The organism is Streptomyces sp. TOM-9, from assembly GCF_056858595.1.
The window spans coordinates 2,077,501-2,135,171 of record NZ_JBXEQB010000001.1 but is presented as its reverse complement, the minus strand read 5'-3'; the positions used below and the strand labels follow the sequence as shown (position 1 = coordinate 2,135,171).

The following is a 57,671-nucleotide window of genomic DNA, read 5'->3' as shown; positions in this document are numbered from 1 at the left end:
CGGGGAAGTCGCGGGCGGGCGATCCGGAGGCCTCGGCGTCGGCGAAGCCGACCGCTGCGACGGCGGGTCCGGGCGCGTCCGGTGGTGCGTCGCCGACCCGTACCAGGTGGCGCAGCCGTTCGGTACGGGGCAGGGCCGCCGCGACGCGCCCGGTGAACCCGGCGTCGAAGACGAGCGCCGTGAGGTCGGCGTCGCGGTAGAGGTAGACGAGCTCGTCCGCCACGTAGCGGTAGTTGACGTTGACCGGGACGGCGCGGATCTTCATGCAGGCCAGCGCCGTCTGCAGGTACTCGACGCCGTTGAGGAGGTGCAGGCCCACGTGTTCGCCGGGGGCGACGCCGTGGTCCGCCAGGTGGTGCGCCAGGCGGTTGGCCGCCGCGTCGAGTTGCGCGTACGTGAGCCGGCGCTCGGCCCCCGTGCCGGGGTGGTCGAGATGCACCAGCGCCTCGCGGCCGGGCACGGTGTCGGCGACCGACTCGAAGAGGTCGGCAAGGTTGTACTCCACGGCTCCTCCTCACCGGGGCCGGGGGACCGGGCGCGTCCGGCTCCCAGCCGGTCATCAGAGCACCCCGCAGGGGGGCTGTGAAGGGGTCCCGCGGCAAGAATCTGACTGACAGTCAGAAAAGTATTGAACTCGACCTGCGCCTACTGCAACCTGTTCTAGGTCCGGTACGCGACGCGGGAGGACGGCGATGGGCGGCACCGAACACCTCACGGTGGAGCGCGTCGGCGCGACACTCGTACTCACCCTCAACCGGCCGGAGGCGCGCAACGCGCTCTCCCTGCCGATGCTCGTGGGCCTCCACGACGGCTGGCTGGAGGCCGACCAGGACGACGCGATCCGCTCGGTGGTCCTCACCGGCGCCGGCGGAGCCTTCTGCTCCGGCATGGACCTCAAGGCGCTCGCCGCGAACGGCGGCATGGCGGGGCAGCAGTACCGCGAGCGGCTCACCGCCGACCCCGACCTGCACTGGAAGGCGATGTTGCGCCACCACCGCCCCCGAAAGCCCGTGATCGCCGCCGTCGAGGGCCCCTGCGTGGCCGGCGGCACCGAGATCCTCCAGGGCACCGACATCCGCGTCGCGGGCGAGAGCGCGGTCTTCGGCCTGTTCGAGGTGCGCCGCGGCCTCTTCCCCATCGGCGGCTCCACCGTCCGCCTCGCCCGCCAGATACCGCGTACGCACGCCCTGGAGATGCTGCTCACCGGCCGTCCCTACACCGCCGCCGAGGCCGAGCGGATCGGGCTGATCGGCCACGTGGTCCCCGACGGCACCGCGCTGGACAGGGCGCTGGAGATCGCCGCACTGGTCAACGCCAACGGTCCGCTGGCCGTCGAGGCCGTCAAGGCCTCGGTCTACGAGACCGCGGAGATGACCGAGGCCGAGGGACTGAGGTCCGAACTGGAGCGCGGCGGGCCCGTCTTCGCCACCGCCGACGCCAAGGAGGGCGCCAGGGCCTTCGGCGAGAAGCGCCCGCCCGTCTACCGCCGCGCCTGACACGGGAGGTCATCACCGCCATGCCCGAACCGCTCACCGCGCCCCTCGTCGTCGAGTTCCCCTTCACCCGCTCCCTCGGCCCGGTGCAGAGCGCCTTCCTCACCGGGTTGCGCGAGCGGACCGTCCTCGGCGTGCGCACCGGGGACGGGCGGGTGCTCGTGCCGCCCGTCGAGTACGACCCGGTCACCGCCGAGGAACTGCGCGAGCTCGTCGAGGTCGGCACCACCGGCACCGTCACGACCTGGGCCTGGAACCCGTCGCCGCGGTCGCAGCAGCCGCTGGCCACGCCCTTCGCCTGGGTCCTGGTCCGCCTCGACGGCGCCGACACCGCGCTGCTGCACGTCCTGGACGCACCCGGCCCGGAGGCGGTGCGCACCGGCATGCGCGTCCGCGTCCGCTGGGCCGGACGGCGCACCGGCGCCGTCACCGACATCGCGTGCTTCGAACCCGCCGCGGACGACGACACCGCAGGGGCGACCGTGGCGACCGCGCACACCGGCGCGTTCGCCGAACCCGTCACCGGCATCACCGTGCCCGCCCGGCTGGAGTACACCTACGCCCCGGGCCGGGCCCAGAGCCGCTACCTCGCCGCCCTCGCCGGGCACCGCACCGTCGGCGAGCGGTGCCCCTCCTGCCGCAAGGTCTACGTCCCGCCCCGGGGCGCGTGCCCCACCTGCGGCGTCGCCACCGACGAACAGGTCGAGGTCGGCCCGCGCGGCACGGTCACCACCTTCTGCATCGTCAACATCAAGGCCAAGGGCGTCGACATCGAGGTCCCCTACGTCTACGCCCACATCGCCCTCGACGGCGCCGGCCTCGCCCTGCACGGACGCATCGGCGGCATCCCGTACGACCAGGTGCGCATGGGCCTTCGCGTGGAACCCGTCTGGACCGGCGACGGCAGCTACCCCGACCACTACCGGCCCACCGGCGAGCCCGACGCCGACTACGACACCTACAAGGAGCTGCTGTGACCACGGCGACCACTGGGCAGGCGCGCCGGGACGTGGCCATCGTGGCCTTCGCCCAGACCCGGCACGTGCGCGACAGCGCGACCCTCTCCGAGGTCGAGATGCTGATGCCGGTGCTGCACGAGGTGCTGGGCCAGGTCGGCCTCACCGCGGGGGAGATCGGCTTCACCTGCTCGGGCTCCTGCGACTACCTGGCGGGGCGGGCCTTCTCCTTCACCATGGCGCTCGACGGGGTCGGGGCGTGGCCGCCGATCTCCGAGTCGCACGTGGAGACCGACGGGGCCTGGGCGCTGTACGAGGCCTGGGTCAAGCTCCTCACCGGCGAGGCCGACACCGCCCTGGTCTACTCCTACGGCAAGTCCTCGCCGGGGCGGCTGCGGGACGTGCTGACCCGCCAGCTCGACCCCTACTACCTGGCACCGCTGTGGCCCGACTCCGTCGCGCTGGCCGCGCTCCAGGCCCAGGCCCTGATCGACGCGGGCGACACGGACGAAAGCGCGCTCGCCGCCGTCGCCCGCCGCAGCCGGACCGCCGCCGGGAGCAATCCGTACGCCCAGGAGTCCGGCGACCGGCCGCAGGGCGGGTACGTGGTGCGGCCGCTGCGCCGCGGCGACTGCCCGCCGGTCGGCGACGGCGCGGCCGCTGTCGTGCTGGCCGCCGGGGACACCGCCCGGCGGCTGTGCGAACGCCCCGCCTGGATCCGCGGCATGGACCACCGCATCGAGGCGCACGCGCTCGGCGTCCGCGACCTCACCGACTCACCCTCCGCCCGGCTGGCCGCGCAGCGCGCCGGGGCCTTCGACGCACCCGTCGACACCGCGGAGCTGCACGCCCCCTTCACCTCCCAGGAGGTCGTGCTCCGCAAGGCACTCGCCCTGGGGGACGAGGTCGCCGTCAACCCCTCGGGCGGCCCGCTCGCCGCGAACCCCGTGATGGCCGCCGGCCTGATCCGGCTCGGCGAGGCCGCCGCCCGCATCCACCGCGGCGAGTCCCGCCGCGCGCTCGCCCACGCCACGTCCGGGCCCTGCCTGCAGCAGAACCTGGTCGCCGTCCTGGAAGGAGAGGACCGATGAGCGCGGTGACCGGCAAGGAGCCCGTCGCGGTCGTCGGCGTCGGCCAGACCCACCACACCTCGGCGCGGCACGACGTGTCCATCGCGGGACTCGTCCGCGAGGCGGCGCAGCGTGCCCTGGTGGACGCCTCGATGACCTGGGCGGACGTCGACGCGGTCGTCATCGGCAAGGCCCCGGACTTCTTCGAGGGCGTGATGATGCCCGAGCTGTACCTCGCCGACGCCCTCGGCGCGGTCGGCAAGCCCATGATGCGGGTGCACACCGCGGGCTCCGTGGGCGGCTCCACCGCGCTCGTCGCGACCAGCCTGGTCGCCGCGCGGGTGCACCGCACCGTCCTGACGCTCGCCTTCGAGAAGCAGTCCGAGTCCAACGCGATGTGGGGGCTGTCGCTGCCCGTCCCCTTCCAGCAGCCCCTGCTGGCCGGGGCGGGCGGGTTCTTCGCGCCGCACGTGCGCGCCTACATGCGGCGCACCGGCGCGCCCGACACCGTCGGCGTCCTCGTCGCGTACAAGGACCGGCGCAACGCGCTGAGGAACCCGTACGCCCATCTGCACGAGAAGGACATCACCCTGGAGAAGGTGCGTTCCTCGCCCATGCTCTGGGACCCGATCCGCTACTCCGAGACGTGCCCGTCCTCCGACGGCGCCTGCGCGATGGTGCTCACCGACGGCGCCGGCGGGCGCCGCGCCCCCGGACCGGTGGCCTGGGTGCACGGCGGGGCGATGCGCAGCGAGCCCACGATGTTCGCGGGCAAGGACTTCGTCAGCCCCCGGGCCGGACGCGACTGCGCGGCCGACGTCTACCGGCAGGCGGGCATCACCGATCCGCGGCGGCAGATCGACGCCGTGGAGATGTACGTGCCCTTCTCCTGGTACGAGCCGATGTGGCTGGAGAACCTCGGCTTCGCCCAGGAGGGCGAGGGCTGGAAGCTCACCGAGTCGGGGGTGACGGAGCTCGACGGCGACCTGCCCGTCAACCCTTCGGGTGGTGTGCTGTCCACCAACCCGATCGGCGCCTCGGGGATGATCCGCTTCGCCGAGGCCGCCCTCCAGGTGCGCGGCACGGCGGGCGGCCACCAGGTGGACGGCGCACGCCTGGCGCTGGGTCACGCGTACGGCGGGGGTTCGCAGTTCTTCGCCATGTGGGTGGTCGGATCCGGGCACCCCGGAGAGTGAAGCGGGCATGAACCGGTACCGGGTCCGGGCAGGTTCTTCCATGACCTGTCCGGGCCCCGGCACGGTCGCTAGGCTGGCCCGGACGACGGAGTCGGGAGGAGAGCGGACGTGGCCGAGAGCACGATCGGATCGCCGTTGGCCAACGGGAAGAAGCCGCAGCTTGATCTGGCCAATGCAACATGGCAGTCGAGCAGCCAGGGCACAGGAGACGTCCAGATCGCCTTCGTCGAAGGCTACATCGCCATGAGGGACGGCCGGAGCCCCGAGGGGCCCTCGCTGATCTTCACCCCGGCGGAATGGCGGGCCTTCGTCCTCGGGGCCCGCGACGGCGAGTTCGACCTCACCTGACGGAAGCCCACAGGCGCGCGCCGGGCAGCCCGCCCCGTCCACGGCGACGGGCTGCCGGCGCACCCGGCCGGGCGCGCCCCGGAGGCCTCGTGCCCCCGGTTCCCGCGCCCGCGGTACGTCCCCGGGGAATGCACCTGACAGGCCGTCGTACCGCTACCGGTCCGGCATGTGCCGGGGGCATCACGGTGACGCGTTCCCGCACGTGGGCGCACCTGATCGAGCACGGTCGATCACTCCGCGGACGATTGTGAACAGCCGTCACCACTTCGCATTTATGTACTCACGCAGGGTCCCTGGTGGCGTACGCTGAGGTGCCACCGGACAGGCGTCCGAGCATCACCGGCGCGCCCCGGCGCGCGCCGGATCAGGGGCAGGGGGTGCACTATGGCGCGGCGCACACCGAAGTCCCGGCGACCGCTCCTCGAACGCGAGGCCGAGCTCGTGGCCGTCGACGAGGCGCTGGCCGAACTCACAGGCATACGGGCCGAGGGGGACCACCCCCGCGCCGGCACACGGCGCGGCGGCGTGCTCGCCTTCGCGGCCCCCGCGGGCCTCGGCAAGACGACCCTGCTTGCGGAGACCCGGCGCCGGGCCTCCGCCCTCGGCTGCACCGTCCTGTACGCCCGCGGCGGCGACCAGGAACAGGGCGTCGCCTTCCACGTCGCACGCCAGCTGCTGCAGCCCCAGCTCGCCGGAGCCGGTGACGGGGTGCTCCGCACCACCCTCGGCAGCTGGTACGGCATCGTCGGCCCCGCCCTGGGGCTGTGCACCGACGGCGAGGGCGCGCCCCCGGACCCGCAGGGCCTCGCGGACGGACTCGACTGGGTGCTCACCCACATCGCCGTCCGGCGTGGCCCCGTGGTCCTCGTGCTCGACGACGCCCACTGGGCCGACCCCGAGTCCCTGGGCTGGCTGGCCGCCTTCGCACCGCGCGCCGAGGAACTCCCCATGCTCGTCGTCGTGGCCTACCGCCCCGACGAACTCCCCGCCCACGCCGAGGCGTTCCGCGGCCTCCCCGACCGCTCCGGCACCCGCCCGCTCGGCCTGGAACCGCTCAGCGCCGCCGCCATCGGCCGGCTCATCCGCGACGCCGTGGGCGACCACGCCGACGACGCGTTCTGCCGCGAGGCCTGGGCCGTCACCGCCGGCAACCCCTTCGAGGCCGTGGAGCTCACCGCCAAGGTCCTCGACCGGGCGCTGCGCCCCGACGAGTCCAGCGCGCACCTCCTGCGCGACCTCGCCGCCGCCGCCAAGGGCAGCGGACTCATCGCCCGCCTGGAACGCCTGGGCACCTCCACCGTCCGCATGGCGTGGGCCGCGGCCGTCCTCGGCACGTCCATCTCGCCGGCGATCGCCGCGAGCGTGGCGGGCCTGGGCGGCGAGGAGGCCGCCGACGCCGCGGACCGGCTCCGCAAGGCCCGCATCCTCACCGGCAGCGACGTCCTGGAGTTCGTCCACCCCCTCATCGCCACCGCCGTGTACCGGGCCATCCCCGACGCCGTCCGCGTCGCCCTGCACGGCCAGGCCGCCTGGTCCGTCGTGGACGCCGGGCTCGGCCCCTCCGCCGCCGCCCGCCACCTGCTGGAGACCCACCCCGAGGGCGACCCCTGGGTCGTCGGCCAGCTGCGCCAGGCCGCCCGGGACACCGCCCGGGCCGGCGCCCCCGACGCGGCCCGCCGCTACCTGGCGCGGGCCCTGCGCGAGCCGCCCCCGTTCGAGGACCGGGCGGCCGTGCTGTTCGAGCTCGGCTGCTCCTCCCTGCTCACCGAGCCGGCGACCACCGTCAACCACCTGCGCGCCGCGCTCGAGGAGCCCGTCGTCGACCCGGCGCTGCGCGCGCGATCACCTACCGGCTCTCCCAGGCGCTGGCCCACTCCGACCGGCTCGGCGAGGCCGCGGACACCGTCGGACAGGCCGCACGGACCGCCACCAACGCGCGGGCCCGGCTGCGGATGCAGGAAGAGCAGTTCATGTGGGACGCCTTCCGCTCCGACGAACCCGACTCCCCGGCCCGTTCCCGCCGGCTGGCCCGCCTGGCCGACCGGCTGACCGGACGCGACCTGACCGAGCGCTACATCATCGGCCTGCGCGCCTGGGACGCCACCCTGCGCGGCGAGCCCGCCGAGACCGCGCTGCGGCACTCCGACCGTGCCCTGGACGGCGGACTGCCCTGGGCCAGCGAGGACTTCGGCTTCGAGGTCCCGGTCCTCGTCGCGATGACGTACATGTACGCCGACCGGCCCGGCCGCGCCGAGGAGCTCTTCGCCGCCGGCATCGGCGACTACGAGCGCCAGGGATGGCGCGGCGCCCACCTCGCCTTCGGCTACTCCCTGCTCGGGTACGTGCGTTACCGCCGCGGGCGCCTCGCCGAGGCCGAGGACTTCGCCCGCGACGGCCTGCGGCTCGCCGACCGCGTCGGCCGCGGCACCCCCGTCGTCTGGTACACCGTGGCGATCCTCGTCGAGATCCTGCTCGCCCGGGGCCGGCTCCGCGAGGCCGCGGCCCTCGCCGAGGAGTACGACTTCTGCGAGCCCTTCCCTGCGGCCGTCACCTTCCCCGACGCCCAGACCGTCTACGGCGAACTGCTGCTCGCCCGCGGCATGGTCAACGAGGCCATCGCCCAGCTCGAGGCGTGCGGCCGCCGGCTCGACCCCCGGGGCATGCGCAATCCCGCCTGGTCCCCCTGGAAGCTCCACCTCGCGCTCGCCGAGGCCCGGGACACCCCGGAGCGGGCCCGTGCCACCGCCGCCGACGCCGTCGAGCGCGCCCGCCAGTACGGCACCGCGTCCTCGATCGGCCAGGCGCTGCGGGTCTGCGCCGAGGTGGCCGCGGAATCCGACCGGCTCAAGCTGCTGCAGGAGGCGGTCACGCACCTGGAGCGCTCACCGGCCGGCTACGAGCTGGCCCGGACCCTGGTCGACCACGGTGCCGCGCTGCGCCGCGAGGCCCGGCTCCACGAGGCGGCCGAGCAGCTCTACCGGGGCCTGGAGACCGCCGTCCACTGCGGTGCCGACCAACTGGCCGAGCGCGCCCGCGACGAACTCGCCGCCGCCGGACTGCGCCCGCGCAGGCTCCGTACGACGGAGACCGACGCCCTCACCGCACAGGAACGGGCGGCCGCCTCGCGGGCCGCCCGGGGTGAGGACGACGAGCAGATCGCCGCAGGTCTGGACACCGACGTGGAGGGCGTCACCCGTCTGCTCTCCGCCGTCTACCGCAAGATCGGCACCGACCGGGCGGGCCTGTCCCGGGCGCTCGCCCCGTAGCGACGCGACCCCGGGCACACGGGCGGCCCGGGGACCGTACGATGGGCGCATGTCGTTCCTCCGCCGCCGCAGCGCCGCAACGCCCACAGGGCCGGAATTCGACGTCCTGGCCATGGACCCGGGCGACTGGCCGGGCGAACTCGGCGCCGGGCTGCTGCCCGGGGAGGACGGCAGTTGCCAGGGCATCTTCCTGCGCTACGACCTCTTCGGCGGGCGCGGTCCCGCCATGCTGATCGGCAACCTCCCCGAGGGCTCGCCCGCCCGCGACCTCGAAGAGGGCCAGATCCCCTTCGAGGTCGCCCAGCTGCTGCTGGCCCTCGGCAACGACGAGCCGGTCGAGGTCGTCGGCACCGAGGACACCCCGGTCATGCACGGTGACAACCTGCTGATCGTGCGCAAGGTGAAGCTCTCCGAGGGGCGCATCGCCTGCACGCAGTTCGACCGCAGCGACGGCGTCCTGGTCACCATCGCGACCTGGGACCGCCCGATCACCGACGACCTCTACCAGTTGCTCAAGCCCCTCCCCGCGGAGATGTTCCAGCAGGGCTGAGCGGGACCCAGGAGGGCCGCAGGGTGACGTCCTCGGCCTTGACCCAGGCCACCCGGTGGCCGAACTGGATCTCGTAGTAGAGCTGCTCCCCCCGCACCACCACGTGCTGGGAGGCGTCGAAGGTGACCGCCCGGTAGTACTCGCCGTGCGTCGCCCGGCCCACCGCGTAGCTCTGGCCCGCGAGCAGCTTGTACGGCAGCGGGGAGTCCGGCTGCACCGGGACGCCCGCGGGGTAGGCGGACGCCTCCGGGTAGGCGCGCCCGTACACCGGGACCTCGTCGCGGCCCTCCTTGGGCGTGACCAGCCGGCCCGTGGCCGGCAGGGCGGTCCGGTGCCCCCTGGGGTCGTGGAACCAGGCCTTCTGGCCGAGGTACCAGATCGCCGTCCAGTCCCCGCGCCGTCCGGCCACCGCGAACTGCTGGCCGGTCGAGGCACGGGCGCCGGTGTCGTTCACCCCGGTCGTGGAGGGGGCCTCCCCGTGCAGACCGGCGTCCTTGACGAGCGGGGCGTCCTCGCGTGGCTCGGTGTACAGCCGGACGGCCGTGGAACCGCGGGACGGGCAGGTGTCACCGGCGCTCGCGCACCCCGTGTAGACGGGCCGGTTGGAGCCGTAGTCCGGGTCGATCGTCACCAGGGCGCTGCCCGGCCCGGCGGTCTGCCGGAAGGGCGCTCCCAGGAGCTGGAAGTAGTGCGCCCAGTCCCAGTACGGGCCGGGGTCGGTGTGCATCCCCGGGATGTTCGCGGGGGTCGGTCCCGGGACGTTGTCGTGGCCCAGGATGTGCTGCCGGTCCAGCGGGATGCCGTAACGCCCGGCCAGGTAGCGGACCAGCCGGGCCGACGCCCGGTACATGGCCTCGGTGTACCAGGCGCCGGGATCGGTGAGGAAGCCCTCGTGCTCGATGCCGACGGACTTGGCGTTGACGTACCAGTTGCCGGCGTGCCAGCCGACGTCCTTGGTCCGCACGTGCTGGTCGACGTGGCCGTCCGCGGAGCGGATCGAGTAGTGCCACGCCAGGTAGTCCGGCTTCTGCACCAGCTGGAGGGTGGTGTCCCAGGTGGCCTCGGTGTCGTGGACGACGATGTAGTCGATCTTCTGGTCGTGCGGGCGGTCCGCGAGGTCGTGGTTGCCGTAGTCGCCCGTGCCGTACTCCTCGTACGGGGCCGGGAGCCATTCGCACGCGACCGTGCGCGGGCACTCCGTCCCGTCCGCGGCGACCGTGCGCAGACCCAGGGAGCGGAGCTGGGCGGTCTGCGGCGCGAGCCCGGGGTGCGCGGCGAGGGTGAGGCTCTCCCCGTCGTCCGTGGTGCGCGTGACTCCCTCGCGGATGACCTGGAAGACGTCGTCGGCGAAGACCGACGCCGTGGCGGTGTCGTCGGCGCCCGAGTACCGCGCCACCGCGCCGTACCAGCGGGCCGGGTCCGAACTCAGTGGTGCGCCCAGCGACTTCTGGGCCCGGGCCAGCAGCGCCGCGCCGCCCTCGACGTTGGCCGCCGGGTCCTCGCGCAGCTCCTCGGCGCTCAGCCCGGTCAGCCCGGCGGCGCGGTCCAGCGTGGTGAGCGCCGAGGGCAGCGCGCGGGTGTCCGTGGCGGGCAGCCCCACGTCGGCGAGGGGACGGCCCACGTCGCCGCGCGGGTCGTCACCGCCATCGCCCCTTCGGGGGAAGCCGGTGAGCGCCGTCCGGGCGTCCGTGAGGTGCATGGGGCCGTATCCGGCGGTGACGCTGGGCAGTCCGCGGTGGGTGTCCCAGCGCGACTCCAGGTAGGCCACGCCCATCAGCACGCTCTCCGGGACGTGATGACGTTCCGCGGCGTCCCGGAAGGCCTGCCGGAGCGGTGCGTCCCGCTCCTGCGGGGTCACGCCGGCGGCGGGCAGCGGCGACAGGGCGGAGAGCAGGGCGCCGACGGCCACGGTGACCGTTGCGGCGGTGACGACCTTGCGCGGGCGTCTCGCGTTGTGGGGGGTTCCTCGCACTGCAGCCTCCTGTGGTGACGCACGGGGCCGTTCGGCACCACAGAGGTATCCATTGGTCGACGATCCGTCAACTAGGCACTGTGAAAGCGGTTTACGCATGTCAGCGCCCGTGCCGGGAGCTTTCCCCGCACGGGCGCCATGGCCTGCGGTGCGTCAGTGGACTGGACCACCGGCGGTGCCGTCCCGGCCCTGAGGCCGCCCGGACGGCACCGCGACGGCACCGGAGGACCCTCCCCTGGTCCCCGGGTCCGCGACCGCGGTGCTCCGCCGTCCACCACGGACCGGTTCCTCCTCTTCCGTCCGGAAACCGGCCGGAAGGTCACCTCGTGCCGACGGCGGCCCTGACGGCCCGCCGGGCGAGGCCCGCGTCGTCGTGCAGACGGCGCAGCAGCAGGCGCTGCTCCTCGCCGGCCTCGGCGGCGCCCGGACCCACCGGGACGGTGCTGCGCATCGTGCGCTGGACGGCCGTCTCGTAGGTGCGGATCTCGCGGGTGACCACCAGCATCAGGTTGACCAGGAAGGCGTCACGCGCGATCGGTCCCGCGGCCTGCGCCATCTGGCTGATCTGCCGCCGGGCGACCGGGTCGTCGCCCAGGATCATCCAGAGCACCGCCAGGTCGTAGCCGGGCAGGTACCAGCCGGCGTGCTCCCAGTCGACCAGCACCGGGCCGGCCGGGGAGAGCAGGATGTTGGAGAGCAGGGCGTCGCCGTGGTTGAACTGGCCCTGAGCGTGCGCCAGTCCGTGCAGCAGTTTCTGCAGGTCGCCCATGTCCCGGTCGGTGAGCAGTCCCAGCTCGTGGTAACGGGACAGCCGCGCCGCGTAGTCGACGGGGGCGTCGAAGATCCCGGCCGGCGGACGCCACATGTTGACCCGGGAGATCGCGCTGAGCGCCATCCGCACGTCGGCCCGCGGCGGGGCCTCCGAGGGGTGCCGCTGCAGGGCCGCGACCCGTCCGGGCATGCGCTCCAGCACGAGCGTGCAGCTCTCGGGGTCGGCGGCGATCAGCCGCGGCGCCCTGACCGGAGGCCGGTGCCGTACGAAGGCCCGGTACGCGCCGATCTCGTGCCGGTACCGCTCCACCCAGGCGGGGGAGTGGTCCAGCAGGCACTTCGCGACCGCGGGGGCACGGCCGGAGGTGCCGACCAGCAGCACCGAGCGGCCGCTGCGCCGCAGCATCTGGACGGGCGTGAACTCGGGACAGATGCGCTGCACCGAGGCGATGGCCGAGCGCAACTGCGCGCCTTGGGGACCGGTCAAGTCGAGCCTCCCGCCGAGCGGGTGGGAGGTCCCCGGCGCGCCCCTGCGCGGAGCGGGCAGCACCGGACGAGGACGTATGGCGGTCCCTGTCCCGGTGAACCCCGGGAGCTGGGTCGGCCGGGGCGGTGCGGACACGGAGGACGATGCTGAATACATATGGGGAGACAGATCCCTTCGTGTGCCAACGAGCTCTTGACGAGGTGGCGGGGCCGGCGCGTGGACGGATCCGGAGCCGGAGTCGGCGTCCGGTCCCGCACCCTGGGGAATGCGGGTCCGGGCCGGCGGTCCGAACTGTCCACGCGCCGTACGCCCCTCGCGTACCAGTACGCACATGCCTCTCGAGTTGTTCAACGCTGATCGGCGTTTTTCGAAAGTTGTTCATATGCGACCGTTCGCGAGCCGGCGGTTGCCGGGCCGGGTGGCGCGTTCCTACCTGACCACCGCATGCGGGTGGCAGACCATCTGGCGCACCCTGGCGAACCATGGCGAATGCTCGCGGCGGCGCTGACCGGCCGTTAGTGTCAACAGTGCCGAGGAACCTGGGGGCTTGGATGGACAAGGAAGCCAACACACGGCTAGCGGACCTGTTCGCACTCACCGGATGGTCCAAGGGAGAACTCGCGAGACTCGTCAACCGGCAGGCGGCGGCCATGGGCCACCCGCAGCTGGCGACGGACACCTCGCGCGTGCGCCGCTGGATCGAGACCGGGGAATCCCCCCGCGAACCCGTCCCCACCGTGCTGGCCGCCCTGTTCACCGAGCGTCTCGGCCGTGTCGTAACCATCGAGGATCTCGGGTTCGGCCGGCATCGGCGTACGGGAAGGAAGCAGTCCGTCAGCGCCGACGGACTGCCCTGGCCACCGGAGCGAACAGCCGCGGTCCTCACCGAATTCACGGGAATGGACCTCATGCTCAACCGACGCGGTCTGGTGGGCGCGGGAGCCGCGCTTGCCGCGGGTTCCGCACTCAGCAGCGCCATGTACGACTGGCTGCGCACCGATCCGGCGCTCGCGGCCGACGCCCCCACCACCAACGACCCCTTCGACGCCGACGCCGTCTCCTACGACCGCTACGAGGCGGCCCCGGTCGGCTCCCATGAGATCGAGGCGCTGGAGCGCTCGGTCGAGGTGTTCCGCGCCTGGGACGCCTCCCGCGGCGGCGGACTGCAGCGCAAGGCGGTCGTCGGACAGCTCAACGAGGTGGGCGGCATGCTCGCCTACCACCACCCCGACCACCTCAAGCGCAGGCTCTGGGGCGTGGCCGCCAACCTCGCCGTCCTGGCGGGCTGGATGTCCCACGACGTGGGCCTGGAGCCCACCGCCCAGAAGTACTTCGTCATCGCGGCGCACGCCGCGCGTGAGGGCGGGGACCGGCCCAGGGCCGGAGAGGCGCTCTCCCGCGCCGCCCGGCAGATGGTCCACCTGGGACGGCCGGACGACGCGCTGGACCTGATGAAGCTGGCGCAGTCCGGCTCCGGGCAGGAGACCCTGCCGCGCACCCGCGCCATGCTCTGCACCATCGAGGCCTGGGCACAGGCCTCCATGGGCCACGGCCAGGCGATGCGCCGCACCCTGGGCAAGGCCGAGGACCTCTTCGCCACCGACCGCGGCGACGTCCCGCCGCCGAGCTGGATGCAGATGTTCGACGAGGCCGATCTGCACGGCATGCAGGCGCTGGCGTACCGCACCCTCGCCGAGTACGAGCCGCTGGCGGCGCGGACGGCGCAGCAGCACGCCAAGCACGCGCTGGAGCTGCGCGGCAAGGGCCGCGACCGGTCCAACATCTTCGACTACATCTCGCTGGCCTCGGCCTGCTTCATCGCCGACGACCCCGAGCAGGCGGACCGCTACGCACGACTGGCGCTGCTGACCATAAGGCAGAACTCGTCGCTGCGGACCTGGGACCGGCTGCGGGAGATGTACCGGCTGACGGCCCGCTACTCCGACTTCACCAGGATCCAGGACCTGCGTGAGGAGATCGAGATCGCGCTGCCGAGCGGCCCCAAGCGCAGGGGCCCCGCGATCTGAGCGGAGACCCACGCGGAGGACGTGGACATCGATGGGCGGGACCAGCCGACTCGACGCCGAATGAGCCGGCTCTCCCGGATGTCGTCCTCATGTCGGCACGTCGACATGGGAACACGTCGAATGTGGACCGGCGGGCCCGCGGACCGGTGCGCCCGTGGACCTCAGTGGAACTTGGCGATGAGCACGCAGGCGTCGTCCTCGCGCTCGGGGGCGCCGAGTTCCTCCACCACGATGCGCACGCACTCCTGCGGGGTACGGGCCTGGGCGAACCTCGGGCCGAGTTCCAGCAGGCGTCGCACGGCGGCGGCCGAGTCCGAGGCCGCCAGGGAACCGGAGCGGCGCGGCAGCAGGCCGTCGGTGTGCAGCACCAGCAGGTCGCCGGGGAGCAACCGCTCGGTGGCCTGGCCGTACTGGGCGCCCGAGGTGGCGCCCAGCAGCACGCCCTCGGGTGCGTCGAGCGGTCGCCCCGTCCCGTCGCGGAACAGCAGCGGGGCGGGGTGTCCGGCCTGCGCCCACACCAAAGAGCGGTCCTCGGGGCGGTAGCGGCAGCACAGGGCGCTGCCCAGGGCGGGCTGCGCGGAGCTGTCCAGCAACTGGTTGAGCCCGCCCAGCAGCGGGGCCGGGTCCAGCCCCGTCATCGCCATGCCGCGCAGCGCGCCGAGCAGCATGGCCATGCCGGAGGTGGCGGAGACCCCGTGCCCGGTGAGGTCGCCCACGGTGAGCAGCGCGGAGCCGTCGGGCAGGTGCAGCGCGTCGTACCAGTCGCCGCCGACGAGCGCGCCGGAGGAGGACGGGAGGTAGTGGGCGGCGAGGTCGACCGTGGTGGGGCCGCCGTCCTGCGGGAACCGCAGGGAGCCGCGCCACGGCGGCAGTACGGCCTCCTGCAGCTCGACCGCCAGCCGGCGCTCGGTCTGCGCGATCTGCCGCTCGCGCTGCAACGAGTCACGGGTCTCGCGCAGCGTCCGCTGGCTGCGGCGCAGTTCGCTGACGTCGCGGAGCACCGCCCACATGGAGGCGGTGGCGCCGGCGGCGTCGAGCACCGGCTCGCCCACCATGTGCACCGTACGCACGGCACCGTCCGGGCGGACGATGCGGAACTCGCAGTCGATCGGCCGGGCGTCCACCAGGCAGCCGGTCACGGCCGCGGTCAGGGTCTGCTGGTCCTCGGCGAACAGCCAGGAGGGCAGCTCGTCCAGGGTCAGCGGCCCGTCCTCGCGGGTGCGCCCGAAGATGCGGTAGAGCTCCTCCGACCACTGGACACCGTCCGTGACCAGGTCCCACTCCGCGCTGCCGGCCCGCCCCAGGGCCTGCACGGCGCCGGCGACCGGCGCGGGGACGGGGAGCTCCCGGGCGGACCGGCCCGCGTAGGCGGCGCCGCCGGGCTCGGTGCCCGTCTCCCGGTCGCCGAGGGCGGGGATGCCGTCCCGCAGTTGCCCGAGGTGCGCACCCAGGTCGTCGAGCTGGTGGACGGCGAGGTCGCACAGCGCGCGCTGCCAGCGCAGCTGCGGGTCCTCCTCGTCCTCGGCGGCGGCGTCACGGCGAACGGCGTCGACCTTGCCGCGCAGCTGGCGGGTCTGGGAGATGAGCGCGTCCACGGTGCCGGGCTCAGGCTTCGCGGTGGCGCGGTCCTCATGCAAATGGGGCGGCATGACGCTCTCCGAACATGTCTCCGAACCGGGCGCCGGCCTCAACGGGGCCGTACGGATGGGCCAGTCACGACTCTTGCACAAGGAGTGATGGCCCGTAAGGGTTTCTGCAATACCCGATCCGGTGGTGCTACCGGCATATGTCAGGAGCCTGGAGTGCCGCCACGCTCGGGGAACTCGGCGGAATGCCTCGGTCCGGGTAAGCTGCGGGACTCCGGCCACGAGCGTGCCCGCGAGCCGCCCGGGTGCCGCGCAAAGGGTTTGAACCCGGGACGATCTGCGAAGATACCTCGCAGCCGGTAACGGGAAATCCCGTTGCCAACCAACTCCCCGCACCGGATGCTGACCTCATGTTCGACCCCGACATAGCGCCCAGCGGTACCCTTCTCGGCCTCCTCCAGAGAGGACGCGGAGACGGGACCCTGCACGCCCTCGCAGCGCAGCGAGCCGACGCGCTCGCCGCGCTGGAGCAGTGCGTCCTGCGCGACCCCCGTCACGACTGGCGCGTGGAGTCCCGCTCCCTCTATTACGCGCGCCTCTACTCGGAGCTCGAGGGCTCGCTCGACGGGATCGAACAGCACCTCTTCCACCCCGACGACGTCATCAGTCCCGACGAGCACCGCTGCGGCCTGGCGCTGTCCGTCCTCGGTCACCTCGCCGGTTACGGCCGCCGGGACGCCGCCCTGCTGCTGCGCCGCTACGCCGCCACCGGCGGCAACTGGGAGTGGGCCCTGGACGAGCTCGCCGTACGTGACGAGGACGACGCGCTGCGTGCACTCGGCCCGGCCGTGCTCGCCCGCTTCCCGCTCACCACGGAGGGTGACGCCCAGCTCGCCGCCGCGCTCCGCGAGGCGTACGAGCCACGGCCCTGGCGGTTGTGGGCCGAGGATCCGGACCCCGCCGTCTCCGAACGGGTGCGCAAGGCATCGGAACAGACCGCCTTCGACCGCTGGCAGCGCCAGATGCGGCCCGCCGGGCCGACCCCGGGCTGGAGCGTGGGCGCCGTCCTCGAATGGGCCCAGGAAGGCCTGGCCGCCCACCCACCGCAGCACCGCGACGCCCCCGCCGCCCGCTGCCTCGCCGCCGTCGCCGGCCCCGAGGACCGCGAGGAGCTCGTCCGGGCGGCCCGCAGCGGTCCCGAGGCGGCCCGCGCGGCCGCACTCCGCCACCTCTCCGACCGCCAGGACCGCGAGGCCCTCGACCTCATCGAGGCCGCCGCCCTCAGCGAGTCCGAGCTCGTCGCCCGCGCCGCCGTCGAGTCCTTCGAGCGGATGCGCAGCATCGCCGCCCTCACCCGGGCCCGCGCCTGGTCACGCCGTGAGGACGTGCTCGGCGCGACCGCCGCCCGCATGCTCGCCTGCCGCGGCGGCGAACAGGACGCCGACCGCGTCCTCGGCGCCCTGCGCCGACTCGTCCAGCGCGAGGGCGCCGACGCCGAGGGCCTCGCCGTACTCGTGGAAGGGGCCGGCCGGCTCTCCATCGAGTGCGCCGCCCCCGTCCTGCGCCACGTCTACCGCGAGACGAGCTCCTCACAGCTGCGCGGCGTCGCCGCCCACGCCCTCGCCCGCACCGACCCCTGCTTCGGCGCCGGCCTCGCCGTCGAGTGCCTGTGGGACTGCGAGGAGACCACCCGCGAACTCGCCGCCCGCACGGCCACGACCTCGGACGTCCGGGTCCTGGCCCGCCTGCGCAGCCTCGCCGCCGATCCCGCGGAGGAGGCCGAGGTCCAGACCGCGGTCCGCGGCCGCCTCAGCTCCGGCGACCCCGCGCGGTAGGCCCCGGCCCCCCGGTCGCGGGTGGGGCCGGACCGGATGGACGGCTGTGACCTGCCGCTGCTGGGTCCGGCCTTCGCCCGCGGCATCCCGCCGCGGGAAGTCCTGGAGCGGATGTCGGAGTTGCGTCGAGGACGAGCGGCTGGTGATTCCCGGCGGTTCACCCCCGGAGCACGGCCCGCTGGGTCCGCGCGGCCTGTGCCACCGCCTCGCCGAAGGACCCGGCGTCGGCCTCCCGCACGCCGACCCGACCGCCGGCCCCGTGCCCGTCGCCGAACTCCTGCCCGGACCGGCGAGCGGCGCCTGACGCCGCCCGGCGCGGCGTCCGGGGGGCACCGAGGGGCGCCGGCGCGGCCGGAAGGCCCGATCCGGACCCAACGCTCACGGCACGTTCCCCAAGGTGAAAGATCCACGTGACCCGGACAACGCCCGGGGAGCCGACAACGTCCGTATGCGAGTAGCCATCGTCACAGAGTCCTTCCCACCCGACGTCAACGGAGTGGCCCACTGCGCGCTGCGCACGGCCGAACATCTGGTCCGCAGGGGCCACGAGCCGCTGGTGATCGCGCCGGCCGGCCCGCAGGAGTCCGTGCCGGGGGACGAACCGTGCCCCGTCGTGCGGGTGCCGTCGCTGCCGCTGCCCGGCTACCCGCAGGTCAGGGTGGCGCTCCCCGGCCGCAGGACCGCGGCGACGATCGCCGCGCACCGCGCCGAACTCGTCCACCTGGCCAGCCCGTTCATCCTCGGGGTGCGCGGCATGGCCGCGGCCACCCGGCAGCACATCCCCGCGGTCGCCGTGTACCAGACCGACCTCGCAGGGTACGCCCGCACCTACCTGAGCCGCGGTGAGAGCACCGCGTGGCGCCGCATCCGCGCCGTGCACACGGCCGCCGACCGCACGCTCGCCCCGTCCAGCGCCTCCCAGCGCGACCTGGAGGCGCACGGCGTCCCGCGCGTGCACCTGTGGCCGCGCGGCGTGGACTCCGTGCGCTTCGACGCGGCCCACCGCGACGAGGCGCTGCGCCGTGAACTCGCCCCGAACGGTGAGGTCCTGGTGGGCTACATCGGCCGCCTCGCACCGGAGAAGCACGTGGAGCTGCTGGCCGGCGCGGGCCGGCTGTCCGGGGTGAAGGTGGTCGTCGTCGGGGACGGCCCGAGCGCCCCCGGGCTGCGCGAGGCGCTGCCGGACGCGGTGTTCCTCGGCCGCCGCACCGGCCACGACCTGGCGCGGATCTACGCCTCCCTCGACGTCTTCGTCCACACCGGGCCGTTCGAGACGTTCTGCCAGACCGTCCAGGAGGCGATGGCCAGCGGGCTGCCCGTGGTCGCCCCCGCCGCCGGCGGTCCGCTCGACCTCGTCGACCACGGCCGCACCGGGCTGCTCGTGCCGCCCGGCGACGTGGACGCCGTCACCGGCGCCGTACGGCTGCTGGCCAGCGCCCCGGCCATGCGCGACCAATTCGGCGCCGAGGGGCGCGCCGACGTGGCCGCGCGCACCTGGGAGGCCGTCGGCGACCTGCTCCTGGAGCACTACGCGCAGGTGCTCGACGCCCGCACGGCGGTGGCGGCATGACCGGCCCGCTGCGCATCGTCAGGCTGGCGAACTTCGTCACGCCCACCTCCGGCGGCCTGCGCACCGCGCTGCGCCACCTCGGCGAGGGCTACCTCGCGGCCGGCCACGACCCGGTCCTGGTCGTCCCCGGCCCCGCCGCCAAGGACGAGATGACCTCCCAGGGCCGCGTCATCACCCTCCCCGGCCCCCTGGTCGCCGGTACCGGCGGCTACCGCGTCCTGACCGGCCGGGCCCGGCTGGAGGCGGTGCTGGACGGCCTCCGCGCCGACCGGCTGGAGGTCTCCGACCGCACGACGCTGCGCTGGACCGGGGAGTGGGCGCGCCGCCGCCGGGTGCCGTCCGTCATGGTGTCCCACGAGAGCGTCGACGGGGTGCTGCGCACCTGGGGTGTGCCCAGCGGCCTCGCCCAGGGCGCCGCCGACCGGCTCAACCGCCGCAGCGCGCACGTGTACTCGCGCATCGTCTGCACGACGGCCTGGGCGGCCGCGGAGTTCGAGCGGATCGGGGCCCGCAACGTCGTACGGGCGCCGCTCGGCGTCGACCTGGAGGCATGCCACCCGGCGCACCACGACCCGGAGTTGCGTGCCCGGTACGCCGGCAACGCCGAGGTGCTGCTGGTGATGTGCTCCCGCCTGTCGCCCGAGAAGCGGCCGGGACGCGCCCTGGAGGCCCTCGCCCACATGCGTCGCCAGGGCGTGGACGCCGTCCTCGTCGTGGCGGGGGACGGGCCGATGCGCGCCCGCCTGGAGGCCCGGGCCCGGGAGGCCCGGCTGCCGGTCACCTTCGTCGGGCACGTCCCCGTCCGTCGCGCCCTGTCCGCCCTCCAGGCCACCGCCGACGTGGTCCTGGCCCCGGGCCCGGTGGAGACGTTCGGCCTGTCCGCCCTGGAGGCCCTCGCCTGCGGCACCCCGGTCGTCGCCAGCGCGCTGTCCGCGCTGCCCGACATCCTCGGCCCGGCCGGTGCCGCCGCCACCGACGACGGCCCGGCCTTCGCCGACGCCGTCGGCCACCTGCTGGCCCGCCCGGAGCCCATGCGCCGGGCCATCGCCCGCGCCCAGGCCGAGCGCTACGGCTGGCCGACCGCCGTGAGCGCCTTCCTCGCCGCCCACGACGCCGCGCCCCGGCTCACGGTCCCGGAGGTCACGCCATGACGACAGGCACGCAGACGCCCACCGTCCCCGGACGTGCCAGACCCGCGGCCCACGCGCCCACCGGGGTCGCGGTACCCGTCCAGGACCAGGTCACCGTCCGGATGCCCGCCCCTGTTCCCGCCCCTGTTCCCGTCCCCGCCCCGGCCACCGCCCCGGTCTCGGTCCAGGCCGCCGCCGTGTCCGCCGGCACGAAGGAGATACGTTTCGCCGCCCTCGGCGACTCGCTGACCGAGGGCCTCGGCGACCCCGTCGCCGGCGGATGGCGCGGCTGGGCGCCGCTCCTGGCGCACGGGCTGGCCGCCGAACCCTCGGCTGTGCGCCTGCTCAACTGCTCCCGCAGCGGCGCCCTCACCAAGGACGTCGTCGAGGAGCAGCTGCCGCGCGCCCTGGACCACCGGCCGCACCTGGCCTCCGTGGTGATCGGCGCCAACGACACGCTCCGCGGCAGCTTCGACATCGAGACCGTCGCCCGCCGCCTGGACACCGTCCTGGCCCAACTGCGCGCCCAAGGCGCCGAGGTGCTCACCGCCTGTCTGCCCGACCCCGGCCGCATGCTGGGCCTGCCGTGGCCGCTCGCCCGCCCGCTGGGCCGCCGGATGGCCGCGCTGAACCAGGTCGTGCACGTGCTGTCCGAGCGGTACGGGGCCGTGCACCTGCATGCCGCCCGCCATGCGTGGGCGGCCGACCGCGCCTCGTGGAGCGCGGACCGGCTGCACCCCAGCGAACTCGGCCACCGACTGCTGGCCCGGGAGTTCCACGACCTCCTGGTCTCGCGCGGCCTGTCGGACGGAGAACCGCCGTCCACGACCCCCGGCGGCCCGGGACCGGGCGCCGCGGCCAGCGTCTGGTGGATGGCGACCAAGGGCACCCGCTGGGTCGCCGACCGCTGCACCGATCTGCTGCCCGATCTGCTGCGGCTCGCCGGCCGGGAGACCCGGCACCGGCTGGCCGGCACCGACGGGCTGCTGGACCTGCGCTCCCGCGACGCCACCGCCGGTGCGCTGGCCCGCCTGGAAGGGACGTCCCTGGGACAATGAGGGTGTGACCGGACGCTGGGAGTTCTGGATCGACCGGGGCGGCACCTTCACCGACGTCGTCGCCAGAGCGCCGGACGGCGGCCTGGAGACGTGCAAGCTGCTCTCCCACGACCCCGGGCGCTACCGGGACGCCCCCGTCGAGGGCATCCGGCGCATGCTGGGCCTGGACCCGGGCGAACCCGTGCCCGCCGACCGGATCTCCGCCGTCAAGATGGGCACCACGGTCGCCACCAACGCCCTCCTGGAACGCAAGGGGGAGCCGACCGTCCTCGTCGTCACCGAGGGCTTCCGTGACGCGCTGCGCATCGCGTACCAGAACCGGCCGCGGCTCTTCGACCGCCGGATCGTCCTCCCCGAGGCGCTCTACGAGCGCGTCATCGAGGTCCCCGAACGCATCGGCGCGCACGGCGAGGTCGTCCGCCCCCTCGACCCGGCCGCCACCGGAGCGGCCTTGCGTCAGGCGCGCCGGGACGGCCTGACGAGCGTCGCCGTCGTCCTGCTGCACGGCTACCGCCATCCCGCCCACGAGCAGGCCGTCGCGCGGGCGGCCCGCGAGGCCGGGTTCGACCAGATCAGCTGTTCCCACGAGGTGAGCCCGCTGATCAAGCTGGTCCCGCGCGGCGACACCACCGTGGTGGACGCCTACCTGTCGCCGATCCTGCGCCGTTACGTGGACGAGGTGGCCGCCGAACTGCGGGGCGTCCGGCTGATGTTCATGCAGTCCAACGGCGGGCTCCGCGAGGCCGGTCACTTCCGGGGCAAGGACGCCGTGCTGTCCGGCCCGGCCGGGGGAGTGGTCGGCATGGCCCGCACGTCGCGGCAGGCCGGGTTCGACCGGGTCGTCGGCTTCGACATGGGCGGGACCTCCACCGACGTCTCCCACTGGGCGGGCGAGCTGGAACGCGTCCTCGGCACCCAGGTGGCGGGCGTACGGATGCGGGCGCCCATGATGGACATCCACACGGTGGCGGCGGGCGGCGGCTCCGTCCTCCACTTCGACGGGCAGCGCTACCGCGTCGGCCCCGACTCCGCGGGTGCCGACCCGGGCCCCGCCTGCTACCGCCGCGGCGGCCCGCTGACCGTGACCGACGCCAATGTGATGCTCGGCCGTGTCCAGGCGGCACACTTCCCGGCCGTGTTCGGCCCGGACGGCGACCAGCCGCTGGACACCGAGGCCGTCCGCGCCGGTTTCGCGCGCCTCGCCGAGGAGTCCGGGGCCGCGACCGGTGACCGCCGCACCCCGGAGGAGGTCGCCGCGGGTTTCCTGGAGATCGCCGTCCTGAACATGGCCAACGCCGTCAAGAAGATCTCCGTGCAGCGAGGCCACGACATCACGCGCTACGCCCTCACCAGCTTCGGCGGAGCCGGCGGCCAGCACGCCTGCGCGGTCGCCGACGCCCTGTCCGTCGACACGGTCGTCGTGCCCCCGCTGGCCGGTGTGCTGTCCGCGTACGGGATCGGCCTGGCCGACGCCACCGCCATGCGCGAGCGCTCCGTGGAGACCGGACTCGGCGAGGACGGGCTGCCCGCGCTGCGCAAGGCCCGCGACGAGCTCGAGGGGCTGGCCCGTGCGCAACTGCGCGAGGACGGGGTCCCCGACGACACCGTCGAGACCGTCACCCGCGTCCACGTCCGCTACGCGGGCACCGACGCGTCGCTCCCGGTGCCGATGGGCACGGTCGACGCCATGCGCGAGGCGTTCACCGCCGACCACCGCGCCCGGTACGCCTTCACCATGGACAAGCCCCTGGTCGTCGAGGCGGTCTCGGTCGAGGCCGTCGGCTCCGCGGGCGCGCCCGGACGGCACCACGTGGAGCCGCCGGCCCGCGAGGGCCCGCTGCGACCGGCCGCCGAGGTGTCGCTGTACACGGAGGGCCGGCGGCAGGCCGGCCCCCTGTTCCGCCGGGACGCGATGCGCCCGGGCGACACCGTGGAGGGGCCCGCCGTGATCGCCGAGGCCGACGCGACGACCGTCGTCGACCCCGGCTGGCGGGCCGCGGTGGGCGAGCACGGCCACCTCCTGCTCACCCGGGTGCGGCCGCGGCCCGGCCGGGTGGCGGTCGGCACCGAGGTCGACCCGGTGATGCTGGAGATCTTCAACAACCTCTTCATGTCGATCGCCGAGCAGATGGGGGTGCGCCTGGAGAACACCGCCCACTCCGTCAACATCAAGGAACGCCTGGACTTCTCCTGCGCCCTGTTCGACCCCGAGGGCAACCTGATCGCCAACGCCCCCCACATCCCCGTCCACCTCGGCTCCATGGGCGAGTCCATCAAGGAGGTGCTGCGGCGGAACGAGGGCACCATGCGCCCGGGCGACGCCTACGCGATCAACGACCCCTACCACGGGGGCACCCACCTGCCCGACGTCACCGTCGTCACCCCCGTCTTCGACGACGAGGGCCGGTCCCCGCTCTTCCTCGTCGCCTCACGCGGCCACCACGCCGAGATCGGCGGCCTCACCCCCGGCTCCATGCCCGCCTTCAGCCGCACCGTGCACGAGGAGGGCGTCCTCTTCGACAACTGGCTCCTGGTGCGCGACGGCCGCCTGCGCGAGGAGGAGACCCGCGCCCTGCTCACCGGCGCCCCCTACCCCTCGCGCGACCCGGACACCAACATCGCCGACCTGCGCGCCCAGGTCGCCGCGAACGAGAAGGGCATCGCCGAGCTGCGGCGCATGACCGCGCAGTTCGGCCTCGACGTCGTGCACGCCTACATGCGGCACGTGCAGGACAACGCCGAGGAGTCCGTGCGGCGCATCGTCGCGGGCCTCCACGACGGCGACTGCGCGTACGAGACCGACAACGGCGCGGTCGTCCGCGTCGCCGTCCGCGTCGACCGCGCGGCGCGCTCCGCCGTCCTGGACTTCACCGGCACCTCGCCGCAGCAGGAGGGCAACTTCAACGCGCCGCGGTCCGTGGTCATGGCCGCCGTGCTCTACGTCTTCCGCACCCTCGTCGCCGACGACATCCCGCTCAACAGCGGCTGCCTGAAGCCGCTGGACGTCCGCGTCCCCGAGGGCTCGATGCTGGCCCCGGAATACCCCGCGGCCACCGTGGCAGGCAACGTGGAGACCTCCCAGGCCGTCACGGGCGCCCTGTACGCCGCGCTCGGCGTGCAGGCCGAGGGTTCCGGCACGATGAACAACGTCACCTTCGGCAACGACCGGGTGCAGTACTACGAGACCGTCGCCAGTGGTTCCGGGGCGGGCGAGGGCTTCGACGGCGCCGACGCCGTCCAGACCCACATGACCAACTCCCGGCTCACCGACCCCGAGATCCTCGAGTGGCGCTACCCCGTCCGCGTCGAGGGCTTCGCCCTGCGCGACGGCAGCGGCGGCGACGGCCGGTGGCACGGGGGCCGCGGGGCCGTCCGTCGCATCCGCTTCCTGGAACCCATGACGGTCGCCCTGCTGTCCGGCCACCGGCGGGTCGCCCCGTACGGCCTGGCCGGCGGCGGGCCCGGCGCCCTGGGCGCGAACCGGATCGAGCGCGCCGACGGCTCCCTCACCCCGCTCGGCGGCGTCGACTCCGCCGACGTCGGGCCCGGTGACGTCCTGGTCGTCGCGACGCCCGGCGGGGGCGGCTACGGGGCCGCAGGCGGCTGAGGCGGCCCGGGCGCGGGGCCGCCCGGACCGTGCCGTTTGGGATGATGTCGGTCCGAGCGCCTAGTCTGTGCGTCGTGACCACGACCGTTCCGCACCAGCTCAGCGGCGGTGTCCGGCCCGCGCCGGGGCCGGCCGCGGACGAGGGCCTGGCCCGCCGGCTCAAGGCCCTGGCCTGCACCGCGCCGCTGCACGACCTCGACGTGCGCAAGGCCAACCTCGCGGGCGAGTACTCGGTGTACGCGATGGCGGAGGTGGCCCTGGCCGCCATCGACCTGGTCACGCTCAACATGGACTTCGACACCGGTGCCGACCACGACCAGATAATCTCCCGCCTGCTGCCGCGCATCGCCGCCCAGGCCCCCGGCCGCCCCGCCGCCGAGCACGAGCGGGTGGGCCGCTGGGTCCTGGAGAACCTGATCAACGTCGGCAGCGTCGACCGCGGCTTCCGCGCCGTCTACGGCACCTTCGGCCACGACGGGGCGTACGTCCGCCGTGACTACGACTTCAAGCTGATCGAGGAGGTACCGGGCCGCGACGGCACCGTCTACCTGCGCACCACCGACGAGGCCGTCAACGTGCTCGTCGGTGCCCTCGACACCGACGTGACCAGCGCCCAGATCGCCGCCGAGGTCAAGCTCGAGGTGCTGATCAACCGGGGCCGCCTCGCCGACGCCCAGCTCGCCGCGGAACAGGCCCGCTACCGCACGGTGCAGTACGCCGAGACGCTGCGCCGCGCCCTGGACGCCACCCGCCGCAACGTCCGGGCGGTCGACTGGATCCGCACCGTCCCCGACATGATCGACGAGGCCCTCGACCACGTCGCCGACCGCTACCGGCACGAGAACGCCATCCTGACCAACATCCGCAAGGCCAGGGACGAGTCGGAGGACCCGGAGCACAAGCGCCGCGCCGCCGAGCTCGTCGACATCGTCAAGGACTGCATCCGCCGCCACACCCAGCTGCAGTCCCGGCTGCTGGAGGCGGGGCCGATCTTCCGCGCCGAGCAGGACCGGCAGGCCTTCGCCGCACCGCGCGGCGGCGCCCTCGTCGGCATGCTCGACCTGTACGGGCAGCTGGTCGCACCGGTCCTGCCGCTCCCAGTGGAGCAGGCCACCCGGGTCACCGACGCCTGGTTCGCCCGCGGCACGGGCCTGCGCACCCCCGCCTCGGTACGCGTCACGGACCTCGTGGACGCCCTGCTCACCCCGCCGCTGGAGCGTGAGCACCTCGGTGCCGAGATGCCCGAGCCCGACCTCGTCGCCACGCCGGACGACAGCCGGTTCAGCGAGGAGCAGCTGGAGACCGCCCTGGAACTCCTCGACCTGCCGCACGACGCCCCCCGCCGGCTGTCCGGGCTGCTCGCCGAGGCGCGCCGCCTCGATCCCGAACTGCCCTACCTGGTCGCCCTGCTGGCGGTGCACGCCGCCAGCCCGCCGGTCGGCACCGCCTACCGTCAGGGCGAGGAGCGGCTGCTGTTCGCCGTGGACGACGGCACCGGGCTGGACGACCCCGAGTTCGGCGGCGCCGACCTGATCGTGGGCACGGCCAGGCTGGACGCCGCCGGGATGGCCGCCGAGCGGTCCGAGGTGGCGTGACGATGAGCGAACCGACCATCCGTACCGAGGAGACGACCCCGTGAGCGACCACCGCGACGGCGAGAGCACGCAGCCGCCCGCAGCGGCCCCCGGCCCGGCGGCCGTCACGCCGGGCGACGCCGCGGACGCCGCCCGTCTCGTCTCCTTCGGTCTCCAGCCGAAGCTGCTGCCCGCGCGCGACGTCGAGTACGCCGAGCTGCTCCGCCGCTACCGCGAGGACCCGCTGTTCTCGCGGCTGGCCGACGCCGTGGCCGCCGGGCTCGGCCTGGTCGTGCTGGAGGTCTCGCCCCGGGCCGGCATGGCGCTTGCCGCGGGCGAGGACTCGGTCTTCGCCGTCCGCATGGGCGACTACTCACGCCGCGCCGCGTCCGACGCGGGCGACCGCTTCCTGCACGGCCTCGCCCATCTCGCCACCGCCGCCATGGCCTTCCCCCGCCCGGAGGACCTCGCCGACGACGCGTACATCGGCCGGGTCACCGTCAACGGCATCGACGGCTTCCTGCGCCAGGCCTGCCGCAGGCTGGAGGAACGGGCCGAGGAGCAGGGCGAGAACACCGACCCGGCCAGCGACGCCCCCGGCCTGGAGGCCGCCTGGCGGGTCTACGTGCGCCGCAGCGCCACCGGCGCCACCAAGGACGCCCGGCGCCTGGCGGGCTCCACCACCGGCATCGTCGGCAAGGCCGTCTCCTTCCTCGTCGACTCGGGGTTCCTGCAGCGCACGGGTGACGAGTCGGGCGGCACCTACCGCACCACCGCCCGCTACCAGCTCCAGGTGCGCGACATGGCGGGCAGCGCCGCCATGGCCGAGCTCCTCGACCTCGGGATCGTGCCCCGGGCCGGCGACTCGGCGGCCCTGATGCCGGCCGCGGACGGCGACGACCTCGACCTCGTGACCGGAGCCGGCCTGCCCTTCCACTCCTGAAGCGGCACCCCGCACCCGGCCCCGCACCCGCCTCCCGGATCCTGCCGATCCACCCGAACCCGCCGACCACAGACCACAGACCACAGACCACCACGACGAGAGCCCCCCATGTACGAGCTGTCCCGGGTCCGCCTCTACTCCATCGGGCCCGCCGGTGCGCGTTACGCCGACACCGTGCTGGACCTGCGCGGAGTCGGCGAGCCCGTGCCGCAACCCGCCCCCGCCCAGGCGGAGTTCTTCGAGGACGAGCCGACCGGCCCGCCGCGCCGTCCGGCGCCGGCGGGGGTGCTGTTCCTGGAGAACGGCGGCGGCAAGTCCGTCCTGCTCAAGCTGATCTTCTCGGTCATGCTGCCCGGTCACCGCAACACCCTGGGCGGGGCCAGCTCCGGCGTGCTCCGCAAGTTCCTGCTGGCCGACGACTGCGGCCACGTCGCCCTGGAGTGGCAGCACACGGTCACCGGCGAGCTGGTCGTCGTCGGCAAGGTCAGCGAGTGGCGCGGACGCCAGGTCTCCTCCGACCCGCGCAAGTTCGCCGAGGCCTGGTACTCCTTCCGGCCCGGTCCGGGGCTCAGCCTGGACTCGCTGCCCGTCGCCGAGTCCACCGCGGTGCGGACGCCCGTCGAGGGCGCCTCGGGTGCCCGCGGGCGCCGCCGCACCATGAAGGGCTTCCGCGACGCCGTGACCGACGCCGCACGCTACTACCCGCACCTGGAAGTGGTGTGGGAGGAGATCCACGACCGGTGGAACGAGCACCTGGGCGAGCTCGGTCTCGACCCCGAACTCTTCCGCTACCAGCGGGAGATGAACGCCGACGAGGGCGAGGCGGCCGGTCTGTTCGCGGTGAAGAAGGACTCCGACTTCACCGACCTCCTGCTGCGCGCGGTCACCGACACCCGGGACACCGACGGCCTCGCCGACCTCGTGCACGGCTTCGCGGGCAAGCTGGGCCGCCGGGCCGAACTCACCGCGGAACGCGACTTCACGGCGGGCTCTCTGGAACTGCTCGGCCGCATCGTCGACACCACCGCCGCCCGCGACCGGGCACGCGGCGTCCACGCCCAGTCCGAGCACCGCAGCCGCGCCCTGGCCCGCAGGCTGTCCGCGCGCGCCCGCGAGGAGCGGGGCCGCGCCGCCGAGCTGGCGCAGGAGACGGCCCGTGCCGCGCACACCGTCACCGACGCCGAGGCCGCCCGCGGCCGCAGCGCCCTGGTCGCCGCCGAACTCGCCTACCGGCACGCCTCGCTGGCCCTGGCGTCCGGCGAGAAGAGCGCCACCGCGCTGCGCCGCGAACTCAACGACGCCCGGACGCTGCAGTCCGCCTGGCAGGCCGCGGAGATCGTGCTGCGGCACCGGGCCGCAGCCGACCGCATGGCCCGGGTCACCACCGCCATCCGCGAGGCGGAACGGGACGCCGCGCCCGCACTCGCTGCCCGTGCGAAGGCTGCGGGCGATCTCGTCCGCGTGCTGCGGGCCGCCGCGGACACCGCCGACGAGCGGGCGGACGCGGAGGAGGAGCGGTCCGCAGGACTCCAGGCGCAGTCCGAGGCGGCGCACCGCGACGCCACCGCCGCCGCGACGGAGGCGCAGCGCGCGCGCAGCGAGTCCGGGCACCTGGTGCAGCGGCTGGCGGAGGTCGAGCAGGAGACCGCCGAGGCGGTCCGGACGGGCTGGCTGGACGACTCCGCCCCCGACGCCGACCCGGCCCGCGCCGCCCTGGACGCCTCGGACGCGGAGAAGGCCGCCGCGACCGCCGCGGAGGCCGCCCGTGACGCCGCCCGCCGGGCCGGTGACCGGGCCCGGGAGGCCGCCGCCGCCGACGCGCGCGCCGAACTGTCCGCCGCCCGCGCCGCCGACGCCCTCGCCGCGGCCGAGGCCGCCCACTCCGCCGAGTCACGCGTCGCGGACGCCCTCGCGGCCGAGCCGCGCCTGGCCGAACTGCTCAGCCTGCCGACCGCGGAGGCCCCCGGCACCGTCCCGGCGGCCGGCACCGCGGGGGACACCGCCGCGGACCGCGGCCCCGCCATCCCCGCGCAGACCTCCGCGGCCCGGCGCGCTGCGCCCGGGGCCGGACGGCGTCCCGCCGAGCAGGGCCCGCTGACCGCGGCCGAACTCGACACCTTCGCGGAGCCGCTGCAGGAGATGCTGGACGGCGCGGTGGCCTCCGCCGAGCGGCAGTTGTTCGACCTGCGCACCGCCGCCGCCGACGACGCCCGCATCCTGGCCGCGCTCGGCGACGGCGGGCTGCTGCCGCCGGGCCCCGACGTCCTCGCCACCGTCGAGCACCTGGGCGAGCACGGCATCCCCGCGCTCCCCGGCTGGCGGTACCTGGCCCAGGCCGTCGACCCGGCCGACCACGCCGCCGTGCTCGCCGCGCGCCCGGAACTGGTGGACGGCGTGGTCGTCACCGACCCCCAGAGCTACCTGCGGGCCCGCGAGGTGCTGGCGCAGGCGGCCCTGCTGCCGCGGTCGACCGTCACGGTCGGCACGGCGGCGGCGCTGCTCGCCCCGCCGCCCCCGGCGGGCACCGAGTCCGAGCTCTTCCTCGTCCCGCCCAACCCGGCCATGCACGACGAACTGGCCGCCGACGGCGAGCGCCAGGCGCTGCGCGGCCGCGCGACCGCCCGGGAGGAGGACATCCGCGGGCTCGCCGCCCGCCTGGCCGAGGACCGCACGCTGGCCGCCCGCCTCTCCTCGTGGCGTTCGGGCTGCCCGAGCGGCCGGCTCGCCGAACTCGCCGCAGCCGTGGAGACCGCCCGGGAGACCGCGGTGGCCGCCCGCGAGGAGCTCGCCGAGGCACGCTCCGTACGGGTGGAGGCCGACGAGGCCGCCGCGGCGGCGACCGCCCTGCGCGACGAGCGCCAGGAGGTGGCGCAGCAGGCCCGGCGGGCCGCCGACGCGCTCGCCGGTCTCGCCTTCCGGCTGCGGGAGCGGGCCAACTGGCAGCGCAGGACGCGCGAGCTGGCCGAGGACGCCGTCGAGGCCGAGACCCGCGCCGAGGCCTGTCTGACCCTGGCGCGCGCCGCCGACGAAGACCGCCGTGCCGCCCAGCGCGCCGCGGACGACGCGCGCCGGACCGCGCGCGTGCTCCGCGCCGAGCGCTCGGAGATCACCGGCGCCCCCGACGAGGCCCTGGAGGACGAGGACGGCGCCGGGCAGCCGGCCGGCGCGCTGCCCGCCCTGCGCGAGGCCTACCGTGCGGCCTCCCAGGTGTACGAGAAGGTGGGCGTCGGCGCCGACCTGCGGGCCGAGCAGGCCCGCGCCGAGAGCACCGAGCAGTCCGCGCTCGCCGAACTGGAGCGCCTCACCAACAAGGTGCGCACCCGCGCCGCGCAGCTGCTGGAGGGCCCGGACGGCGCCGACGGCCCGTCACGGCAGGCCGCGGCCGCCCGCGCGGAACAGCTGGTGGCCACCTTGGACTCCCGCGCCGCCGCCGCGAGCGAACTGCTCGGCCGGCTGCGCGGCGAGGCCGAGCGGCACGCTCCGGCGGACGGCGGGACGCACACCGAGCTCCCCGGGGAACTGCTGCCCCGCGACGCCGAGCACGCCCAGGAGCTGCTGCGCGGAGCCAACGGCGAACTGGCCACCCGCACCGATGCGCTGGCCCACGCCCGGGACGGCCACGGCGACCTGGTGCGCGCGCACCGCGCCGCCGAGGACGCCGCGAGCGGCTTCGACGAACTCGCCGCACTGCTGCGGGACCTGCTCCGCGACGGCGACCGGCAGCCCGAGGACGGCGAGGAGGAGCCCGAGCCGTACTCCGGCTCCCTGGAGGAGGCCAGGACCGCCGTCGCCGAGACCCGCCGCAGCCTGCGCGGCTGTGCCGCCGACCTGTCGGCGGCCGAGTCGCAGCTGCGCGAGGCCTGCGACGTCCTCGTACGGCACGCCAACGCCGCCCGCTACGAGCAGGTGCGCACGCCGGCCCGCCAGCAGATCCGCGAACTGCCGGCGTCCGCGCTGCCCGAGCACGCGGCGGCCTGGCACGCCGCCTTCGAGCCGCGGCTGCGCGTCCTGACCGACGAGCTGGAACAGCTGGAGCGCAACCGCGACAGCATCGTGGACCGGCTGCGCGGCATGGTGGAGTCCTCGCTGACCACCTTGCGGTCGGCGCAGCGGCTGTCCCGCCTGCCGGAGGGGCTGGGGGAGTGGTCGGGGCAGGAGTTCCTGCGGATCCGCTTCGACGACCCGGACCACGCGGCGCTCGACGAGCGGCTCGGCGCCGTGATCGACGAGGCGACCCGGGCGGCCGTCCGCAAGAACTCCGACCTGCGCCGGGACGGCATGTCGCTGCTGCTGCGCGGGGTCGCGGCCGCCCTCGAACCCAGGGGGGTGGCCGTCGAGATCCTCAAGCCGGACGCCGTGCTGCGCGCCGAGCGCGTCCCCGTCGGGCAGATGGGAGACGTCTTCTCCGGCGGCCAGCTGCTCACCGCGGCCATCGCGCTGTACTGCACGATGGCCGCGCTGCGCAGCAACGACCGCGGCAGGGACCGGCACCGGCACGCGGGCACGCTCTTCCTCGACAACCCGATCGGCCGCGCCAACGCCACCTATCTGCTGGAGCTGCAGCGTGCGGTCGCCGACGCGCTGGGCGTCCAGCTGATCTACACCACGGGTCTGTTCGACACCACGGCGCTCGCCGAGTTCCCGCTGGTCGTACGGCTGCGCAATGACGCGGACCTGCGCGCGGGCCTGAAGTACATCAGCGTCGAGGAGCACCTGCGGCCCGGACTGCCCGTCGCGGACCCGGAGTCCGAGCCGGTGCACGGCGAGATCACGGCGACGCGGATGTTCCGCCGCCCGGCGGACCAGCCGGCCCCGCAGGGCGGCTGACCTCCGGGCGCGCCGTCCCGAAGGCCGTCCGGTCCCTCGGGACGGTGCGCCTGCCTCAGGCGGTACGCGCGCCGGTGCCGGGCAGCTGCCGGCGCCGTGCGGCGCCGCGGGCCCCGGCCCGGGCCCGGCGCCGTTCCCGCCGGCGTTCGCGGCGCAGCCTGCGGGCCGCGCTGCTCGGGCTGGACACCACGCCGTTGCGCTGGTTCCAGACCTGGCGGGTGATCCACACGTCCAGCACCGCCCAGGTGGCGACGACGGTGAAGGCTATGGCGGTGAGCATCGCCGGCGCCGCGAGCCAGGACTCACCGGCCGCCCCCAGCATGGCGATCACCGCGGCGATCAGGGTCAGTGCGACGACGAGCACGGCCCGCACGGCCGCCCGGCGCACCGGGTCGGGCATGCGCGGCCGCCCGACGGGCTCTTCGACCCACAACGGCCGCCGGGTCTTCCGCGGCGGAATGTCGCGATCCAGTGCGTCCTCGACGAGGTCGTCCATGAAATCTGCTCCCCTGCGGGATACCGGTGATGCGGTGCCGGATCCCCGATGTCCGACTCCAGAGTGGCTGCCCGGTTTCCGCCGATGAATGCCCTCCGCATTCCGGAGCGCCCCTCCCCTCCTGTCATACGACGGAAAGACGCCCCGGGTTCCCTGTGCGGTGCATTTCGGCCAGCCGCGCCCGCTGTTCATCCGTACGAATCGGGTCGTCCCGGGGCAAGAGCGGAAGCAGGGCTTTCGGATTGGTCATCCGGCAGTAGTAGGCTCGCGCCGTTTGCAGTCGGAACACGACAGCCCTTGACCGGGTTTGACGTTGGGGAGGCCATGCGCTTTCGCGGTACGACGATCCGGCGGAAGATCGTGGCACTGCTGCTCATTCCGCTGGTGTCCCTCACGGCCATCTGGGCCTTCGCCGCAACTCTGACGGGGCGTCAGGTCTGGGGCCTCTTCGGCGTCGAGCAGACCGTCAACGCACTCGGCTACCCGGTCGAGGACAGCATCCAGGCGCTCCAGCAGGAACGCCGTTCCGCCATGCTCTACTTGGCCGATCCCCGACGTTCCGACGCCCGTGGCACCCTGCTCGCCCGCGAGCGCGAGACGGACAAGGTGATCGCCCGGCTGCGCGGCAACGCGGCCTCCGGGGCCAACCGGGGCCGGCTGGCCCCCGACGCGCTGCGCCGGCTCGACCTGGTCGTCAGCGAGTTCGGCGGCCTGGAGACGCTGCGCGACAAGGTCGGCAAGGGCACCATCGGCCGCAACGACGCCTTCGCCGCCTACAGCGGCCTCTTCGACCCGGCCTACGCGTTCCTGGACTCGCTGAACCCGCTCAACAACGTCGCCATCGACAAGCAGGGCCGCGCCCTCATCCAGGTCACCCGGGCCCGCGAGGCGATCAGCCAGGAGGACGCCCTCATGGTGGCGGCCATCGCGGCGGGCCGCATGAGCGCCCCCGAGATGCGCTCCTTCACCTTCGCCGTCGCCGAGCAGCGCGCCTACTACGCCGACAACCTCCACCTGCTGACCGCCGACGAGCGCGCCCTCTACGACGCGTACTGGGCGGGGCCCTCCGGCCGCGCCCTGCGTGCCGCCGAGGACGCGGTCATCTCCGCGGGCGCGTCCGGCGCGCCCCAGGCCGCCGACCGCGCGTCCTGGCAGACCACGGCCACCACCGCGCTGACCGACCTGGACCGCCTGGGCGTCGAGGCGGGCGACCTGCACAAGAAGCGTGCCGAACCGATCGGCATGCGGCTGGTCGCCACCGCCGCGGTCGCCGGTGGCCTCGGTCTGATCGCGGTCGTCGCCTCCGTCTTCGTCTCCATACGCGTCGGCCGCAGCCTGATCCGAGACCTGTCCCGGCTCCGCAAGGAGGCCCAGGAGGTCTCCGGCACCCGGCTGCCGCGCGTCATGCGCCGTCTCGCCGCGGGCGAGGAGGTCGACGTCGAGACCGAGGCGCCGCGGCTGGACTACCCCGACGACGAGGTCGGCCAGGTCGGCAAGGCCGTCAACACCCTGCAACGGGCGGCCGTCGAGGCCGCCGTGCGCCAGTCCGAGATGCGCCGCGGCGTCTCCGAGGTCTTCGTCAACCTCGCCCGTCGCAGCCAGGTGCTGCTGCACCGCCAGCTCACCCTGCTGGACGCCATGGAGCGGCGCACCGAGGACCCGCAGGAACTCGCGGACCTCTTCCGCCTCGACCACATGACCACCCGCATGCGCCGCCACGCCGAGGGCCTGGTGATCCTCTCCGGCGCCGTGCCGTCCCGGCAGTGGCGCAAGCCGGTGCAGCTGATGGACGTGGTGCGGGCGGCCGTCGCCGAGGTCGAGGACTACGAGCGGGTCGACGTGCGCCGGCTGCCGCGGCTCGCCGTCACCGGTCACGGCGTCGCCGACCTCACCCACCTCATCGCCGAACTCATCGAGAACGCCACCGTGTTCTCGCCGCCGCACACCAGCGTCCAGGTGCACGGCGAGTCCGTCGCCAACGGCTTCGTCCTGGAGATCGACGACCGCGGCCTCGGACTCACCCCCGACGCCATGCTGGAGGCGAACCTCCGCCTCGCCGAGACCCCCGAGTTCGAGCTCTCCGACACCGACCGGCTCGGGCTGTTCGTCGTCAGCCGGCTGGCCCAGCGCCAGGGCGTCCGCGTCTCGCTGCGCCAGTCCCCGTACGGCGGCACCACGGCCGTGGTGTTCGTCCCGGCGTCGCTCCTCACCGAGCCCGGCGAGGACCAGCCGGACGAGCCCCTCGACGACACCCTCGACGAGACCCGCGACGGGACCGCCGTGGCGGCCGTCGTGGAGGCTCCGGCGCCGGCCGAGGCGGACGAGCCGCGGGTCGCACCGATGTCGGCCGCCACCGAGCACAGCTTCCGTCAGTGGGGCCTGGTCCCGGAGCCGGACGACGAGCCGCGCGAGCACCGGCCGCAGGTGCCGGAGACCGTGGGGACGCCGGCGCTGACGGCCGCTCCCGACGCGGTACCGGGGGACGCGCCCACGGTCCTGCCGCGTCGCCGCCGCACCCCGGTCCTGGTCGCCGAGAACGGCCGGCCGGTCGGCGAGGCGCCGAGGCCCGCCGACCCCGCACCGCAGGAGGAGCCCGCCGGCGCGGGACTGCCCCGCCGGGTCCGCCAGGCCAGCCTCGCCCCGCAGCTGCGCAGCGACTCCACCACCCAGACCCGTGGCGCCGCCACCGGCGGCGCGGACGACGACGGCGGGCACGAGCGCTCGCCCGAGGAGGTGCGCGACCGCATGGCCTCACTGCAGCGAGGATGGCTGCGTGGCCGCGCGGACACCGCCGACGACCTCGGCACCGACGGCACCGACGACGTCCGCCCCACCGACCGCCCGGGAACCACCCCGGCGGAGCGAGGGGGCGACAGCGCAACCAGATCCACCACGGAGGGGAACGGTCCATGACCGCACCATCGAGCCCGACCCGCGAGCTCAGCTGGCTTCTCGACGAACTCGTCGGCCGCGTGGCCAGCATCCGCAAGGCGCTGGTGCTCTCCAGCGACGGCCTGGCCACCGGCGCGTCCGAGGGCCTGACCCGTGAGGACGCCGAGCACCTCGCCGCCGTCGCTTCCGGCTTCCACAGCCTCGCCAAGGGCGTCGGTCGGCACTTCGAGGCCGGCAAGGTCCGGCAGACCCTCGTGGAGCTGGACGAGGCCTTCCTGTTCGTCACCGCCGCGGGTGACGGCAGCTGCCTGGCCGTGCTGGCCGACGCCGACTCCGACGTCGGCCAGGTCGCCTACGAGATGGCGCTGCTGGTGAAGCGGGTCGGCGTGCACCTCGCGACCGCCCCGCGGACCGACGACGACGATGACGCGGCGCGGGCGGTGTGACGAGGACGTCATGACTTCCGAAGCGGACCGCTGGTACGACGACGACGCCGGGCCCGTGGTGCGGCCGTACGCCATGACACGCGGCCGTACCAGCCACGCCGCGGAAGCCCGGCTCGACCTGATCGCCCTGGTGGTCGCCGAGTCGCGCAGCGCGGACGACGACGCCGACGTCGACCGCACCCTGTCGCCCGAGCACCTCGACATCGTCGAACTGTGCCGGGAGCAGCCGATGTCGGTCGCCGAGCTGGCGGCCGACCTCGACCTGCCCGTGGGCGTCGTCCGGGTGCTCATCGGCGACGTCCTGGAGTCCGGGCTGGTCCACGTCAGCCGGCCCGTCCCACCGGCGGAGCTGCCCGACGCGGGGCTGCTGCGCGACGTGATCGACCGCCTGCGCGCGCTCTGAACCAGCCCGGGACCGTCACCCGGCGCCCGCGACGTCCCCCGGTGCACGGCCTGAGGGTCCGCCACGAGGGGTCCCGCGGTCGCCGGGTGGGCCCGCGGGCGGGTAACGGCCCGGGGACCGCTGGTAGTTGTCCGGTCGGATCGTAGTAATGTTCCACTGCCACAGCTGATCGCCCGACGCAGTCCCTAGGACCCAGGATGCCTCTGACCTGTGTAAACGGCACGACCGGAGGAGTGAGCCATGGCCTTCGGACGCTCTGAACGCCGTCCCTCCCCCGTCGAGCCCGTCACGCTGAAGATCCTGGTGGCAGGCGGCTTCGGCGTGGGCAAGACCACGCTCGTCGGCGCGGTCAGCGAGATCCGCCCGCTGCGCACCGAGGAGACGCTCAGCGAGGTGGGCCGGCCCGTCGATGACACCGCGGGCGTCGAGGCCAAGCGCACCACCACCGTGGCCATGGACTTCGGCCGGATCACCCTCCGCGACGACCTCGTGCTCTACCTGTTCGGCACGCCGGGCCAGGACCGTTTCTGGTTCCTGTGGGACGAGCTGGCGCAGGGCGCCCTGGGGGCGGTCGTCCTCGCGGACACCCGGCGCCTGGAGGACTGCTTCTCGGCGATCGACTACTTCGAGCGCCGCGGCATCCCCTTCGCCGTGGCCGTCAATGTCTTCGACGGGGCCGAGCGGCATCCTGCCGAGACGGTGCGCGACGCACTCGACCTCGACCCCGAGGTGCCGCTGGTGACGTGCGACGCGCGGGACCGCGCCTCGGCCAAGAAGGTGCTCATCACCGTGGTCGAGCACGCGGCCCAGGTGGCCGGCGACCGGCGGGCGGCCGCCGCCAACTGAGCCGCGCGCCGCGGCCGTAGGCGGCGGGCCGGTCAGCCCCCGGCCGCCGGTGCGGGGCCGTCGTCCTCGTCCTCGTCCTGCCAGCCGAAGCTCCGTTCGACCGCCTTCTTCCAGCGGCGGTACTCCTTCTCACGGGTCTTCTCGTCCATCCGCGGCTGCCACTCGGCGTCCTTCTGCCAGTGCGCCTTGAGCGTGTCCAGCCCGTCCCACACGCCGGTGGCGAGCCCCGCGGCGTAGGCCGCGCCCAGCGCCGTGGTCTCCGAGATCCGCGGCCGCACCACCGGGACGCCCAGCACGTCCGCCTGGTGCTGCATCAGCAGGTTGTTGGACGTCATGCCGCCGTCGACCTTGAGCCCGGTGATGTGCACGCCGGAGTCCTGGTACATCGCGTCGACGACCTCGCGGGTCTGCCAGCTGGTCGCCTCCAGCACCGCACGCGCCAGGTGCGCCTTGGTGACGTACCGGGTCAGGCCGGTGACCACGCCGCGCGCGTCGGAGCGCCAGTACGGGGCGAAGAGCCCGGAGAAGGCGGGGACGATGTACGCGCCCCCGTTGTCCGGCACGCTCGCCGCGAGCGCCTCGATCTCGTCCGCCGCGGAGATGATGCCGAGGCTGTCGCGGAACCACTGCACCAGGGCGCCGGTGATGGCGATCGACCCCTCCAGGCAGTAGACCGGCGCCTCCCCGCCCAGCCGGTAGCCCATCGTGGTGAGCAGTCCGTTCTTCGACGGCACGGGCCGGTTCCCGGTGTTGAGCAGCAGGAAGCTGCCCGTCCCGTAGGTGTTCTTGGCGTCGCCCGTCCCGTAGCAGGCCTGGCCGAAGATCGCGGCCTGCTGGTCGCCGAGGGCCGAGGCCACGGGCACGCCGCCCAGCTGGCCGACCGCCGTGCCGTACACCTCGGAGGAGGAGCGGATCTCCGGGAGGACGGCCTCGGGGACGTTCATCGCGGCGAGGATCGCCGGGTCCCACTCCAGCGACTCCAGGTTCATCAGCATCGTGCGGCTCGCGTTGGTGACGTCCGTGACGTGGACGCCGCCCTCCGTGCCGCCCGTCAGGTTCCAGATCAGCCAGGAGTCGATGGTGCCGAAGGCGATCTCGCCGTTCTCCGCGCGGCGGCGCAGCCCCGGCACGTTGTCCAGCAGCCAGGCCGCCTTGGGGCCGGAGAAGTAGCTGGCCAGCGGCAGTCCGGTGGACTCGCGGAAGCGGTCCTGGCCGTCCTGGCCGCCGAGCCGGTCGCACAGCGCGGCGGTGCGGGTGTCCTGCCACACGATCGCGTTGTGCACCGGGCGGCCGGTGGTGCGGTCCCACAGCACGGTGGTCTCGCGCTGGTTGGTGATGCCGAGCGCGCTGAGCTGGTCCGGGCGCAGCCGGGCCTTGGCGAGCGCACCGGCCACCACGGCCTGCACCTTGGCCCAGATCTCGGTGGCGTCGTGCTCCACCCAGCCCGGCTTGGGGAAGATCTGGCGGTGCTCGCGCTGGTCGAGCGCCACGATCGACCCGTCGGAGTCGAAGACGATGCAGCGGCTGGAGGTCGTTCCCTGGTCGATGGCGGCCACGTATCGGGTCGCCTGGTCGGAGGTTTCGGTCATGACCGCCTCACTTGAACGCGACGTTGTAGATGAGACCGGACAGTGCACCGCCGATCAGCGGGCCGGCCACCGGGATCCAGGCGTACGCCCAGTCGGAGGTGCCCTTGAACGGGATCGGCAGGACGGAGTGGACGATGCGCGGCCCGAGGTCGCGGGCCGGGTTGATGGCGTAGCCCGTGGGACCGCCCAGGGAGAGCCCGATGCCGGTCACGAGCAGGGCCACGATCAGGGTGCCGGTGCCGGTCTCGCCGAGGCCCTTGCTGAGGCCGAAGGCCAGGATCGGCAGGACGAGACCCATGGTGGCGATCGCCTCCGTGATCAGGTTCTGCCACCAGACGCGGATCTCGGGGACGGTGGAGAAGACGGCGAGCGTGGGCTGACGGGTCTCCTCGGCGCGGTTCGCCGCGAACTGGCCGTAGTACACCAGCCAGCACAGGACGGCGCCCAGCATCGCGCCGATGATCTGCCCGGCGAGGTAGACCGGCACCTGGCTCCACTTGCCCGAGCTGATGGCGACGCCGAAGGTCACGGCCGGGTTCAGCTGCCCGCCGGACAGCGGGCCGGCGGTGTACGCGCCGGCCAGGACCGCGAGGCCCCAGCCGAACGAGATGACGATCCACCCGGATGCCCGGGCCTTCGAGTGGTGGAGGAGCACCCCGGCCACCACGCCGGCACCGAACAGGATCAGGATCGCCGTTCCGATGATCTCGCCGACAAAGACGTCTCCGTTGGAATACATGACGGCTCCTTCGTGCAGGCGCACGTGTCGGGCATGCGCCGCCAGAGAATGGCGCACGGAGACCCGGGTACGGAGGGTCCCGCCTCCCGCCCGGCCTCCGCGCCACCCGGAAGTGTTGTCGCGGGGTGATGGAGCGTCAAGGTATCGGACAGATCACCTGATTACGACCACCGACGAGCCGTGCCCGAACAGGCCTTGGTTCGCCGTCACCCCCACGCGGGCCCCGGTGACCTGCCGGGGCCCGGACCGGCCGCGCAACTGCCAGGTCAGCTCGCACACCTGCGCGAGCGCCTGCGCGGGCACGGCCTCCCCGAAGGAGGCCAGGCCGCCGCTGGGATTGACCGGAATCCGCCCCCCGAGCGACGTGGCCCCGTCGCGCAGCAGCTTCACCGCCCCGCCCGGCGGGCACAGGCCGAGGTCCTCGTACCAGTCCAGCTCCAGGGCCGTCGACAGGTCGTACACCTCCGCCAGGTCCAGGTCCTCGGGACCGATGCCCGCCTCCTCGTACGCGGCGCGGGCGACGGCCGCCCGGAAACCGGTGGCCGGCTCCCGGGGTGCGACCGCGAGGGCGGAGTCGGTGGCGATGTCGGGGAGGTCGGGCACCGTGCGCGGATAGACCGGGGTGACGGTGGAGACCGCGCGGATGCGCACCGGATCCGCCGTCGCGCGGCGCCGGGCGAAGTCCAGGCCGGACAGGACGACGGCGGCGCCCCCGTCGGAGGTGGCGCAGATGTCGAGCAGCCGCAGCGGGTCGGCCACGACGGGGGAGGCCGCCACCTCGGCGGCCGTGACCGGCGTCCGGTAGCGGGCGAGCGGGTTGGCGGCGCCGGCGGCCGCGTTCTTCACCTTGACCTGGGCGAAGTCCTCGGGAGTGTCGCCGTGCAGGGCCATGCGGCGGCGCGCGTACAGCCCGAAGTAGGTGGGGTTGGTGGCCCCGAGCACGCGGAAGCGCAGCCAGTCCGGGTCGTCGGGCCGGTCGCCCCCGGCGGGCGCGAAGAAGCCCTTGGGGGCCGCGTCCGCGCCGACGACCAGGGCGGTGTCCACCAGGCCGGCGAGGATGTGGGCCCGGGCGGTGTCGAGGGCCTGGGCCCCGGAGGCGCAGGCGGCGTAGACGCTGGCCACGCGGGCGCCCTGCCAGCCCAGCGCCCGGGCGAAGGCCGCCCCGGCCACGTGGCCGGGGTAGCCGCCGCGCACCGTGTCCGCGCCGACGACCAGTCCGACGTCCCGCCAGTCCAGCCCGGCGTCGGCGAGCGCGGCGCGCGCCGCCGCGACCCCGTACCGGGTGAAGGGGCGGCCCCACTTGCCCCAGGGGTGCATGCCGACGCCGAGCACGGCCACGTCATGGCTCATCGTCCGCCTCCCACGGGGCGCCAGTGCCAGGTGGTCCAGGTGTGCTCCGCGTCCTCGTACAGCACGCCGGGCACCAACTCGACCTCCATGCCGACGGCGAGATCGGCCACGCCCGTCCCGGGCGCGGCCTGCCCGAGCACGATCATCCGTTCCGCCGTCAGTTCCACCGCCACCAGGGCGCGGGGTTCCCAGGGGCGTGAGGGGTCGCAGGGGTACGGGGCGGGCGGGCGGTAGCGGGCGTCGGTGTACGACCAGACCCGGCCCCGCCGCGACAGCGGGACCTCCTCCAGGTCCCCTTCGGCGCCGTCGCAGGCCGGGTTGCGGCAGGCGTGGTCCTCGCGGGGGAAGAACACCGCGCCGCAGCCGCGGCACCGGGTGCCGAGCAGCCGGAAGCCGTCCTCGTCCGCCGTGTCGTGTGTGAACCAGCCCGTCACCACGGGTTTCCGTGACCGTGCCACGTCCGGATCCTCCCAACTGAGCTGACGGTTCGTCAGAAGTGTGCCACGGGCGGACCGTACGGCGGAACGGGGTGGACGGTGTCGGTGCCCGGTGCTAAGTTCTTCTCGAAGCGAGAAATACTCGAAGTGAGAACAACCGGCGAGGGGTGGCACACGATGGCGGACCGGCAGGGTGAGGACGCGTTCCTCGCCGCCTACGACCCGCGAGCCTTCGAGCCCATCGCCGTGACCGTCGACGTCGTCGCCCTGACGCTGCGTCAAGGACGCCTGCACGTGCTGCTGGTGCGCCGCGGCGGCCCGCCGTACGAAGGTGCCTGGGCACTGCCCGGCGGATTCGTCCAGGCCGGACGCGAGTCCCTGGACGAGGCCGCGGCCCGTGAACTGGCCGAGGAGACCGGGCTCGACGCGGCACGCGGCCTCGGCCGCGTCCACCTCGAACAGCTCGGCTCCTACGGCCGCCCCGACCGCGACCCGCGCATGCACGTCGTCTCCGTCGCCTACCTCGCCTTCGCCCCGGACCTCCCCGAGGCGCGGGCCGGCAGCGACGCGGCGGCGGCCGAGTGGGTCCCGGTCGAGGCACTCGCACCGCAGGCGAAACCGGACGCCGCCACCGCGCGTCCCAAGGAGCAGGACCGGCCGGCCGGGATCCACGGGGGTGGTTCCGGCCGCCGGTCCGGCCAGGCACAAGGCCCCGCCGCCGACCTCGCCTTCGACCACGGCACGATCCTCGCCGAAGGCCTCGACCGGGCCCGCGCCAAGATCGAGTACACCCCGCTGGCCACCGCCTTCCTCGGCGAGGAGTTCACCGTCACCGAGCTCCGCTCGGTCTACGAGGCGGTCTGGGGCCGCACCCTGCACGCAGGGAACTTCCACCGCAAGGTCCTGTCGGTGCCGGGCTTCGTCGAGTCCACCGGCACCACCGCCGGCCGCGGCGGCTCCAAGGGCGGCCCCCGGGCCCGTCTCTACCGCGCCGGCGACGCCCGCCTCCTGCACCCCGCACTGCTCCGCCCCGACCATGAGGACAGTGTCCGATGACCGCCACGACGCGTTCCGCGTCCGCACATCGCGTCCGCACCTTCGACGACGCCCTGGCCGCCCTCGGCCGGCCCTTCCCGGCCGACTCCGGCGAGGCCGCCCGGCACTACCGCCGGCTCGCCAGGCTGCTCCACCCCGACACGGCCCCGCCCGGCCGCGCGGACGAGGCCGAGGCCGCCTTCGTCCGCCTCACCGCCCTGTGGCGGCGGCACACCGGCGACGGCCCGGCCCTCACCACCGCCCGCGGCGTGTACCCGCTGGGACCCGTCCTCGCCGAGGGCGACCTCGCAGTGCTGCGGGCCGCCGGGCCCGGCACCGCCTTGAAGATCCCGCGGCGGCCCGCCGACAACGACCTGATGGAGCGGGAGGCCGACGCCCTCACCCGGCTGCACGGCGTCGCCGACGCCCGGCACCGTGCCTACGCACCCCGACTGGCCGAATCCTTCCGCCACCGCGGCCCCGACGGCACCGAACGCCGCGTCAACGCGCTCCAGCGGCTGCACGGCTTCCACACCCTCGCCGAGGTCCGCGCCCTCCACCCCGGCGGCCTCGACCCTCGCGACGCCGCCTGGATGTGGCGCCGGCTGCTGGTCGCCCTCGGCTGGGCGCACCGGGCCGGCGTCGTCCACGGCGCCGTCCTGCCCGAGCACGTCCTCATCCACCCCGCACAGCACGGCCTCGTGCTGGTCGACTGGTGCTACTCCACCGAACGCGGCGCGACCGTCCCCGCCCTCGTCGAGCGGCACCGCGCCCGCTACCCGCCCGAGGTCACCGGCCGGCTTCCCGCCACCGAGGCCACCGACATCCACCTCGCCTCGCGCTGCGTCGAGCAGCTGATGGGAGACCGCGCGCCGCGACCGCTGCGCGCCTTCCTCCGCGGCTGCACGCTCCCTGCGCAGGCCCGCCGCCCGCACGACGCGTGGCGGCTGCTCGCGGAGCTCGACGACGTCCTTGAGGGTCTCTACGGCCCGCGCACCTTCCGCCCGTTCACCATGCCGGGCGGCGAGACCCGGGACGCCTGACACCCGGGACGCCTGACACCCGACAGGTCTGACACGTCCGACACACCAAGGGGGAACCACCATGGGCAGCGGAAGCTGGTCCACCAATGTCTACGACGCCGCCGCGCGCTACCGCGCCGCCAGCGGCGCCGGCGCCTTCGCCTACAGCGACCGCGTCACCTCGTCCGCACCGCGCAGTTCCTGGAGCGCGCACCCCTCGCTCGACCCGAAGGACATCGGCGTCCGCGAGAGCCGCGACTCCGACGAGCACCCCACCTCGCTCGCCATCGCCGTCCTGTTCGACGTCACCGGATCCATGCGCACCGTCCCGCAGGTCCTGCAGACCAAGCTCCCCGAGCTCTTCGGCCTGCTCCTGCGCAAGGGCTACACCGAGCACCCGCAGATCCTCTTCGGCGCGGTCGGCGACGCCACCTGCGACCGGGTCCCGCTCCAGCTGGGGCAGTTCGAGTCGGACAACCGCATGGACGACGACCTCGGCAACATCCTGCTGGAGGGCGGGGGCGGCGGCCAGATGACCGAGTCCTACGAGCTCGCCATGTACGCGATGGCCCGGCACACCTCGATCGACTGCCACGACAAGCGCGGCCGCCGCGGCTACCTCTTCCTGATCGGCGACGAGCTGCCCTACGGCAAGGTCAAGGCCCGCGAGGTGCGCGACGTCCTCGGCGACGACCTCGCCGAGGACATCCCGGTCACGCGGATCGTCGCCGAGCTGCAGCGGAAGTTCGACGTCTACTACATCCTCCCGGCGGGCTCCTCCTACGTCGGCAACACCGAGGTCCTCGGCACCTGGCGGGGGCTCCTCGGCCAGAACGTCATCGAGCTCGACGACCTCGACGCCGTCTGCGAGACCATCGCCCTCACCATCGGGCTCGGCGAGGAGGCCATCGACCTCGCCGAGGGCCTCGAAGACCTCGCCGACCTCGGCTCCGCCGCCACCGGATCCGTCGGCAAGGCCCTCGCCGCCCTCGACCGCGACCGCGCGGCCGTCGCGGTGACGGACACGCCCCTGATCAACGTCACCGGCGACGGCACTGCCACCGGCACCACCCGCCTGTAGGCGCTTCCCGGAGGACCCTGGAGAACCCTGGAGGCCCCGTGCACACCATCGTCGTCGACCTCGGCTACGGCGACGCCGGCAAGGGCACCGTCGTGGACCGGCTCTGCGCGAGCGGGCCGGTCCGCGCGGTCGTCCGCTTCAACGGCGGAGCCCAGGCGGCGCACAACGTCGTCACCACCGACGGACGCCACCACACCTTCGCCCAGTTCGGCTCCGGCACCCTCCAGGGCGTTCCCACCCACCTGTCCCGCTTCATGCTGGTGGACCCCCTCGCGCTGGCCGCCGAGGCCGACCACCTCGCCGCCCTCGGGGTCCCCGCGCCGTACGCCCTGCTCAGCGTCGACCGCGCGGCCCGCCTCACCACCCCGTACCACGCCGCCGCCAACCGGCTGCGGGAGCAGGCCCGCGGCGCGGCCCGCCACGGTTCGTGCGGCATGGGCATCGGCGAGACCGCCGCCTACGCCCTCGCCCACCCCCAGGACGCCCCCACCGCGGGGGACTGCGCCTCACGCCCCCGTCTGCTGCGCAAGCTGCGCCTGCTGCGCGACCGCCTGGCCGACGAGTTCGGCCGCCGGCTGCCCGCCCCGCCGCCCGAGGACTGCGCCGACGCCTTCACCGCCTTCGCCCGCGCCGTCACCCTCACCGGCGACGGCCACCTCGCCCGCGTCCTGCGCGAGGGCACGGTCGTCCTCGAGGGCGCCCAGGGCGTGCTCCTGGACGAGTGGCACGGTTTCCACCCCTACACCACCTGGTCCACGACCACGTTCGCGGGCGCCGAGGCCCTGCTGGCGGAAGCCGGCCAGGAGGCCCGCCGGCTCGGCGTCGTACGGACGTACACCACCCGCCACGGCCCCGGACCGCACGTCACCGAGGACCCCGAACTCGCCCCGCTGCTGCCCGAACCGCACAACGGCCACGGCCCCTGGCAGGGCGCCTTCCGCACCGGCCACTTCGACGCCGTCGCCCACCGCTACGCCGTCGAGGTCTGCGGCGGTGTGGACGCCCTCGCCGTCACCCACCTCGACGCGCCCCGCCGCTGCCCGCAGCTGCGGCTGGTTCGCGCGTACGACACCGGGCAGACGCGGCTGCCCACCGCCCCGCCCGGGGACCTCGGCCACCAGGCCGCCCTCACCGAACGGCTGCTGACGGCGCGTCCGGCGTGCTGGGACGTGCCCGGCCCCGATCCGGCCGCCTGGTCGGAGGCGGTGGGGGAGGCACTCGGCGCGCCGGTCGTCCTGGAGTCGCACGGCCCGACGGCCGCCGACAAACGGGAGGTTCAGCGCAGGATCCCGGCCTGCCGCGCGGCCGTCATCCAGGAGGGGAACTCCGAGAGGAGCCGGTCGTAGAGCTCCGCGTCGGGCACTGTGGCGATGTCGTCCACGGCGAAGAACCCGACGTTGTCCACACGCCGGCCCGGCAGGGTGTCGAAACGCTCCAGCACCCCGTAGTTGGCCCGGCCCAGGCCGACGAACTGCCAGAACACCGGTTCCTCCACCGCCTCGCGCAACTGCTGCTCGATCTGCGCGTTGCGGTAGACACCGCCGTCGGAGAAGAACAGCACGAGCGTCGGCGCCGCCGTCGGGTACGCCCGCACGAACGCCCGGACCTCGGCGATGACCTTCTGCTCCTCGTTCTGGATGCCGACGAACCGCATGTCGATCTGGCCCGGCTGCAGTCCGTGCCGGGGCTTCTTGGGCCGGCCGAACAGGCTCAGCTCGCCCACCCGGACGTGCAGCCGCAGCCACAGCGGCAGTTCCGCGATCCGCAGGTCGGGCAGCCGCGCCGGGTGCGAGGCGAAGGTCCACGCCTGTATCTCGCCGTCGTCGTCCAGTTGCGCCGCGACCGCCGCCATGCGCTCGACCACGTCGGCGACGACCCCGCGCGCGTACAGGCCGCTCATCGAGCCCGACGCGTCGAGCACGAGGATCACCCGCGCGACGACACCCGCCGCGCCGTGCTTGCGCAGGCTGACGGCCACCTGCTCCTTGCGCAGGCTCAGCCGCTTGCGCATGTCGGGGGGAAGGTGCTCCTCGCCCTTGGTGAGCCGGACGGCCGGCGGCGGGGGAGCGGCCGCGGCCGGGAGGGGCGGCGGCGGGGGCACCGTGACGGGCAGCGCGGGCCGCGGGTACTGCGGCGGCGCAGGGGGAGTCGGGGCGGGCGCCGGTGCGGCTTGCGCCGCGGGCGGCTGCGGCGCGTCCACGGTGATCCCGAAGTCCGTGGCGAGCCCGGCCAGTCCGGAGTTCCAGCCCTGCCCGACGGCGCGGAACTTCCAGACCCCCTCGCGCCGGTACAGCTCACCGCCGAGGAACGCCGTCTCCGTCGTCGCCCCCATGTCGAACCGCGCGATCTCGGCCCCGTTGCGCGCGTCCAGCAGCCGCAGCCGCAACCCCGGCACCTGACCGAAGGTGCCGCCGTCCGCGGAGGCGCACAGCACGATCCGTTCGACCGCCGGCTCCACACGGGCCAGGTCCACGTCGAGCGCGTCCGAGGCCGGTCCGGGACCCGCCTGCTTACCGGCGTGCCGCACGGCGCCGGAGGCGTGCGCGGGCTGGTTGTAGAACACGAAGTCGGCGTCCGAGCGCACGCGCCCGTCGCCGCTCAGCAGCAGCGCCGAGGCGTCGACGTCGGGCACGCCGGGACCCGCGGTCCAGTCGAGCACGGCCCGCACGGCGGGCACGGGAACCGGCAGATTGGCGCCTTTTCCGAGGGATTCGGGTGTCACGGACGCCAGTGTGCCCTCTCACCCGCCGCCACGGACAGGGCTCCGCACGACACCCGTGCCCGGGCAGCCGTACGGAACCGGCCGGTCCCCCGGACACGGTCGGCTACAGTCCGCGCGTGACCACTCGTCAGAAGGGCAGCCACTGCTCCTACTGCGGTACGGAGTTCGCCCCCGGCGCGGGCTGGCCGCGCACCTGCGCGGCCTGCGGCGGCATCACGTACCGCAACCCGCTCCCGGTCGCCGTCGCCCTGCTGCCCGTGCGCACCCCGGAGGGCACCGGTCTGCTCCTCGTGCGCCGGGCCATCGAGCCGCGGCGCGGACTGCTCGCCCTTCCCGGCGGCTTCGTGGACCTCGGCGAGACGTGGCAGGAGGCCGTCGTCCGCGAACTCGACGAGGAGACCGGCATCAAGGCGGCCGCGGGCGAGGTACGGCTCGCCGACGCCCTCAGCGGCGACACCGGGCACCTGCTGGTCTTCGGCCTCCTGCCCGAGCGTGCCGCCGAGGACCTCCCGCCCGCCGTCGTCACCGACGAGACCGACGGCCGGGAACTCCTCCTCGCCCCCGCGGAACTGGCCTTCCCGCTGCACACCGAGGCGGTGCGCAACTGGTTCGACGGCCGCTACTGAACCGCCGCCACCGAACCGCCGCCACCGAACGGGCAGCTACCGCACCGCCGTGCCGCGCACCCGCACCCGGTACCCCACCTCGTCGTGCTCCTCACGCTCCACGACGACCTCGCCGTCCGCCACCCGCGAGCCGAAGCGCTCCACCCGCGGGTCGGCCCAGCCGTCCCCGGCGTCGGTGATCAGCATGCCGCCCCCGGTGCGCCCGGGTGCGGGCGTCCACACCTCCAGCGTCACGGTGCCGTCCTCCTCCGCCACCGGCACCACGGCACCGGCCCTGGCCAGCACCGGGATGCGCTCCGGCGGCGCGGGCAACAGCACCTGCCCGGGCCCCTGGTACGCCTCCCCGGTCGCCGTGTCGTACCACAGGCCCCGCGGCAGCCGCACCGCCCGTTCCGTCGCCCCCTGCTCCAGCACCGGCGCCACCAGCAGCGCGTCCCCCAGCAGGAAGGCGTCCCCGCAGGCGCGCAGCTTGCGGTCCTCCGGATCGCCCCACCACACCGGCCGCACATAGGGCGCGCCCGAACGCCGCGCGGTGTGCGCCAGCGTGTACAGGTACGGCATCAGCCGCTCCCGCCCGCGCATCGCCGCCCCGGCCGCCTCCAGCACTTGCGGCCCGAACCCCCACGGCTCGCGGTGACCGGCGTGGATCGCCGAGTGCGTGCGGAAGAACGGGAAGTACGCGGCCATCTGGAACCAGCGCAGGTACAGCTCCGGCGACGGGCTCCCGGTGAACCCGCCCACGTCCGGCCCCGAGTACGGCACCCCGCACAGGCCGAGCCCCAGCACCAGCGACAACGAGGAACGCAGCCCCGGCCACCCCGTCGACACGTCGCCCGACCACGTGCCGCCGTACCGCTGCATGCCCGCCCAGCCGGAGCGCGAGAACAGGAACGGCCGGGAGTCGGGGCGCAGTTCACGCAGCCCCTCGTGTCCGGCCCGGGCCATGGTCAGCCCGTACACGTTGTGCGCCTCGCGGTGGTCGCCGCCGCGGCCCTCCAGGGCGTGCCGGGCGGAGCGGGGGAGGGTGGTGTCGCCGAACGCGGCGAAGGACACCGGTTCGTTCATGTCGTGCCACACCCCGGCGAAGCCCTGGGCGAGCCGTTCCGCGTAGAGCCCGCCCCACCACTTGCGCACCCGCGGGTCGGTGAAGTCGGGGAAGACCGCGTCGCCCGGCCACACCACGCCGCGCACCGGACGCCCCTGCGCGTCGCGCACGAAGGCGTCGGCAGCGGCCCCGCTGTCGTGGACCGGGTTGCCCGGCTCCAGCTTGACCGCCGGGTCCACGATCGAGACCAGGCGCACCCCGTGCCCGCGCAACTCCTCGGCGAGCGCGGGCAGGTCGGGGAAGTGCTCGCGGTCGACGGTGAAGACCCGGTGGCCGTCGTAGTGGTCGATGTCCAGGTGCAGCGCCGACAGCGGCAGTTCGCGCTCGCGGTAACCGGCCGCGACCCGCCGTACCTCCGCCGCCGTGCCGAAGCCCCACCGCGCGTGCTGGTACCCCAGCGCCCAGCGCGGCGGCAGCGCGGGCCGGCCGGTCAGCGCGGTCCAGGAGGCCAGGATCCGCGCGGGAGTGCCGGGGATCACCCAGTAGCGCAGCGGGCCGCCGTCCATCCGCGTCTCGCAGCCGCCGGGGCGGTCGTGACCGGATCCCGCGCCCTCCTCGCCGTCGCGCAGGGTCACCCGGCCGTCCCAGGTGTTGTCGTGGAAGAGCAGATGGCTGCCCGCGTCGGCGACGACCAGCTGCAGCGGCATGGTGATGTACAGCGGATCGGTCTCCGGCTCGAAGGCGCCGCCGGGGTCGGTGTTCCACAGCCGGTACGCGCCCTCGCCCAGCCGCGGCCCCGAGGCCCGCCCGCCGAGCCCGAACACGTCCGCGTCCGCCGGCGTCTCCGAGCGCTGCACCCAGCGCGGTTCCGTGCCCTCCGCCGCGTTCACCGGGTCCCACCAGCGCGGCGGCAGGTCACGACGCAGCAGCACGCCCCCCGGCGTGCGGAACTCCACCGCCCCGTGCCGGGAGACCAGCACCGTGATCCGCTCCGAGACCACCCGCCAGCCGTCCTTGTCGGGCTCGATGACCGCCCGGGTGTCGGCGTCGGGGCAGCCGCCGTCCAGCGCGTACGACGGCTCCGGCTCGGCACCGTCCCAGCCGCAGAACACCGCGCCGCCCGCTGCGACCCGCACCCGCAGGGTCGACCGGGCGAAGCGGACCACCCCGCCGCCAGGCAGCGGATCCGCGCCCTCGGCGGACCCTGGCACCCGCGCCCGCTCCGGCCCCCGCCGCGGGAGGTCCCGTGCGTCGGTGCGTTGCCGGCGCCACGCCGCGCGCACCGCCCTCAGCCCGTTCGCCGATCCGACCTGCCGTACCTGTCGCACCAGGTCCCGAGCATCCATAAGGCCCACCCTTTCACCGTTCCCGCCCGCCCCGCCGCCGGCCGGCCACCTTCCACCTGGCGGCCCGGCACATGCTTCCACCCTCGAATGTGTGGGGTGTGCCCTGGCGCCGGAGACGATCACGTGGCATCGTCCTGCCCAGCCGCGACCGGGGACATTCCGCCCGGCCGGGGTCCAGCCGCACATCACGCAGCGTCGCGTACCGTCCGGGAGCCGCCCCATGAGCACCACACCTGAGCCCACCGCCGACCCGGCGACCGAGCAGCCGTTGTGGCAGCCCGGCCCGGACCGAGTCTCCGGTGCCCAGGTGACGCGCTTCCAGGCCTGGGCCGCCGAGCACCACGGCGCGCCCGCCCCCGACACCGCCGACCCCGTCGCCGGCTACCACGCGCTGCACGCCTGGTCGGTGCGCGAGCCCGGGACCTTCTGGCGGTCCGTCGTCGAGTGGTTCGACGTGCGCTTCTCCTCCCCGTACGAGACCGTCCTCGCCGACGCCGCCATGCCCGGCGCGAAGTGGTTCCCCGGGGCCACGCTCAACTACGCCGAGCACGCCCTGCGTCCCGCCGGCGACGCCGCCCGGGCCGGTGAGCCCGCCCTGCTCCACCTCGACGAGCGGCACGAGACCGGCTCCACCAGCTGGGCCGAGCTGCGCCGCCAGGTCGCCTCCCTCGCCCACGAGCTGCGCGTTCTCGGCGTCCGCCCGGGCGACCGGGTCAGCGGCTACCTGCCCAACGTCCCCCAGGCCGTCGTCGCCCTGCTCGCCACCGCCGCCGTCGGCGGCGTGTGGACCTCCTGCGCCCCGGACTTCGGGGCCCGCAGCGTGCTGGACCGCTTCCAGCAGGTCGAGCCCGTCGTGCTGTTCACCGTCGACGGCTACCGCTACGGCGGCAAGGAGCACGACCGCACCGGCGTCGTCGCCGAGCTGCGCGCCGAGCTGCCCTCGCTGCGCGCCGTCGTGCACATCCCGTTGCTGGGCACGCCCGTGCCCGAGGGCGCCCTGGAGTGGGACGCCCTGGTCTCCGGCGACCGGGAACCGGTCTACGAGCAGGTCCCGTTCGACCACCCGCTGTGGGTGCTGTACTCCTCCGGCACCACCGGCCTGCCCAAGGCCATCGTCCAGTCCCAGGGCGGCATCCTGCTGGAGCACCTGAAGCAGACCGGGCTCCACATGGACCTCGGGCCGCAGGACCGCTTCTTCTGGTACACCTCCACCGGCTGGATGATGTGGAACTTCCTCGTGGGCGGCCTGCTCGCGGGCTCCACGATCGTCCTGTACGACGGCAGCCCCGGCTTCCCCGACACCGGCGCCCAGTGGGGCGTCGCCGAACGCACCGGCACCACCGTCTTCGGCACCTCCGCCGCGTACGTCATCGCCTGCCGCAAGGCCGGCGTCCACCCCGGCCGCGACCACGACCTGTCCGCCGTCAGGTGCGTGGCCACCACCGGCTCCCCGCTCCCGCCGGACGGCTTCCGCTGGATCCACGACGAGGTCAAGGAGGACCTGTGGATCGCCTCCGTCAGCGGCGGCACCGACGTGTGCAGCTGCTTCGCCGGCGGCGTCCCGACCCTGCCGGTGTACATCGGCGAGCTCCAGGCCCCCTGCCTCGGCACCGATCTCCAGGCCTGGGACCCGTACGGCAAGCCGGTCACCGACGAGGTCGGCGAGCTGGTCGTCACCAACCCCATGCCGTCGATGCCCATCCACTTCTGGAACGACCCCGACGGCAGCCGCTACCACGACAGTTACTTCGAGATGTTCCCGGGCGTCTGGCGGCACGGCGACTGGATCACCCTGACCTCGCGCGGCACGGTGGTCATCCACGGCCGCTCCGACTCCACCCTCAACCGCCAGGGCGTCCGCATGGGCTCCGCCGACATCTACGAGGCCGTCGAACGGCTCCCGGAGATCCGCGAGTCGCTCGTCATCGGCGTCGAGCAGCCCGACGGCGGTTACTGGATGCCGCTTTTCGTCCAGCTCGCCGAGGGCGCGGTGCTCGACGACGCCCTCCGCGACAAGGTCAAGCGCATCATCCGCGAGCAGCTCTCCCCCCGCCACGTCCCCGACGAGATCATCCCGGTCCCCGGCATCCCGCACACCCTCACCGGCAAGCGCATCGAGGTCCCGGTGAAGAAGCTGCTGCAGGGCACGCCGCTGGACAAGGCGGTCAACCCGGGCTCGGTCGACGACCTGGGGCTGCTCACGTTCTACGCGGACCTGGCCCGCACCCGCAGCTGAGCGCCCGCGGGGGGGGTGAGGCGGGGCCCGGCCCCCCTCACCCCCCGTACGTCGCGCCGAACTCCCCGAGCACGCCGGCGAAGTCGGCGGCCAGCACCCTCGCGTCTACGGGCCGCAGCTCCGCGGTCGTGATGCGCACGCCGGGCCCGGCCGCCAGCCGGAACCGCGCCCCGGCGGCCACCCACCACCCGCGCGACCGCAGGCCGTTCACCACCGCCGCCTCGTCCCGCACCGGCACCCACACGTTCAGCCCGCTCGCCCCGTGCGCCGCGATCCCGCGCTCCCCCAGCTCGCCGACGAGCGCCTCCCGCCGCTCCGCGTACGCGTCCCGGGCGGCCTCCACCAGCAGCCGTGCCGCCGCGTCCGTCATCAGGCGCGCGGCCATCCCCTGCAGCACATGACTGACCCACCCCGAGGTCAGCAGCAGCCGTCCGTCGTGCCGCGCCAGCGTCGTCGGGTCGCAGGCGAGGGCCGCCCACCGCAGGTCCGTGCCCAGGTACTTGGTGACCGTGCGCACCTGCGCCCAGCGCGGCAGCCCCCCTGAGGTCAGGCTGTGCAGCGGCACTCCCGCGATGTCCGCGGCGTGGTCGTTCTCGACCACGAGGACGTCGGGCGCCTCCCGCACCACGCCGAGCAGCGCGTCCCGCCGCTCCGGCGAGAAGCACCCGCCGTACGGGTTCTGGGAGCGCGGACTGCACACCACCGCCCGCGCCCCGGCCCGCAGCGCGTCGTGCAGCGCCTCGGGCCGCATGCCCTCGTCGTCGACCGCGACCGGCAGCATGCGCAGTCCCAGCGCGGGCACCAGGTCGAGCAGATGGTGGTAGCCCGGATCCTCCATCGCCACCGCGTCGCCGGGCCGCAGTTCGACGGAGAGCAGCCGCCCGAGGCAGTCGAGCGCGCTGTGCGCGAACGTCACGTCGTCCGCCGGCACGCCGTCGCGGTCGAACCACGCGCGGGTCAGCTCCTCCAGCTCGGGAAGGCGCGGAGCCGACCGGTGCGAGCGCGCCCCGGGCGTCACCTGCACCGACGGCAGCAGTTCCGGCAGGAACGCCGGGTCCGGGTGGCCGCCCGCCAGGTCCCGCAGTCCGGCGGGCACCTTCGGCGGCCTCCTGGACGCCACGGCCGGCGCCTGTGCGACGACGGTGCCGCCGCGTCCGCGCGTGACGACGATCCCGCGCTGCCGGAGTTCCTTGTAGGCGGTCGCCACCGTGCCGGGACTGACTCCCAGGCGATCGGCCAGCGTCCGTACCGGCGGCAGCGCGGCCCCGGGGGACAACGCCCCGTCGGCCACGCCCCGTTCGACGGACGCGGCAATGCCCTTGGCGCTCGTGCCGCTGATCGCATATTGTGCTGCCACATTCACAAGTATGTATCAATACAAACTTCGGGTCAAGGGGGCAGTGCATGCGATTCCCTCGCAGCCGCAGCGACATCGAGGACCTCGTACCGGGCGGCCGCGACGGCCGCCGCATGCTCTGGGTGAGCCTCACCGACAAGGCCGGATCCGGTCTCTGGTACGGCACTTCGGCGCTCTACTACACCTACGTCGCCGGACTCGCCCCGCACGAGATCGGCCTCCTGCTCGGTGTCGCCGGTGCCGTCGGCATCGCGGGCACCCCCGTCGCGGGCCGGGTCGCGGACCGCGTCCCGCTCACCCGGCTGCTCCCGGCCGTCCACGCCCTGCGCGCCGCGGCCGCCCTCGGCATCCTGCTCACCGGCACCCTCTGGCTCCTGCTGCCCATCGCCGCGCTCGGCAGCCTCGGCGACCGCGCCGCCTCGGTCCTCACCAAGCTGTACGCCGCACGCGTCGCGGGCCCGGACCGCGTCCGCTACCAGGCCCTCCAGCGCACCGTGGTCAACATCGGCTTCGGCATCGGCGGCCTCGCCGCCGCCGTCGCCCTGGCCATCGGCACCGACACCGCCTACCGCACCATGCTCATCGGGGACGCCCTCTCCTTCGCCGGCGCCGCCCTGCTCGTCCTGCGCTGCGCAGAACCGCCGTCCCCCGTACGCGTGGTGGCCGGCGCACCCGCCGCCACCGGCGGGGAACCGCCCCGGACGAAGACCCCGGCCACCAGCCCCTGGCGCGACCGCGGCTACCTCGCGTACACCGCCACCGAGACCCTGCTGTTGCTCGACGACACGGCGCTCAACATCGGCCTGCCCCTGTGGATCGCCACCGCGACCGTCGCCCCGCACAGCCTCGTCGCCCTGCTCTTCGTGCTCAACAACGTCCTCGTCGTGCTCTTCCAGGTCCGCCTCAGCCGCCTCGGGGACGAACCCCGCAGGGCCGCCGCCTCCCTGCCGCTGCTCGGCGTCGCCTTCCTCGTCGCGGGCGGCGCCATGGCCGTCTCGGCCGTGGACTCGACGGGGACCGCCGTGGTCGCCCTCGTCGTCGCCGCCACGGCCTTCACCGCCGCGGAGATCGTCCACGCCGCGATCTCCTGGGAGTTGTCCCTCGCCCTCGCCCCCGGCCGGTCCCAGGGCGCGTACCTCGGCGTCCACGGACTCGCGCAGTCGGCCCAGCGCTCGGCCGGCCCGGTCCTGCTCACCTCCGCCGTCATGGCGGCGGGCCCGCTCGGCTGGCTCGGCCTCGGCGCCGGCCTCGCCGCCGTCTCCGTCGGCCAGCGCACCCTCGTACGCCGCCGTCTGGACCGGCTGGACGCCGCCGAACGCCCCGGGCCCGAGGCCCGGAAGACCCCCGTGATCCCCAGCGGGACCGTCACTGTCAGTGGTGGCGACTACGGTGAGTGACAGTTGACCGCCGTACCGAGGGGGAGCCGTCATGGCACACACCAAGCACCGCAAGCTGAGCAGCCGCCCCGCCCGCCGCACCGCGAGGACCGGCCGCCGCACCCTGCGCCGCGAGTCACCGACCACCGTCGCCGTCCTCACCGACCCCGCCGACTTCGTCGCCATGCGCGGCTACCGCAGTTTCACCTTCGACGACCACGCGAGCTACCTGCGGCAGATCGAGGGCCTGCTGCGGTCCCTCGCCTCCCGTGGCATCCACGTCCGCGTCGGGCCCTTCGACCCGGCCGAGTACGCCGAGTACTGCGCCGACACCGGCCACGACCCCGACAGCTCACGCTCCCGCACGCGGTACGCCGCCGACGTCACCACGGCCGGCCCGACCGTCCCCTACGCGGGACAGCCCCTGGAACACCTCGTCACCGAGCTCGAGTACGAGGCGGGCCGCCAGGCCACCTGGGAACGGGCCTCCGGCATCCTGGCCCGCGCCGGGGACTGCGCCGGCTGCGGCGACGACCTCGCCCGCACCTCCTTCGACCGCGCCTCCCAGGCCCTGATGCGCCTCCTCGAAGCCGCGGGGCCCGGCCACCACCACCTCGTGTGCAGCGTGCCCGCCGAGGGCACCACACTGCTCGCCGCCATGCACGCCCGCTGCGACGAGCAGGGCATGGTCCACCTCGTCGAGGCCGAGGCCCTGGTCTGCTGCACCGTCATCGCCGCCGGGCTCGCCGAGGACAGCCCCGGCGGCCTCGTCCTGCGCAGCGGCACGGGCACCGGCCAGCCCCCGCCCGACCGCCCGGACGAAGTCCGCGGCTGGACGCTGCGCGACGGCTGGCTCCAACCCCTCACCGAGGCACAGGTCTTCAACGCCTACTGCACCGACGCCGAGTCCGGCGACCCCGTCCCCCCGGAGCCCGGCGTCGTCCACCGCCCGGGATTCGTCCTCCCGCCGCCGGAGGACGACTGAGCACGGCGGAGCCCGGGAACGCCGAGGGGCGCCCCACCACCGGTGGGACGCCCCTCGGGAGGACGGGAAGCGGTCACTCCCCGGACAGCACCGCCTGCGCCGCGCGCCGCGCCTCGTCGGCCGTGTCGGTCGCCCGGGCGGCCGCCGCCGCCCGCTCGCACTGCGCCAGGGTGTACTTCGCCAGCGTCGCCCGCACGTAGGGGATCGACGCCGAGCCCATCGACAGGCTCGTCACGCCCAGACCCGTCAGCACGCACGCCAGCAGCGGATCGGAGGCCGCCTCACCGCACACACCGCAGCTCTTGCCCTCGGCCCGCGCGGCCTCGGCCGCCGCGGACACCAGGTCCAGCAGCGCCGGCTGCCACGGATCCTGCAGCCGCGACACCGAACCGACCTGCCGGTCCGCCGCGAAGGTGTACTGCGCCAGGTCGTTCGTCCCCAGCGAGAGGAACTCGACCTCCTGCAGGATCGACCGTGCCCGCAGGGCCGCCGACGGGATCTCCACCATCGCGCCGAACTTCGCGTGCAGCCCGGCTTCCCGGCACGCGTCCGCGAACGCCTTGGCGTCGATGCGGTCCGCCACCATCGGTGCCATGACCTCGAGGTACACCGGCAGGCCCTCGGCGGCCCTGGCGAGCGCCCGCAGCTGCGTGTGCAGCACATCGGGGTGGGCGAGCAGCGTCCGCAGGCCCCGCACGCCCAGCGCCGGGTTCGGCTCGTCCGCGGGCGTCAGGAACTCCAGCGGCTTGTCGGCACCCGCGTCCAGCACCCGGACCACGACCCGGCCCTCGGGAAAGGCATCCAGCACCTGCCGGTACGCCTCGACCTGCTTCTCCTCCGACGGCGCGTTCCGGGAGTCGTCCAGGAAGAGGAACTCCGTGCGGAACAGACCCACGCCCTCCGCGCCCGCCTTCACGGCCGCCTCGACGTCCGCGGGACCGCCGACGTTCGCCAGCAGCGGCACCTTGTGCCCGTCCGACGTGGCACCCGGCCCCGAGGTCGCGGCGAGCGCAGCCCTGCGCTCCTCCGCGGCCTTCGCCAGCTCGGCCCGCCGGTCCTTGTCCGGGTCGACGTAGATGTCGCCGGTGCTGCCGTCCACGGCGATGACCGTGCCCTCCGCCAGCTCCGTGGCGCCCGGCAGCGCCACCACGGCGGGCACCCCCAGCGCACGCGCGAGGATCGCGCTGTGGCTGGTCGGCCCGCCCTCCTCGGTCACGAAGCCGAGCACCAGCGACGGGTCCAGCAACGCGGTGTCGGCCGGCGCCAGGTCCCGCGCGATCAGCACGTACGGCTCGTCGCTGTCCGGGACACCGGGCATCGGCACCCCGAGCAGCCGCGCCACGATCCGGTTGCGGACGTCGTCCAGATCCGCGACG

Annotated in this window: 41 protein-coding genes and 1 pseudogene (2 of these 42 only partly in view); 29 read left to right on the top strand and 13 right to left on the bottom strand. The window is 74.5% G+C overall.

Annotated elements, in window-relative coordinates; all coding sequences use genetic code 11:
• Nucleotides 1-505, bottom strand: partial view of an acyl-CoA synthetase gene (locus tag AC1VWI_RS10010; protein ID WP_499510608.1) — the beginning only. 1,139 nt of this gene lie to the left of the window's left edge; only the first 505 of its 1,644 coding nucleotides appear in the window; its start codon is at nucleotides 503-505; its stop codon lies beyond the left edge, outside the window.
• 187 nt (nucleotides 506-692) lie between these two features.
• Between AC1VWI_RS10010 and AC1VWI_RS10005 the strand changes: the two genes are divergently transcribed.
• From AC1VWI_RS10005 to AC1VWI_RS09975, 7 genes and pseudogenes are all read left to right on the top strand, one after another.
• Nucleotides 693-1,496: a crotonase/enoyl-CoA hydratase family protein gene (locus AC1VWI_RS10005; RefSeq protein WP_499510607.1), complete on the top strand. Its 804-nt coding sequence runs from the start codon at nucleotides 693-695 to the stop codon at nucleotides 1,494-1,496.
• A gap of 20 nt (nucleotides 1,497-1,516) precedes the next feature.
• Nucleotides 1,517-2,470, top strand: a complete 954-nt coding sequence (locus AC1VWI_RS10000) for an OB-fold nucleic acid binding domain-containing protein (RefSeq protein ID WP_499510606.1) — start codon at nucleotides 1,517-1,519, stop codon at nucleotides 2,468-2,470.
• On the top strand, nucleotides 2,467-3,540 hold the full coding sequence (locus AC1VWI_RS09995) for a thiolase family protein (protein WP_499510605.1): 1,074 nt from the start codon (nucleotides 2,467-2,469) through the stop codon (nucleotides 3,538-3,540). Before AC1VWI_RS10000 ends, AC1VWI_RS09995 begins: the two co-directional genes overlap by 4 nt.
• A complete protein-coding gene (locus AC1VWI_RS09990; protein WP_499510604.1) occupies nucleotides 3,537-4,715 on the top strand; it encodes a thiolase family protein in 1,179 nt (392 codons plus the stop codon). Before AC1VWI_RS09995 ends, AC1VWI_RS09990 begins: the two co-directional genes overlap by 4 nt.
• Before the next feature lie 108 nt (nucleotides 4,716-4,823).
• On the top strand, nucleotides 4,824-5,063 hold the full coding sequence (locus tag AC1VWI_RS09985; protein ID WP_018561140.1) for a DUF397 domain-containing protein: 240 nt from the start codon (nucleotides 4,824-4,826) through the stop codon (nucleotides 5,061-5,063).
• A gap of 384 nt (nucleotides 5,064-5,447) precedes the next feature.
• A pseudogene (locus tag AC1VWI_RS09980) lies at nucleotides 5,448-8,329 on the top strand (ATP-binding protein).
• A gap of 49 nt (nucleotides 8,330-8,378) precedes the next feature.
• On the top strand, nucleotides 8,379-8,879 hold the full coding sequence (locus tag AC1VWI_RS09975) for a hypothetical protein (RefSeq protein WP_361791587.1): 501 nt from the start codon (nucleotides 8,379-8,381) through the stop codon (nucleotides 8,877-8,879).
• Here the strand turns inward: AC1VWI_RS09975 and AC1VWI_RS09970 are convergent.
• Both AC1VWI_RS09970 and AC1VWI_RS09965 read right to left on the bottom strand, forming a co-directional pair.
• Nucleotides 8,842-10,851, bottom strand: coding sequence for an N-acetylmuramoyl-L-alanine amidase (locus tag AC1VWI_RS09970; protein ID WP_499510603.1), 2,010 nt, complete (start codon nucleotides 10,849-10,851; stop codon nucleotides 8,842-8,844). The genes AC1VWI_RS09975 and AC1VWI_RS09970 overlap by 38 nt on opposite strands.
• A 319-nt stretch (nucleotides 10,852-11,170) precedes the next feature.
• Nucleotides 11,171-12,265, bottom strand: a complete 1,095-nt coding sequence (locus AC1VWI_RS09965; protein WP_499510602.1) for an aminoglycoside phosphotransferase family protein — start codon at nucleotides 12,263-12,265, stop codon at nucleotides 11,171-11,173.
• A 395-nt stretch (nucleotides 12,266-12,660) separates the two neighbouring features.
• Here AC1VWI_RS09965 and AC1VWI_RS09960 point away from each other — a divergent pair, with 395 nt between their 5' ends.
• Nucleotides 12,661-14,136: a DNA-binding protein NsdB gene (locus tag AC1VWI_RS09960; RefSeq protein ID WP_499510601.1), complete on the top strand. Its 1,476-nt coding sequence runs from the start codon at nucleotides 12,661-12,663 to the stop codon at nucleotides 14,134-14,136.
• Between the two features lie 161 nt (nucleotides 14,137-14,297).
• Here the strand turns inward: AC1VWI_RS09960 and AC1VWI_RS09955 are convergent, their stop codons facing one another.
• Nucleotides 14,298-15,785, bottom strand: a complete 1,488-nt coding sequence (locus AC1VWI_RS09955; RefSeq protein WP_499510600.1) for a PP2C family protein-serine/threonine phosphatase — start codon at nucleotides 15,783-15,785, stop codon at nucleotides 14,298-14,300.
• 347 nt (nucleotides 15,786-16,132) lie between these two features.
• Here AC1VWI_RS09955 and AC1VWI_RS09950 point away from each other — a divergent pair, with 347 nt between their 5' ends.
• The 9 genes from AC1VWI_RS09950 to AC1VWI_RS09910 all read left to right on the top strand — a co-directional run bounded on the left by AC1VWI_RS09950 (nucleotide 16,133) and on the right by AC1VWI_RS09910 (nucleotide 32,266).
• A complete protein-coding gene (locus AC1VWI_RS09950; protein ID WP_499510599.1) occupies nucleotides 16,133-17,557 on the top strand; it encodes a HEAT repeat domain-containing protein in 1,425 nt (474 codons plus the stop codon).
• 142 nt (nucleotides 17,558-17,699) lie between these two features.
• On the top strand, nucleotides 17,700-17,861 hold the full coding sequence (locus AC1VWI_RS09945) for a hypothetical protein (RefSeq protein WP_499510598.1): 162 nt from the start codon (nucleotides 17,700-17,702) through the stop codon (nucleotides 17,859-17,861).
• Nucleotides 17,862-18,005: 144 nt separating this feature from the next.
• Entirely contained in the window at nucleotides 18,006-19,127 is a 1,122-nt protein-coding gene (locus AC1VWI_RS09940) for a glycosyltransferase family 4 protein (protein WP_499510597.1), read from the top strand.
• Nucleotides 19,124-20,278, top strand: coding sequence for a glycosyltransferase (locus AC1VWI_RS09935; RefSeq protein ID WP_499510596.1), 1,155 nt, complete (start codon nucleotides 19,124-19,126; stop codon nucleotides 20,276-20,278). The genes AC1VWI_RS09940 and AC1VWI_RS09935 overlap by 4 nt, the downstream gene beginning before the upstream one ends.
• Nucleotides 20,275-21,315 (top strand): SGNH/GDSL hydrolase family protein, encoded by a 1,041-nt coding sequence (locus AC1VWI_RS09930; protein ID WP_499510595.1) that lies wholly within the window; start codon nucleotides 20,275-20,277, stop codon nucleotides 21,313-21,315. Before AC1VWI_RS09935 ends, AC1VWI_RS09930 begins: the two co-directional genes overlap by 4 nt.
• Nucleotides 21,316-21,319: 4 nt before the next feature.
• Entirely contained in the window at nucleotides 21,320-24,922 is a 3,603-nt protein-coding gene (locus AC1VWI_RS09925) for a hydantoinase B/oxoprolinase family protein (RefSeq protein ID WP_499510594.1), read from the top strand.
• Nucleotides 24,923-24,966: 44 nt separating this feature from the next.
• Nucleotides 24,967-26,517, top strand: coding sequence for a hypothetical protein (locus AC1VWI_RS09920; RefSeq protein WP_499516760.1), 1,551 nt, complete (start codon nucleotides 24,967-24,969; stop codon nucleotides 26,515-26,517).
• Nucleotides 26,518-26,557: 40 nt separating this feature from the next.
• Nucleotides 26,558-27,439 (top strand): hypothetical protein, encoded by an 882-nt coding sequence (locus AC1VWI_RS09915; protein WP_499510593.1) that lies wholly within the window; start codon nucleotides 26,558-26,560, stop codon nucleotides 27,437-27,439.
• Between the two features lie 108 nt (nucleotides 27,440-27,547).
• Entirely contained in the window at nucleotides 27,548-32,266 is a 4,719-nt protein-coding gene (locus AC1VWI_RS09910; RefSeq protein WP_499510592.1) for a hypothetical protein, read from the top strand.
• Between the two features lie 55 nt (nucleotides 32,267-32,321).
• Here AC1VWI_RS09910 and AC1VWI_RS09905 read toward each other — a convergent pair whose 3' ends face one another.
• Complete coding sequence (locus AC1VWI_RS09905; RefSeq protein ID WP_499510591.1) at nucleotides 32,322-32,762, bottom strand: hypothetical protein; 441 nt, start codon at nucleotides 32,760-32,762, stop codon at nucleotides 32,322-32,324.
• A 324-nt stretch (nucleotides 32,763-33,086) separates the two neighbouring features.
• Between AC1VWI_RS09905 and AC1VWI_RS09900 the strand changes: the two genes are divergently transcribed.
• From AC1VWI_RS09900 to AC1VWI_RS09885, 4 genes are all read left to right on the top strand, one after another.
• Nucleotides 33,087-35,675 (top strand): sensor histidine kinase, encoded by a 2,589-nt coding sequence (locus AC1VWI_RS09900; RefSeq protein ID WP_499510590.1) that lies wholly within the window; start codon nucleotides 33,087-33,089, stop codon nucleotides 35,673-35,675.
• Nucleotides 35,672-36,100 (top strand): roadblock/LC7 domain-containing protein, encoded by a 429-nt coding sequence (locus tag AC1VWI_RS09895; protein ID WP_499510589.1) that lies wholly within the window; start codon nucleotides 35,672-35,674, stop codon nucleotides 36,098-36,100. Before AC1VWI_RS09900 ends, AC1VWI_RS09895 begins: the two co-directional genes overlap by 4 nt.
• A gap of 10 nt (nucleotides 36,101-36,110) precedes the next feature.
• Nucleotides 36,111-36,503, top strand: coding sequence for a DUF742 domain-containing protein (locus tag AC1VWI_RS09890; protein WP_499510588.1), 393 nt, complete (start codon nucleotides 36,111-36,113; stop codon nucleotides 36,501-36,503).
• A gap of 240 nt (nucleotides 36,504-36,743) precedes the next feature.
• A complete protein-coding gene (locus AC1VWI_RS09885; RefSeq protein WP_499510587.1) occupies nucleotides 36,744-37,349 on the top strand; it encodes a GTP-binding protein in 606 nt (201 codons plus the stop codon).
• A 32-nt stretch (nucleotides 37,350-37,381) separates the two neighbouring features.
• Here the strand turns inward: AC1VWI_RS09885 and glpK are convergent, their stop codons facing one another.
• The 4 genes from glpK to AC1VWI_RS09865 form a co-directional block, all read right to left on the bottom strand.
• Nucleotides 37,382-38,938 carry a glycerol kinase GlpK gene (glpK, locus tag AC1VWI_RS09880; protein WP_499510586.1) on the bottom strand — a complete coding sequence of 519 codons (1,557 nt, stop codon included), beginning with the start codon at nucleotides 38,936-38,938 and terminating at the stop codon, nucleotides 37,382-37,384.
• A gap of 7 nt (nucleotides 38,939-38,945) precedes the next feature.
• Nucleotides 38,946-39,677 carry an MIP/aquaporin family protein gene (locus AC1VWI_RS09875; protein ID WP_499510585.1) on the bottom strand — a complete coding sequence of 244 codons (732 nt, stop codon included), beginning with the start codon at nucleotides 39,675-39,677 and terminating at the stop codon, nucleotides 38,946-38,948.
• Nucleotides 39,678-39,830: 153 nt separating this feature from the next.
• Nucleotides 39,831-41,027 (bottom strand): lipid-transfer protein, encoded by a 1,197-nt coding sequence (locus tag AC1VWI_RS09870; RefSeq protein ID WP_499510584.1) that lies wholly within the window; start codon nucleotides 41,025-41,027, stop codon nucleotides 39,831-39,833.
• A complete protein-coding gene (locus AC1VWI_RS09865) occupies nucleotides 41,024-41,464 on the bottom strand; it encodes a Zn-ribbon domain-containing OB-fold protein (RefSeq protein WP_499516759.1) in 441 nt (146 codons plus the stop codon). The genes AC1VWI_RS09870 and AC1VWI_RS09865 overlap by 4 nt, the downstream gene beginning before the upstream one ends.
• A gap of 177 nt (nucleotides 41,465-41,641) precedes the next feature.
• Here AC1VWI_RS09865 and AC1VWI_RS09860 point away from each other — a divergent pair, with 177 nt between their 5' ends.
• From AC1VWI_RS09860 to AC1VWI_RS09845, 4 genes are all read left to right on the top strand, one after another.
• On the top strand, nucleotides 41,642-42,520 hold the full coding sequence (locus AC1VWI_RS09860) for an NUDIX hydrolase (RefSeq protein ID WP_499510583.1): 879 nt from the start codon (nucleotides 41,642-41,644) through the stop codon (nucleotides 42,518-42,520).
• The gene (locus AC1VWI_RS09855; RefSeq protein WP_499510582.1) at nucleotides 42,517-43,542 is read left to right on the top strand and encodes a molecular chaperone DnaJ; all 1,026 of its coding nucleotides are present in this window, start codon (nucleotides 42,517-42,519) and stop codon (nucleotides 43,540-43,542) included. Before AC1VWI_RS09860 ends, AC1VWI_RS09855 begins: the two co-directional genes overlap by 4 nt.
• A 61-nt stretch (nucleotides 43,543-43,603) precedes the next feature.
• Entirely contained in the window at nucleotides 43,604-44,602 is a 999-nt protein-coding gene (locus AC1VWI_RS09850) for a hypothetical protein (RefSeq protein ID WP_499510581.1), read from the top strand.
• Between the two features lie 38 nt (nucleotides 44,603-44,640).
• The gene (locus AC1VWI_RS09845) at nucleotides 44,641-45,948 is read left to right on the top strand and encodes an adenylosuccinate synthetase (RefSeq protein WP_499510580.1); all 1,308 of its coding nucleotides are present in this window, start codon (nucleotides 44,641-44,643) and stop codon (nucleotides 45,946-45,948) included.
• Here AC1VWI_RS09845 and AC1VWI_RS09840 read toward each other — a convergent pair.
• Nucleotides 45,879-47,324, bottom strand: a complete 1,446-nt coding sequence (locus AC1VWI_RS09840; protein ID WP_499510579.1) for a VWA domain-containing protein — start codon at nucleotides 47,322-47,324, stop codon at nucleotides 45,879-45,881. The genes AC1VWI_RS09845 and AC1VWI_RS09840 overlap by 70 nt on opposite strands.
• Before the next feature lie 116 nt (nucleotides 47,325-47,440).
• Here AC1VWI_RS09840 and AC1VWI_RS09835 point away from each other — a divergent pair, with 116 nt between their 5' ends.
• Nucleotides 47,441-47,950 (top strand): NUDIX domain-containing protein, encoded by a 510-nt coding sequence (locus AC1VWI_RS09835; protein WP_499510578.1) that lies wholly within the window; start codon nucleotides 47,441-47,443, stop codon nucleotides 47,948-47,950.
• A 36-nt stretch (nucleotides 47,951-47,986) separates the two neighbouring features.
• On the opposite strand, the gene AC1VWI_RS09830 is transcribed toward AC1VWI_RS09835, so the two are convergent.
• Nucleotides 47,987-50,341 carry a glycoside hydrolase family 31 protein gene (locus AC1VWI_RS09830; protein WP_499510577.1) on the bottom strand — a complete coding sequence of 785 codons (2,355 nt, stop codon included), beginning with the start codon at nucleotides 50,339-50,341 and terminating at the stop codon, nucleotides 47,987-47,989.
• Between the two features lie 220 nt (nucleotides 50,342-50,561).
• Between AC1VWI_RS09830 and AC1VWI_RS09825 the strand changes: the two genes are divergently transcribed.
• A complete protein-coding gene (locus AC1VWI_RS09825) occupies nucleotides 50,562-52,577 on the top strand; it encodes an acetoacetate--CoA ligase (protein ID WP_499510576.1) in 2,016 nt (671 codons plus the stop codon).
• Between the two features lie 37 nt (nucleotides 52,578-52,614).
• Here AC1VWI_RS09825 and AC1VWI_RS09820 read toward each other — a convergent pair whose 3' ends face one another.
• Complete coding sequence (locus AC1VWI_RS09820) at nucleotides 52,615-53,934, bottom strand: aminotransferase class I/II-fold pyridoxal phosphate-dependent enzyme (RefSeq protein ID WP_499510575.1); 1,320 nt, start codon at nucleotides 53,932-53,934, stop codon at nucleotides 52,615-52,617.
• A gap of 47 nt (nucleotides 53,935-53,981) precedes the next feature.
• Here AC1VWI_RS09820 and AC1VWI_RS09815 point away from each other — a divergent pair, with 47 nt between their 5' ends.
• A complete protein-coding gene (locus AC1VWI_RS09815; protein WP_499510574.1) occupies nucleotides 53,982-55,331 on the top strand; it encodes an MFS transporter in 1,350 nt (449 codons plus the stop codon).
• 31 nt (nucleotides 55,332-55,362) lie between these two features.
• Complete coding sequence (locus AC1VWI_RS09810; protein WP_499510573.1) at nucleotides 55,363-56,295, top strand: DUF8829 domain-containing protein; 933 nt, start codon at nucleotides 55,363-55,365, stop codon at nucleotides 56,293-56,295.
• A 73-nt stretch (nucleotides 56,296-56,368) separates the two neighbouring features.
• Here the strand turns inward: AC1VWI_RS09810 and ptsP are convergent, their stop codons facing one another.
• Nucleotides 56,369-57,671: the 3' portion of a phosphoenolpyruvate--protein phosphotransferase gene (gene ptsP / locus AC1VWI_RS09805; protein ID WP_499510572.1), read on the bottom strand. It continues 368 nt past the right edge of the window; the window shows 1,303 of its 1,671 coding nt (coding positions 369-1,671); its start codon lies beyond the right edge, outside the window; it ends in the stop codon at nucleotides 56,369-56,371.

Excerpts from the sequence above, each read along its gene's own strand:
- AC1VWI_RS10005 (WP_499510607.1), top strand. The coding sequence starts at position 693 with ATGGGCGGCACCGAACACCTCACGGTGGAGCGCGTCGGCGCGACACTC.
- AC1VWI_RS10000 (WP_499510606.1), top strand. The coding sequence starts at position 1,517 with ATGCCCGAACCGCTCACCGCGCCCCTCGTCGTCGAGTTCCCCTTCACC.
- AC1VWI_RS09990 (WP_499510604.1), top strand. The coding sequence starts at position 3,537 with ATGAGCGCGGTGACCGGCAAGGAGCCCGTCGCGGTCGTCGGCGTCGGC.
- AC1VWI_RS09975 (WP_361791587.1), top strand. The coding sequence starts at position 8,379 with ATGTCGTTCCTCCGCCGCCGCAGCGCCGCAACGCCCACAGGGCCGGAA.
- AC1VWI_RS09965 (WP_499510602.1), bottom strand. The coding sequence starts at position 12,265 with ATGTATTCAGCATCGTCCTCCGTGTCCGCACCGCCCCGGCCGACCCAG.
- AC1VWI_RS09960 (WP_499510601.1), top strand. The coding sequence starts at position 12,661 with ATGGACAAGGAAGCCAACACACGGCTAGCGGACCTGTTCGCACTCACC.
- AC1VWI_RS09955 (WP_499510600.1), bottom strand. The coding sequence starts at position 15,785 with ATGCCGCCCCATTTGCATGAGGACCGCGCCACCGCGAAGCCTGAGCCC.
- AC1VWI_RS09950 (WP_499510599.1), top strand. The coding sequence starts at position 16,133 with ATGTTCGACCCCGACATAGCGCCCAGCGGTACCCTTCTCGGCCTCCTC.
- AC1VWI_RS09940 (WP_499510597.1), top strand. The coding sequence starts at position 18,006 with ATGCGAGTAGCCATCGTCACAGAGTCCTTCCCACCCGACGTCAACGGA.
- AC1VWI_RS09935 (WP_499510596.1), top strand. The coding sequence starts at position 19,124 with ATGACCGGCCCGCTGCGCATCGTCAGGCTGGCGAACTTCGTCACGCCC.
- AC1VWI_RS09930 (WP_499510595.1), top strand. The coding sequence starts at position 20,275 with ATGACGACAGGCACGCAGACGCCCACCGTCCCCGGACGTGCCAGACCC.
- AC1VWI_RS09920 (WP_499516760.1), top strand. The coding sequence starts at position 24,967 with ATGTCGGTCCGAGCGCCTAGTCTGTGCGTCGTGACCACGACCGTTCCG.
- AC1VWI_RS09910 (WP_499510592.1), top strand. The coding sequence starts at position 27,548 with ATGTACGAGCTGTCCCGGGTCCGCCTCTACTCCATCGGGCCCGCCGGT.
- AC1VWI_RS09905 (WP_499510591.1), bottom strand. The coding sequence starts at position 32,762 with ATGGACGACCTCGTCGAGGACGCACTGGATCGCGACATTCCGCCGCGG.
- AC1VWI_RS09900 (WP_499510590.1), top strand. The coding sequence starts at position 33,087 with ATGCGCTTTCGCGGTACGACGATCCGGCGGAAGATCGTGGCACTGCTG.
- AC1VWI_RS09895 (WP_499510589.1), top strand. The coding sequence starts at position 35,672 with ATGACCGCACCATCGAGCCCGACCCGCGAGCTCAGCTGGCTTCTCGAC.
- AC1VWI_RS09890 (WP_499510588.1), top strand. The coding sequence starts at position 36,111 with ATGACTTCCGAAGCGGACCGCTGGTACGACGACGACGCCGGGCCCGTG.
- AC1VWI_RS09885 (WP_499510587.1), top strand. The coding sequence starts at position 36,744 with ATGGCCTTCGGACGCTCTGAACGCCGTCCCTCCCCCGTCGAGCCCGTC.
- glpK (WP_499510586.1), bottom strand. The coding sequence starts at position 38,938 with ATGACCGAAACCTCCGACCAGGCGACCCGATACGTGGCCGCCATCGAC.
- AC1VWI_RS09875 (WP_499510585.1), bottom strand. The coding sequence starts at position 39,677 with ATGTATTCCAACGGAGACGTCTTTGTCGGCGAGATCATCGGAACGGCG.
- AC1VWI_RS09870 (WP_499510584.1), bottom strand. The coding sequence starts at position 41,027 with ATGAGCCATGACGTGGCCGTGCTCGGCGTCGGCATGCACCCCTGGGGC.
- AC1VWI_RS09860 (WP_499510583.1), top strand. The coding sequence starts at position 41,642 with ATGGCGGACCGGCAGGGTGAGGACGCGTTCCTCGCCGCCTACGACCCG.
- AC1VWI_RS09855 (WP_499510582.1), top strand. The coding sequence starts at position 42,517 with ATGACCGCCACGACGCGTTCCGCGTCCGCACATCGCGTCCGCACCTTC.
- AC1VWI_RS09850 (WP_499510581.1), top strand. The coding sequence starts at position 43,604 with ATGGGCAGCGGAAGCTGGTCCACCAATGTCTACGACGCCGCCGCGCGC.
- AC1VWI_RS09830 (WP_499510577.1), bottom strand. The coding sequence starts at position 50,341 with ATGGATGCTCGGGACCTGGTGCGACAGGTACGGCAGGTCGGATCGGCG.
- AC1VWI_RS09825 (WP_499510576.1), top strand. The coding sequence starts at position 50,562 with ATGAGCACCACACCTGAGCCCACCGCCGACCCGGCGACCGAGCAGCCG.
- AC1VWI_RS09815 (WP_499510574.1), top strand. The coding sequence starts at position 53,982 with ATGCGATTCCCTCGCAGCCGCAGCGACATCGAGGACCTCGTACCGGGC.
- AC1VWI_RS09810 (WP_499510573.1), top strand. The coding sequence starts at position 55,363 with ATGGCACACACCAAGCACCGCAAGCTGAGCAGCCGCCCCGCCCGCCGC.